Raw genomic sequence first — 45,657 nt, 5'->3', positions numbered from 1 at the left:
TGGCCCTGCTCCTTGGCCAGGCGCACCAACTCCGCGGCCGCCGCAGCTTCCGCGGAGGGCTCGGCCCTCTTCTTCGTCACATCTTCCAGTGTCGTCATCTTGGCACCTCCTCGCCGAGCATTCACTCAGCGTCTCGGGCCGAAACACCGATCTAGGGACAGTCCCGTTTCCGTTCCAACGGAATCGGCGGGCCAGATGGTTGTCCGGGACTTCCAGATAGACGGTTGATTCGGGCTTGGTTCGACACGCCGAGCCGAGCGTTGTACGGAAGAGTGAGACCATCGGTGCGTTGTCACTGATGGGTGACGGCGACCTTCCGTTTGGGAGGCGTTACGTGGCTTCGATGGTGGCGCGGCGTCATGCCGGCAGCAGATCGGCCGTAGGGGTAGAAGCGCTCCGAAATGCCCGGAGTGCTTCTGTTCGGGTTGCTTCCGAGGCGGCGCGTTCGTCGCGTGCGCGTACTTCCGCGAGTCGGGCGAGCTGGTCAGCGCGTCGAGTGCGATTGTGTTCGTCGTTTCGCTCGGTAGGGGTGGGTGCGGCCCAGTCGATGTGGGTCAGTCGCCAGCGTAGGAATGCGCTTGGTCGTGGGATGTGGTTGGGCCAGGTCCAGCTGCGTTGTTGGGTGTCTGTGGTGAGTTGGCGTGCGATGTCCCGTCCGGTCCATCGGGTGGTGTCGATTCCGGTTTGTTGGATGGTGTCGCAGATTTTTCCGATGTGGCCGGTTGGGTTCAGTGCTGGTGCGTGGGCGATGAGTTCGGCGGCTGCGCGTTGGAGGTGGATGGGTCGGGGTGCGGTTGTTGGTTGGTGTGTTGTCTTGCCCGCGTGTGCTTGCGCGCGCGTTGGTGAGATCTTGAAAGCAAGAGCTTTAAGTGCAAACCCCCCGGAGGGGGATAGGGGGTCACGGGTGCCGGATTGTGGATGGTTCCGTGTGGTGGTTCTGGATCTGTAGGCGGCGGTGCGCGGTGTGGCTCGGGAGAGTTTTCTGGGCCTCTTGGACGGAGGGGTGACGGTCGTGGCTACCGGGCGGGGTGTGGTGAGCGTCCAGGTGGAGGCTGCACGAAATTGGCGGCGGCCATGGTGCGATTCTGCGGCCATAGCTTCCAGGCGACTGAGGTAGCGACCGCGGACGAGTTCTACCGCGACTCCGAGTGTGGTGAGGACTCGTCGGGCGCGTTTGACGGTGGAGGTGCTCACTCCTGCGCGGCGGGCGATGGTCTCGCGTGAGGCGGTCACTGATCGTCCGGTAGCGCTTTCGGCGAGGGAGGCGTGGATGACAGCGACGGCGAAAACGGCTTCGGTGCTGATGGTGTGTTTTGTGCAGAGTGTCGTGCCGGTGGGGGAGTTGAGGAGGGTGCGGACTTGGTGTTGCCAGTGTGTGCGGCTGGTCCAGGTGGGGGTACGGCTGTAGGTGCCGTCGGGGATGGGGAGGGACCATGAGTTTCCGCGTTGGTTGCTTGCGCGGTTGAGTGTTTCGATGAGGGCGACGTTTTCGGTGGCTTGTTGTACGGCGTGTGCCCATTCGTTGTCGGAGACTGGAGCGTAGCGCGTTGATGGTGAGCCGTCGAGGGTTTTGCTGTGTGGAAGTGTTGAAGCTGGTTCAGGGTGTGCGTTACCCTGAGAAGTACCTGTCACAGGTAAATCCCTTCATGTGAGTGAAGAAGTGCAGTACAGAAGGCGGAGCGGTTACTTCGGCTTCATCAGTGACAGCGAGCCGGGCCTGGCTTGCTGTTGATTTGGCTCAGAGTGTGGCGAACCCCCGCAAGGGGGTTTCGTCGTTTCTGGACTGCGTCTATGAAGTTGTGCGTCAAGGTTTTTCGAATGTCACGCTGCGTGGTGGCGGGGCTCCCTTTTTCGGCGGTGCTCGGGTCAGGCCGGGTGTTCATTGAGGTCAGTTGCCGCTGGCGGTCTGTGACGGACGCCGGCCCCCGATGTGCGGATTATCTTGTTTCGAATGTCAGGAACGTGTGGAGCGAAGCGAAAACACCGCTCCCACAACACCTGCACACCCCAACGCGACAGCGAGAACAAGCGCTATCACGAATGATTCATTCGAACGGGGTGTGCAGATCCAGAAGGCCGCGCAGCGCAACCGCGACCTCGTGAATCTGATCGACCGACGCAGTTTCCGGATCGGAGGCAACGAGATCTGCCACGTCGATGAGGTTGTCGCGCAACCCGACCGACAAATCGCGAGGGCCGGCGAGGGCGTCGATGGTGTCCCGGACGATCGTTTCGGCGAGTTGGCGTACCTCGGCCATCTCGGCGTCGGTGGGGAAGACGATGCCTACTTCTTTCAGGAGCGCTGTGGAGGCGGTGCTGATCATGGATTCGATCAGCGGCGATCGATGCGGTGTTGTTGTCATGATGCTGCCCCCAACTGTGTGGAAACAGATGATGTGGTGGTGTGTGTGGGATGAATCCAGTGTTCGACGGCCGCGGTGATACTTGCGCGGGCGGTGGGAGGGTCCTGTGTGGTGAAGATGGCGGTGAATGCTGAGGTGACTGCTGCGATCCCGGAGGTCTCGAGTCCGTTGCAGTGGTCGAGTCCGTCGGTGATCAGCTCCAGTGCAGTGTTGAGGACTTCCCAGTGACCGTCCTCGTGTGGGGAATGCGCTGCGATGAGTTCGGTGGTGGGGAGTTGTTCTGCGGCCCACAGTTCTCGCACGTTGAGGGGGTGGATGGGGTGGGCGGTGAGTTGGCAGAGTCGGGCGACGGGGGCGCAGACGTGGTCGAGTCCGTCGATGATCGCGGTCATTCCCCAGCGCGGGTGGGTGAGGAGGTCCGCGAGCCATTGCCATCGTTCGGAGGGAAGGCCGGTCGAGGCGGGGGAGGGGAGGGCCCCGGTACTGATCCCGTAGATGATGTCGGGGAGGGGGCGGTGGGGGTTGGTCAGTTCGTCGAGCAAGCGGTGTGTTGTCATGTGGGGCAGTCCAATCGGGTGACGTCGAACGAGGCTTGTGACGTGCAGGTGGGAAGGTCCGCGGAATCCGTCGCACCGGTACAGAGAGGTGCGAGGACCGCGGCAGGGGAGGGGTCGACCCTCAACGGGCCGTGGGCGTCGATCAGATCGCGGGCATGAAGAACTGCGCGGGAGTCCACGTCGATCAACCCGTACACATCAGGTGAGTCGCCGATGTGCGGATGATCGTGTATGAAAGTGCGGCGACTACGCAGGCGGCCGGCGACTTCGACGAGGATCCACAACCGGTCGTAGCGGTCCCGTACCGGCAGATGGCCGTGGGTGTCGGCGAGGATTCCGTACACAGACCACGCTGACTCGAATGTCCTCAAGGTAAGCGCCGCAGACTCATCCGATGCCACTGTGTCGAGTGGCCGTGTGAAGACCGGATCGAACGACCCCACTATCGGGGTCACGCAGCGGTCCCACGAGAAGTACCGCGATGCCCGTCGACCCGCCGGTAGTACGAACGCCACACCGCATCCGAGGTAATCGGCCGGCCACGATGACTGAACGGCACACCCGCCCAAATCATCGACTGAGGCGGAGTATCCGCCGCCACCATCGACGACAACTCCTTCCGGCAATCCGCCAAACGCGGGCACCGGAAACACTCCGCTTGCGCATCCACAACCGCGCGATACGAGCCCTCATCCAGATCCCATGATTGAGGATCGACCGCGCACGCCAGTACAGTCGGCGGCGGCACCGCGGCCCTCACGCGGCCACCTCCGAATCCCGGCGACGGCGCGTTGCTGTCGTCAACGACTCGTACAGGCCCAGGCGTTCACCGTCGACGATATTGCCGTGGCTGTCATACGCATTGCCCGCCATGATCATTCGCTGTGGACCATCCCCACGTTCCACCGCCGCGGCCGCATCGATGCGGCACTGCGCCAACAACGGGCACGCCTCACACGAGGAGATTGCGCGGCGCCACTCCACCACCGTGCGGCCATCCATCTCCCACGACCGTGACTTCCCCGCGCACAAACCCTTGCCCGGCTCGGCACCGCGAATCGGCACCACGCCTCGAACCTCCAACTCCACACGGACAGCTCGCACAGTCGGGCACACATCGCACTCCGACGAGAAAACGAACCCGCACCGCGTGCACCGACCAACCCGATCAGGATGATGCGAAGCAGCAACCCGAAGAAGATCGTCAGTGCTGAGCTGCGGCAACATGACCGCAGATGTTCCCCTGCCCTCACGGTGCGTCAACTCACGCAACGCGGCCGCAGCCTCCGGGCACAACGGAACAAGCTCCGAAACACTGAAACCGCAACCATCGCAACGCCCGCCGATCGACGAATGCCGCGCAACAAGCCGACGAAGGGCAAGTGTGGAGAGAGCTGCATACCGATTGCGGAACACGTCATCCGGACCTGATGGGTCCACTAAGATAGACATCGCAGAATCCTTTCTGCAACTGAAGAAAACTCTGGACGGGCGCCAACCCGTTTGGACATCGTTCCCCTGGTCGTTGGTAGCGACCGGGGGAACTTCTTTCGATGTGTCACATCACCCCTTTGCCTGTGAGATGCGGACTTGCTGCCGTGTGCCTATTACAACAATTGCATCGATTAAAGTCATGCACGTTTAGACCCTAGAGGAGGTGCGGCATGGTGTCTAGCAATGACGAACGGAATGCCCACATGAGTCGCCGTGTTATGCGCGGGTTCGAACCCGCGCGACTTAGTCGTGCGCGTGAGAGCAAAGGCTTCAGTCGAGCAGATCTTGCTCGTCGCGCTGGGGTGGGCGGCGCGACAGTGCAGCAATGGGAGTCCGGCAACCGGAGTCCTCAGGTTGATACGTTGGCCTTGGTTGCCCGCACGCTTGATGTCCCTATGAGTGAACTGGTAATAGTTCCGGAGGATGAACGGTTCCCCGGTGATTGGCGCATCCTCCTCGGGCTTACGCAACCTCAGCTCGGAAAGCTCACGGGCATCAGCACCTCGATGATCGCGCGAATAGAGCGAGGCGAAGTGCTCCTGACGCCTGCGAATGCTCAAAAGTTGGCGGATGCTTTGGGAATCAGTGCAATTGAATTGCATGCAAGCTACGAGCGTGCCAGGACTCGACCTGCTGGTGTACCTGCATAGGTACGCAAGGGCATCGACATGGCAACTGAGGTAGTCGACGTGTGTGCGGCACAAACGGGCCTCCGGTTGAGTCTCAGGTGCGGGATCGAGCGGCAACTAGTACCGTCCGCGCTACCTGGCGGAGTCACCTGTAACCACTCACTGCCGGAGCCCTTGAAGGGCGCGCAGTTGCACGTTACTGATGCCTAGTGTTCTACCGCAATAGGCCGCAAGCATCTTGGGTACTAGGTCCCAAAACGCTTGAACATTCGGTGATCATTGCGCGCGACGCCGCCGAAGTCGATGTTCATCGACATCACGCGCTGGTGGCCGGGACTGGTCCAAGTCTTCGAATCAATTGCGGCAGAGTTGAAATCGTAAATGATCTTTAGGTCAGTGAAGGTGAAGGCGCTATGTCAGATGCATGGGCCTCTCCTACTCCGGAGAACTTGCTTCGCGAATCATGACCAGACCTGCCGTCGTATGTTGGTCCAGCATCATCAGAGTTGCGTCCACAGCATAGGTTTTCCAGGCTCCGCTCAATTGGCGGAAACGAATGACTCCGCGGGTCTTACCCCGTGCGAGACCTTCTGACATCGCAAGTGCAATGTGGAAGTCGTCCGGATGAATGCTGGGTTCGACCTGATCGTCAACTGATTCCCATGCAAGTCCCGGCATGGCGTCGCCAACCCATCGAATCAACTGCAGGGTCTTGAGATTGACGATGGCTCGATACTCTCCGTCATTGGTTGCCGCCTCTAGCACCCTGTATTCGAGAACCACCGGAGGAGGTGCGGAGGTTACTTCTACTGCTGGTCCGATATCTTGAGTAATCCCGCGCAGGATCACTTGGGGTTGACCTGTTTCCGGATCGTTCTCTTTGAGCATTCGGCAGGAGAAGTGAGCTGCGCGCAGTTCTCCATCATCCCTCTCCACCGTCCAGACGGCTTGGTGAACCGTTCCGGGTTGCGACTGGACGATCTTTGACAGTGCGTCGCTCTCGTCATGATTTGTCCGTAATCGTGTGAAAGCGCCCGCCATTGCCTTCTCTGTGTGGCGTTCGTCCTCGGGGACGCCGTACAAATCCAGTAGGGCGACGCTTCCACTTGCCTTGCCTGCAGTAAGATTGAATAGCCATGCGCCAGCCGGATCATGTTCGGGTACTGTCTCGTTCGATCTTCCGAACCACAGATGTATTCCATGCAAGCGACCGCTGAACGTGATCAGGGGCTCAACGATGAGGCGACGTTGCCCGTCTGCCGATCTCCGATCAATTTGTCCAGGTGAAGCACTGACTTCATCAATGATCCGCTTCACAAGTTCGAGTGAGTCCCTACTTTTCAGTACTCTCTCGATTGGCACGAATCGCCTTGGTGCGCTACCCAACCCAACAATGGATGGTGCAGCGTCGCCGAATGTTTCGATCATCAACCATTTTGTTGTCACAGTGGTCGTTCCTCTCCCCGCGGATTGTGAACAGACGAACACTACGCAAATTCTTCTGTACATGTAACCGCCGATAACAGAAAAAGGTCCCAGGCTGGTGGGCGCAATGTCCTCATACGGACTTCGTTGGGTCAGGCTAGGAGCGATTTGCCCTATTCGTGGCCGGTATCAGGCGTTGGTATCCAGATCCGGAGATTCTGGTCAGTGCGTCGATGATACGAGCGTCTGTGCCGACAAGTATCCGGGGACGTCCTTGTTTTGCGCCACGTAAGATAACCTGCGCGGCCTTCTCCGGTTCGGTTCTTGCGATGCTGTGTTCGAAGGACTCGATGACTGCTTGTCTGTCTATCGGCGCAGCCATACGGGCAGTCCGTGCAATCGAGGTCTTGATTCCTCCAGGGAAGACGCAAGACACCTTGACTTGCGGATGCAGAATCAACATCTCCTGCCGTAGCGATTCGGTGAAACCTCGGACGGCAAATTTGGCTGCGTTGTATGCCGAGTATCCGGGCGCCGACATCAAACCGAATGCAGAGGAAACATTGACGATGTTTCCCTCATTCGATCGAAATATGAAGGGCAAAAACGCTTTTGATCCGTTGACTACACCCCAGAAGTTCACCCGCATTACATGTGCGAAGTCATCGAACTCAGCATCGAGCACGTCCCCGGTGTAGAGGACGCCAGCGTTGTTGAATACTGCGTCGATGCTCCCAAGAGCGTCGAATGTCTCAGCGGCGCAGGCATGCATAGCGTCACGGTCGGAAACATCTACAACCGACATGCGGATTACACCTGATTGCGTGCCTATCAAGCTGATCGTTTGATTAAGTGCATGTTGGTCGCGGTCGATCAGAGAAAGTGACGCGCCTTGTCTTGCCAACTGAATGGCCAGCTGGCGGCCCACCCCCGCACCTGCACCTGTCACTGCGACAACCCGACCATCAAAATAGCTCACCTACACACACTATCCGGCAACGAAACGGGACACAGATGCTGGCGTATCAGTGTGAATCGGCTATTGCCGGTTATATGACCTTGGCGGTATCCTTCCTGGCTTAAGCGTGCGGCTACGTCCCTTCGCATCGTACGTGCATGTCGATGGTGACTCTCTCCCTTGCTCGGATTTGCCAGTGGGGCGGTGTCTTCTGGCTTAACTGAATCTCGACGTCGCCGAGCTGCGGGAGATCCCACGTCACGCCAGGCGGGAAGAGGTCGGTCGTTCCGAACTTGTTGTTCGATTCGCTCTCGCTGTCGAGTGCGCTTTGCGGAGTGGTGAATTCCTGCAAGGGGTAGTCGAGTTCCTTGTTTTCGATGGCGATGGTTTGGGATCCATGCGTAAGTAGGGCGTTCCAGCCGTTAGGTGCGGTGATGCCGATTGTGAGATTGTCTCCTGCTCCGATGCACCTAGCTTGGACCTGGTCGGGGGCCGGTGTGGTGATGAATTGATTGCTTTGGATGTCTCCCACGCCGATCGCTAAGTTTCCTGGCCAGAGGGAGGATTCGGCCGGCGTGACGACCCCGATTCGGTTGCCGTCTGTGCTGGCGGATTGGTTGGGGGTGGCGACCCTCTGTGTCGCTGGTGTCGAGCATGCAGGCAGGAGCGGCAGTAACGTAAGGAGTGCCGTGACTACGGTAATACGTCTTTTCATGAGTCTCCTCGTCGATACAGGTCTGACGTGATGGGTGTAGCGCAGGACGTGAAAAGTATTGTGTACAAGTAATATTCGATTTTATTCTTGAAGTCGTCTATCGACTGGATTTCGAAGGACGATCCTCCACTTCTTTGTGTCGGTGGATGGCCTATTCAGTACTGAATGGTGTCGATGCGCCACTGATCAACCTCCTTGGAGAGCGTGACCCACACGGTCGTTTCCGGTACAACAAGATTGGTCGCATCTCCGGTAATTACGGTCTGGCGGATGGTGGCGACTCGGCGGACGAGTGCATCGGTATCTGGTGGGCAGCCGGAGCAACCCACAGTCACATCGGCGACCACTTTGGCGTTGTCGGAGGCCCATTGGTTCCACTGTGCTCCTGGTCCTCGTTCGGTGTGCGTGTCGACGAGCAGGGTCTGTGCCAGGGTGTCGGTGAACCATTCCCGGGCGCGTGCGTATCCATTGGTGGGGCTACGGTCCGTTGCCGGGTACCAGGTAAACGCCACGGAAAGTGCCTGGCGAGCGATGTTTTCGGCTCGCTCCGTATCCGGATCGTCGGTGACGTCGATTGTTGTCGGAGCCGGCGAAGTCGAAATGGTCAGCGGCGCCGGTGCTGGGGCGATCTGTTCAGCTGTCTCGGTTTCCGTCTCGTTGCCCCAACCGAAGAGGAAGTACACCAGTCCACCGACGAGGAGGACAGCGACGGCAAGCAGAACCAGCTTGCGTGCGTTGCTCACAGAACCCTCCTGGCTTTCATATCGCTCTGCAGTGGAGCTTGTTTGACGACGTCCCCCGTAGTGGGAGCATGGATCATCTGGCCTCCGCCGATCGCGACGCCGACGTGCCCCGGACCTGTTCCGGTCCACGAACCGAACACCAGATCCCCGGCTTGTGCTCGGTCAATAGGGATCTCGACTCCGACGTTCCACTGCTGTTCGGATGTCCTGGGCAGGGTGATCTTGTTTCCACTTCCCTGGTAGATGGCGTAGCTGGTCAGTCCGGAGCAGTCGAATCCACCGCCGGTGGTGCCGTTGATGTTGCCGCCGCCCCAGACGTACGGGGTGCCGAGGAATTGGCGGGCAGCGTCGACGACCTGCGATCCGGACGCCGAACCGGGCGAGACGATCAGTTCCCCGCTACCTCCGGGGGACGCGAACTCTGCTTCGTATGCAAGGACTTTCGCGACGTAGGGCTGTGTCTGGGTGGTGTAGTCACCGCCGCTGGGCATTCCGCCGGCATTCTTCACCGCGCCTTCGCCCGCGTTGTAGGAAGCGATGTAGAGCGATTTCGGATCGCCCTTGACCGATCCGTCGGCATTCCATCCGTCGACCTGCGCCGCGATGGAGCAGAAGTATCGGCCCTGAGCCATGATCGCGTCCCCATCGTCCCAGATCGAGACCTTGCCGTTTCTGTCGTCGTCCTGGCCATAAGAAGCAAATGTTCGCGGCATGAACTGCGTGATACCTTGCGCTCCACTGCCGGAGGTCAGGCCACGGGTCAAGCCGGATTCGGCCTTTGCATCTGCGGCCAACAGGGAGGGCTTGATCTGGGGGCACAGCGATCCGGCCTTGCGGAACCACGGTTCCATCTCCGGAGGAACGGAACCGGCTTTGAGATCGCCGCCACCCGCCACGCCGAAGCCGGCGCAGTCGATCGACGATGATGACGCGGCCAGCTCGATGGCAGGAGAATCACTACCCGCTTCGCCGGCGGGGAAGGGGGCTCCGCCGAGCTTGGTCATCGGATCGACAGCGGTTCCACCCTGCAACCGTCCCCCGTCCCAGTATTCGAAATGCAGGTGTGCGCCAGTGGATTGGCCGTTGTTTCCGATGTTCGCGATATGGTCGCCGGCCTTGATCTGCTGGCCTTCCGTGACAAGGACACCGTCGTCGAACATGTGGCCGTAGACGGTGCTCACGGGTTTTCCGCCGACGAGCGAGTCGAGCACGATCCAGTTCCCGAACCCGGATGCGGGTCCGGCCTTCACCGCGACGCCGTCGAGCGCCGCGTAGATCGGTGTCCCGACGGGGCCGGCGAAGTCGACGCCTTTATGTTCGGTTCCCCAGCGAGGCCCGAACGGGGACGTGAACGTCGTCGTTCCGTCCTTGGTCGGGCGGGTGATCGGCCCCGATGCTTTCAGTTCGGTGTTTCCCGTAGACGATCCCTTGTCGTCTCGTTCGTTCGACGCGGTTCCGCCGCAACGGTTGTGGGGGATCACCGGCTGCTGGGTGCATCCGGACAGCCCCAGGATCGCGGCGGTGGCCGCGGTGACGATCAGGGCTATCGCTGCACGGCGGCGACTCACAGTGTTCCCGGGAGCGGTGTGTCGAGGTCGGGAATCGGGATGGGGCCAGGAACAGGAAGAGGCGCCGGTCCGAGGTCTACCGAGGGAACAGCGACCGAGGCGGTCGATGTCGGCGACGTGGTCAAGGTAATGCTCGGTGAGGTGGGCGATGTAGGAGTCGTGGTGGTTGTGGCAGCTTCCGAGGTCGGTGGGTTCGCGAGGGAAGGTGTGCCGAGCTTGTCGATCTCGCTGCGGTCCAGGGTGGGCAGCGGCATCTGGACCTGCCATGTCGAACCCTTGGCAGTGTCCGAGGCTTTCAAGGTGACCCGCAGATTCCCCGCCTGCGTCGGGACGATGACCTGCACGGCGCTCTCACCGCCGGTGCCGGCCACGATCTCACTGCGCGTCGGGCCGGTGATCGCGACCGGTACGAGCGGGCGGGCATTGACCACAGTCACGCCGGGCGCTTCAGCGGTGTGCACGCCCAGCTTGGTCTTCCATTCGCTGTTCGAGAGTGACTGATCGACGTAGACGTGCGCGTAGGCCATCGCTGTCGCCGGTGCACTCTCGGCCACCGACGCGATCGACTTGCCGGCAATCGAGGATTCGGTCACCTCGGTCAACTCGTAGCTCAGATCCGGCGCCGCAGATTCTGCGTCCGTCGCAGTCGTCGCGGCGGAGGCCTGGATCTTCGAGGCAGTGTTCGACGGGGTCGGGGATTGGCCGAACACCGCTCCCGCCACGAACAGCACACCGAACGCAGAGACGATCGTGATCGTCAGATTGGTGCGCGAGTACAGCACCCACCGCCGGATCGGTGCTAGGACGGGATTGGCTGCGCTGGAGGACATCAGCTGACCCTGTCGGTCGAATCGGACGAAGTACCTGCGGAGGTCAACGACGGCGTCCACAGTCGGGCGGTGGACCGCGGAGGCGTCGACGCGTTCGAGCGCGTCGCACCCGAACTGGGTGTCGTCGACCCCGTGGAGACATCCCGCGAGGGCGGTGTGAACACCTTCATCGGCGCGATACTCGACCGCGGGCCTCCGTCCCATGTCTCACTCACCGACGAAGAGCTGCGCGGCGAACCGGCTTCGGTTCCGACCAACTGGCGAGCGAGTGTCTGGCCTCGATTGGCGGCGGTACCGGCGGTTTGCGGCCGATCGGCGACGGGCCTCTTGAGGCCCGTAGAACTCTTCGCGGTACCGGCGAGGCTTTGGCGGCGCACATCGTTCTTGCGTGAATCCGTCAGACGCTGTTGACGATCCATCGTCTTACGCGCATCGACACGCGATTTGTCGACCTCGTGCCGGCGTCGCTGATTCAACTCGCGTCCTTCCGGACGCACTGGTGTCACCGAATCCTTGTCGAGGTCACCACCGCGTTTGGTCGCCTTCCGAAGCGCGCCGACACCTTCCTCGACCATCGACGCTGCGGGACCGCCCACGACGGCGCTGCCGGCCTTGAAGAACTTCTGTTTCATCGACGTCTGAGCGTGACGAGCTTTGCGATTGAGTGCGCCGGCTTGGTTCTGGGTGAAGGTCTGAGTCATCCGTTTGAACGGGCGCATGATGAACCAGCACACCGCCGTCAAGATGACCATGAACCACAGCCGCCACGTGCCGTCGACCAGACCGTTGTCGGTGTCGTACAGCTTGACCAGCGCCATCAGGTACAGCGCGATGATGACTGCGCCGGCCACGCCCCACATGTAGGCGGTGGCGATCATGCGGCACACGCGCGAGAGGGTGCCGCCGTGTGCGGCGGCGATCGGAACCCAGATCGGTGCGAAGAGAATTGCGAGTCGAATGGCTAGTAGCGCAGTGAGTTTGAGGATGGATGCGCCGATCCAGAGGATGGAGGGCATGGCGAGTTTGATCATCGCCATGAACCCTGTGCCGGTGCGTCCGGAGTCTTTGCCCTGGAACTGATTGTAGGAAAGGTTCAAATCTTTCAGTTTCTCAACCAGATTATTTTCGAAATCCTCTCCTTTTTTGCTCGCAAGCTCACTTGCAGCCTCGTTGTCGCCGGCCACGTTCTGCTGCTCCGCGTACGAAAATGCCAGGGTGTCGCGGAGCTTCGGTCCAAGTTGCAGTTCCTGGTCGTTGAAATTCGCGCCGAACCATCCTTTACGCCAGTCGTCGAGGAAGATCTTGTCGATCAGCACATTGCGGGGGTCTCCGGTGTTTCCGGACACGGACAGCATCTGACCTTGTGTGTCGGTGATGACCGATCCGAAGGTGTCGTCGGCGACCTGGATGGCTTTTTGCGGTGCGCCGACGAACAGTGCTCCGATGGCCATTGCAGCGCCGGCGATCGCGACGGTGCGAGTCACGGCCGCGGCATTCGATTTGAGGGCGTTCCAGATGATGATCGTGGCGACCACGATCAATGCCACACCCAGCCACGTTCCGTAGACGCTGAGCATTCCGTTGGAGATCGAGGCGACGATCTGGTCGAACTGCACCATGGCCGGGGCGATCCCGGCCTCTTCGGCAGCTGCTCCGGTCTTCGTCTGGTCGTCGAGCCAGAACGCGGCAGCTGCGAATCCCTTGCCGATTGCGAGGAATGTGTTGCCCAGGGTGGTGTCCGCGACTGCGTCGGGTGCGCGGACCAGGTCGTTGCCGCAGCCGAGGTCGTAGGTGTACCAGCGTAATCCGGCCCACCCGTAGGTTTCGTAGCCGGTGCCGCTCGGTTTCGGTTCGCGGTCTTTGCTCGAGGAATCGAACTCGGCTGCCATGACCGAGTTCGGGAACTCGGGGGAGGGGACGTCTTTGCAGTCGAATCCGCCGGCAGAGGCGATTGGCCCACCCGGGGCGACGAGGGGCACCAGCACCAGCGCTAGAACGGCGAGAACCCGCGCCAGATTGACGGTCAGCGCCCGAACGCGCGATCGATGGGGGATTGCGCCATTCAGCTCTGCCGAGGGCGCTCTGAGCCCTCCGCGGGTATTCATGCGGCGCCGCCGAGCGCGTTCTTCGCCGACGAGGAATTCAGCGCCGCGAACACATGCGCGAGATGCACGTAGTGAATCCAGCTCGAACGCACCAGCTCGACGTCGTCGGCCATCCGGATCATCCAGCGCCGCGCTTCGTCCTGATAGGAGGTGTCGGTGTCCTCGTCGAGAGTGTCCTCGCCGCCGCTGCCCAGTTCAGCGAGGAACTGCTCGAACCCTTGCCCGGCGGGAAGTTTGAGCAGTTTCAGGGCACCTTCGATTGCATGCGGATCACCGCCGACGTCACCGACGAACACCTCGTAGGTCAGGGCGGTCTTGTCGTCGCTGCCGTCCAATCCGAGGAAATCATCCGGAAGTTGCGAGCAGACCAGGGCGCGGACCTTGAATTTGCGTGAGTCGCGCGCGATTCGGAGGTTGAGGGTGCGGCCTGCGCCAGTGGATTCGAGGTATTTGTTTTCGTCGAGGAAGAGCACCTTGCGCACGTGGCGAGGCTTTTCGTAGACGAGTCTGTTCGCCAGCCACGCGGCCATGTGCATCAATGGCGCCGTCATCCGTTGCTGCGGTGTCCACTGCGAGGACGGCGTGCCTTCGGGCGGTAGCTGCAGGCCCGGCATTGTCAGGATCGTCAGGCGGATGTCGGCGTCGAATGCATCCGCTCCGCTGCCGATCGTGCCCTCTTCCGGGAATAGCACACGCGCTTCGGTCAGTTCCGACATCAAACTGAGCTGCTGGTACAGCCCGTTCGCACACGTTTTGACGGCTTGGTCCGGATCGCTCACTCCGATCGATTGGATCGCGGCCAACACTTCTCGGAGGTTGTGGTTGCTGTCGCCGCCGACCATGTTCGCGGCCATGTGCAGCACGGGTTCGGTGTGTTCGAGATGCAGATGCCGTTCGGTGAGCATCATCTTGAGCACCGAGACGGCGACCTCGACACGCTCGGCGGCGGCTGCACGCATATCCGCATCGAACTTCGACTGCGCCGCCGCGAACGGATCTGCATCCCGGGCGTACTCGACGTTGCGGGCGTCGTACTCGGGATCGTCGCGACGTGGATCGGTGATCACGCGGTACGGGTTCAAGGCGCCAGCGCGTGAATCGCGACCGGTGAGGGCGTAGACGCGGGCGATGTCGCGAAACTCCGGTAGTCCGGCCAACGCTGCGAGCGGACCGGAGGGGTCGAGGACGACGCCGTATGCGCCGGCTCTGACGGCTTGGTAGACGATCATGCCGGCCAGGAATGTCTTACCTGAACCGGGTACGGCGACGATCGGTGTCAGACCGGACTTGTGCTTGATCTCGTGCGCGGCGAACAGGTCCCAGATCACCGGGCGCGGCGAGATGGATCCGGTCTCGCCCAGGACGACACCGCGGCGGTCACCGATCCGGTCACTGACGGTTGCCATCCCGGCGGCGACTGCTTCGACGTCCATGTGTCGTTTGTTGGCGATGTTGGCTTGCGGCTCACCGGGTATGAACTCTCGCAGCAACTGGTATTGGCCGTGCTCTTGTTCGAGCGCGATGTGAGGGGAGTACATCTCCTGCAGATCGGAGACTTTCTGCCGCGCATCGTCGGGGTCGGTGCCGACCACTGCGAGGCGGTACCACCCGGTGGTTCGAGTCGAGAGTCCGGAATGGTCTTCTTCGACGTCGGAGATCACGTCCTGTGCGCGGGCGTGCTGCTCCGCCAACTCTTTCGGCGGGACCTGATCGTGTTCGACGGTGTAGTGGTCGAACTGCGATTCGATCTTGCCGGTCAGCGAGCGCATGGTGCGGATCGTTTTCGCTTTGTCGTGCAGCTCGATGCGATCGGACCATTCGAGGGGTTCACCGGACGGATCCCCGATGATCTGCCACGGCAGCATCCGTTCCGGAATTGGTAGGGGAGCCATGCGGCCGATCGTCAGCACGATCACCACGCCGGTGTACTTGCGGCCGTCGACGACGCCGGAGACGGTGGTGTACCCGTCTCCTGGGGTGAGGGAGAGGTCGGTGAGATCTTCCAGGGCGGCGACGTCGGTTTCTTCCCAGTCTCCGGCGCCGGCGATCGCACCGCCAGTTTCCAGCGGTAGACCGATGGTCGCTGATCGGCGCAGCAAGTAGTCGATCGCGGCGGGTGTGGCCGGTGTTGCTTTCACTCCGCGGCCGGACATGATTCGTTCGAGTGTGGCGAGGTGATCGGCAAGGGCCTTCTGCTCGCGTTCGAAGGCGTCGTCGGCCCAGCTGTTCACCCCCGTGCACACTCTGCCCAGCAGTGGCCAGTGGGCGAGGTGGCGCAGCATTCGGGCGGTCCAGTCCAACCCCTGGCCGAGTGAGGAGCGTTGCGGCAGTTCGATACCCCAGTAGCGGCCTTTGATCGTCGCGTTGGACCACAACATCGCATGCTGCTGCCCGCGCAGGTAGTCCGCCCATGACAGTGCGCCGGGAACATCGGGAATCGGGGTGGCCCAGGTGTCGTGATCGATCGCCCACTGTGCGACGGGGAACGGGGTGCGCACGAGGCGGCGATGCACCTTGTTGACGCCGGCCTTCTGCAGGTTGGTCAGGATGATCGCTTCGTCCTGGATGAAGCGGCGCTGCTTTCCGGTGGTGCGGAAATTCCACGGCCCCTGGCGTTGGACGAACCATGCGGTGGAGGTGGTCGCGGTGCGGGTGATGTTCGCTGAGGTGCCGGTCAGTTTCAGGCGTACCGCTTTCCGTTCGCGGTCTGCACGTTTCTTCGCTGCTGCCTTGTCCCGATCTGTTGCCGACTTTGCACGTTTCTTGCCTGTGCGGCGACGCTGCCGGCCGAGCACCTTGTCCGCGACGTGGTCCGGATCGGTTGCAGGGAGAGTGTGGCCGTCGGTGTCGTCCTCGCCGTTGTCGTATTCAGAACCATCCGGAGCGTGTGCGGGTTCGGCTTCGGACCACGCACGCGCAGGTTGCGGAGCGCGCGACTGCACTGCTGCCCACGACGGAGGGAGGGCACCGGGAGGAATGACCGGAACCGGGTCGTCGAGCTTCGGATCGAACAGAGCCGCAATGTCGTTCTCGGGAACGGTCATCGGTGATCCTTACCGTCGATGCGAACAGGTACGACGGCGCGTTCTCCTGTAGTCAACCGCTCGGGTAGTGAGATGAACACGGGTGCACCGCGCTTCGGTGGGCGCGGTGCAACGAGGTCGTTGAGGGCGGCCGTGAGAACCGACCGCAGTGGGCGGTCCGGGGTGACGAACTTCGCGATCCGGGTCGTAAGCCACACCGTGATCACGGCCATCACCATCAGCGATTTGAACCCGAGTGGGACGTGCAGAATTCCGCGACCGATCACGAAAACCACCACGAAAGCAACCACGCCGACGATGCCGGCCGTGTAGCGGATCCGGACGGGCAGTGGATAACCGGTCGGGCCGAGGTAGTGCCGGTCCACGCGGTACATCAGGTCGTCGTTGTCGATCACCGTGCATCCCCTTCGAATGTTCTCTGCGCAGGCATCAGCGTTAGGTCGAGATACCGACGAGCCCGAGAATCCAATTGCCGATCCCCGTGGCCGCCGATTCCGATGTCGCGATACCGAGGTAGGCAAGCCCGAACAACCCGAGTCCGCCGACGGTGAAGACCCGCGACAAATTGCCCTTGAGCCCGCCGACGAGAACCACACACGCGAGGGCGATGAGGATGGTGAAGACGATGTTGTCCTTGATCCAGGCGCGCAGACCACCGGTATTGACGTCCGTCGACTGCGCGAAGGTCACCGCGTCTGCGGCGAGCGGTGGATGCGTCGCCGGGATCGACACGTCGATCACGGTGGAAGCAAGAGAAAACATGAGCACTCTCCAACACAGTGGTGAAACCAGACCCCACGAATGTGGTTGCGCGGAAACGTAGAAGAGTGGTGGTAGGAATTTCAATGCGACCTGTGGATAACTTTTCGGCCTCCGCAGTTGGCGCGTCTGTCGATCAGCGCTGGTGCGTGTCGTCGCGTGGGGTGTGTGTTCAGGTGTCGCGATTTAGCCGTCGGGGATCTTTCGGCGATCGCGGGAACGACCTCGAATGCAGGGGGAGTGCGGCCACGGAACGGTCTTCGGTGCGGGTGTCCGCGGGAGACTTCCCAGACCTCGACGGGAGGGTTCCTTCAGTGGAGCGGCAGAGAGCTGTGAATGGGCATGGTCGACGGACCCGTCGCAGACCGTGGCGATCGACACGTGTCTCCCTCGTTGTGCTTCGTGGTCTTCGTCCGCCTGAAGAACCTGGCGCAGAACCTTTTTCGGAACGTGTCCGCCCGCTGTGCGAGTCGCCCTTGCTCGAGCTTGCTCGAGGCACCCGCGCCGTGGCCATGATCTGAAGTTCGAAGAACGGGTCCCCGCCACCACCTGCGTGGTGTGCATGCGCTGCATGCATGGCGTGTTCAGCACGCACACGCAGCAGGCTGCGCACCCGTGCTCGAACAGTCCCGCATCGAGGGTGCCTGCAGAGGTCGCGGACAGAGGTGGAATTCAGGGGTCCGATTCACCCTTCCCCTTCGGGGTCACTCCCCCGGCCCTTCGGGCCTAGGGGGAGTGTACGTATCAAAATTGCTTCGCGCCAAGATATTTCAATCAACTGCTGGTCAGGGTCCTGTACGGAGTATCCCCGGATCATCCTGGCGCGACGCCTGCCGCGGTGTCGTCCACACCGCTATCGGCTGTTCGAGCGCCGGGTTCGGTACCCCGCGAAGCGAGGCGTTCGAGAGCCCTGCAGGGGTCCGCGAACAGCGACGCAGGAAGACAAAAACCACTCGAGATGTACATCGTCATCGGGCCTGTGGTGTAGGTGGTTGAACAAGTCCCCAAACGGTGTAGCGGCGATGCCGTCGCGGGTCCTGCGATCGGTAATGCGCAGCGTCACAAACAGAACCAGCCGCGGGTAGAGGCGATGGGTGTCTATCGCGCCCCGGAATCACCGATCGGGCATGTGACGCACGCTCCAGCCACGCACCCGCGAAACAAGTTATCCACAGGCGGGTTGAGGTTGGATCCCGCGCTCTGTGACAGTGCACCCCACACACCCCGGCGCCGACCGTCGCGGACTGGATTCGAGTGAGAGGAGTAGACGGTGAGCAGAAGCCAGCAGGACCCGCTCAAAGACTTTCTCGTCGACCTCTTCGGCTCCGACAAACCCCACGCGCGAACAAGCGGTGCGGGGGAGTCCGCCATCCGCCCGTACAGGGCGTGGGCGCCTTTCGCCGTCATCGCAACAACACTCGCGTTTCTCGCGCCGCGACTCCTCGAACTCACCGAACAACTCTCGAACCCACAGCTCGACAGCGCAGTCTCCGCAGTCCACCAATACCGGTGGCCACTCGTCGCCCTCACTCTCGGCCTGCTCGCCTGCGATATCGCACGGTTCCTCACCCACCGTCACCGCGCCGGACTCGACGCCCAAATCCGGCAAAGCACCCGCCACACCCCGATCAAAATCACCATCGGATACCCGCCCGGCATCACCACCCCGCGCAACGCCACCATCACCCTTGCCCGCGGCGCCATCATCCGACCGAAAGAACTCGACGAATTCACCACCGCAGTACGAGCTTCCGCGAGCCGGCACACCAGCAAGTGGACCTACACCGTCGTCCACGACGCCCACCGCGACCGCATCCGCATCACCCGCACGCTGACTCAACCCGACCTCCGATCACCGCGGCACAAGGCACTGGCGAACTCCCTCAAAGACGGACCGCTGAAAGAGTCGGCCGTGAGCGTCGCCTCGCTCGACGACGGCGTCGAAACCGCCTTCAAGATCACCTTCACACCCACCCTCTCCAGCGGAGCACGCGGATTCCAGAAGAAGGTCGACGAAGCCCTCGCCGCCCTCGCCGGCGAGCACGAATCCGGCCGCACCTGGGCCACCGACTGGTTTCCCTCCGAGGGCTATCTCCTGATGAGCCTGCGCGCCCCACTACCCACCCGCGTCGATCACCCTCTCGAACTCGTCGACGAGAACCTGCGCCACCTGCCCTACGCGACGGCCGCATCGGAGGTGAACATGTTCTGGGACATCTCCACCAAGTCGAACAAACCTCACTGCCTGATCGTCGGACCCACCGGCGGCGGCAAGACATCGGTGATCCGCACCCTGCTCACCGAAGCGGCACGACGAGGAATCCCGTTCCTGGGCGTCGACCCGAAAATGATCGAACTCGACGGACTCGAGGGCTACCCCGGGTGCGCCGCCATCGTCTACGACGCCGTCCGCTCCGCGATGCTCGTGCGTGCCCTGCACAGCGAAATGATGGCCCGCAACCACTACGTCCACGTGAAGAAGATCGAGCCGTCCCAACTTCCGCTCCTGATCGCCGTCCTCGACGAGTTCTTCATCCTCTCCGGCAAATGGCAGCGCCTCTCCAAAACCGGCGACGACGAAACCCGCGAACTCCTCAAAGAACTCGACCCACTCGGGGCGTGGGCCGATCTCGCCGTCCTCGCACGCTCGGCCGGCATCCGGCTCCTACTCGGTGTGCAACGACCCGACGCGTCCCTCTTCGGCGGCGCCTCGGGCAACGCGCGCGACAACTTCGGCACCCGCATCTCCCTCGGCAACCTCTCTCAGGACGGCGCGATGATGCTGTGGGGCGACTCGCAGATCGGCCGCGAGATCGACACCTCCGTCCCCGGCCGCGGCGTCGCCCTCGGCAACGACGGCGTGCCCGTCGATGCGCAGATGTGGTGGACACCGAACGTCGACCCGCACCCCAACAAATGGAACCAGCTCTCGACCTCGGAGAAGAAGATCATCGACGGGCTACGGCCCCAGCAGGAACCGCGCATCGCGTTCTACTCGACCGAACTGCGCCACTTCATCGAATCCGAACGCTCCGTCGCCACAGCGGCCCGCGCCTACGGCCGAGCTCCCGAGCCCACCGTCCTCGGCCACCACGACGACACACCTGCTGCCGACGCAGGGGACGACTTTGCCGACGCGATACCTGCCTCCGCGGTCACGCAAGGAATGACCGTCCTCGTCGACGACGGACACGGCAAGGAACACCCTGTGACCGTCGCCGCGGTCACCGTCATCCGAGACAAAGACAGCGGCGCCGTCACCGAAACCACCCTGACCTTCCACGGCGCCGGACGGGTCAAGAACCACATCACCTACGGACCCCACGAAGTCGTCCTGCTCCCTGAACCTGACACCACTGCAGCCGCGCCCTGACCCCGCGACCCGACTTCGCTGACACACCTGCACAACCCTCACTCGAAAGGTCCACCCATGAGCCGCCGCATCTCCCAATCGATCACGCCCACCGCCGACGACATCACCGTGCTGCGCAACCCCTTCGCAGCCCCCAAAGGGGGCGGTGACCCCGTCATCACCGAACTACGCCGCGTCCTCAAAAACGCCATCCCCAGCTGGTTGCCGAAACTCAGCGAAGACCAGGAACTGACCGCTCCGCGGCTCGACGAAATCAAAAGAGCCGTCGCGACCCGTCGCCAGATCATCGAAGTACTCCCCGACGGCAAAGCCCGCGACGACGCCCTGGCCGCCCTCGACAAGGCCGACACCATCGTCCTCGAAATGGACACCGAACTCTCCGGCGTCGGAGCCTTCACCGGAACCACCGCGTGATGTCGACCCTTGCCATTGAAATCACCTCCGAGCGAACCGCACTCGTGAGCGGGGCAGGGGACGAGAAGGTGGAACTGTCCGCCGCGAACGGGCAGTCGATCCACGCGGTGATCGCACAGTTCAGCCGACAGCACTCCGCCGACGCAGGCTCACCCGTCGAGGTCACCGTGCAGGAAGCGGGCCGCTCCCGCCAACTGACCGTCGCCCCGGACGGGAAGGTGGCGCAATCGCTGCCCACCGGACCCATCCCCGCACCCGCCGACACACCACAGACGCGGCCGGATCACCGCGTGGAGGAACCGGTCACGATGGCGGTGACACCCCTCGGTGACTCACCGCTACCCGGGGGAGCGGACACTCACGCTCGACAGGTGACCGCGGCGCGCACAGCGACCTCGACATCAGTGCTCGCAGCACCCGAGATCGCGCCAGGCTCGCACGAACCCGCCCGCACCGGACTACGAGGGCGGCTCAACACCGTCCTCAACCTCCGGATCGCCCCGAAACCCGAGTCCGCCGAAATGCGCCACCGCGCCGCCATCGCAGCCATCACCGTCCCCCTCCCGGGGTTCTCGATCGTGACCATCGCCAACCCGAAAGGCGGCGTCGGCAAAACCCCACTCGCGGTAGGGCTGAATGCGATCATCGCCGAACACCGCGGTGCCGCAACCACGGTCTGCGTCGACGTCGCCGATGTCGGCGGTAGCCTCGCCGACCGCGTCAGCATCCCGCCCCGCGACGGACATGACGTGCTCGCACTGATCGCCGCCGAGGCAGCCGAGCCCGGCAGCATCCGCCCCTCGGCGCTCTCGCAGTACCTCACCCGCCAACCATGCGGGGACGACATCGTCGCCGGCAACAACGGCGCCCACGGATCCAGTCTCGGCTACGAGGACGCCCACGCGGCGGCACAGATCTTGTCCCAGCACCGCGAGATCCTCATCGCCGACACCGGCAACAACCGCCTCGCCGGCAGCTGGCACTGGGCAACCAGCCACGCGGACGTCCTCCTCGTACCGGTACCGCTCCGACGTGACGCTGCCGCAGCCGCGCACCGCATGCTCCTCGACCTCGCCGCGACCGCCGGTCCGGCGATGATGGCTCGCACCATCGTCGTCATCACCGACGGACCCGGGGACGCACCGATGGTCGAAATCGACGCTGTCGACGCCTTTCTCGATGCCGGAGTCCATTCGGTCGCCCGGATGCCGTTCGAGCCGCTCTTCGCTTCCGGCGAGCGCATCTCGCCCTCGAAACTGCGGCGCAGCACCACCGAATCCCTGACCGTCGTTGCCTCGACGGTCATCGATCTCATCGCCCACGCCGCTGACTGACCCCGTATCAGCTGGCGCCGCACACCAGACCCCGCCGGCACCCATCCGCACCCTCCTCAACGAAAGGCACCACATGAGCACCGACACCACCGAAGGAAACCGAGCAACCCGCCGCGCACACCAACACGGCCGACACCGCCGCCGCCCCCTCGCCCGCCAAAGCGCCATCGCAGTCGTCGCTGCCGCAGCAGTTGCCGCCGGAATCACCCTCGCACCACCGGCACTCGCAGCGCCCGGGCAAGCCGGCATCACCGACGGAGGAGGACAAGCAGGCATCAACGACGGCGGAGGACAGTCCGGAGTGACCACCGAACCCACCCCACCGCCGGCCACAGAACCTCCAGCCCCGACCGAGCCCATCTACTGGATCGACCCACCCGCGCAATACCAGCACATCGACTACCAGCCGCTACCGAACTGGGACTACGACACCAACACCTACACACCACCCACCTACACCGACACCACCCCGACCGACTACACCCAACTCCATCTCCCCGGCCCCGTCGACGTCGTCGCACCGATCATCGCCCCCCGCGACACCCTCCGCATCGGAACATTCCACATCGCACAACCGAACTGGGTCTCCGACGTCGACCTCGAACGGACCAACAACACCACCGCCATCATCGAATCCGGAGTCGCCACCGGCTGGAACTCCCTCGGTGTCCCTGTCGACAAAGCCAGCCGCGACGCCGCCACCCAAGTCGGCGGTACCGCCGCCGGAGCACTCGCCGGAGGAATCGGCCTCGCGACCCCGTTCGCCATCGGAGGAGCACTGATCGGCGGCACCGTCGGCGGAAACATCGGCCTCGGACTGGGCAACGTCTTCGTCCCCGGAATCGGCTGGGTAGCAGGCGGTCTCGCCGGAACCGCCGTCGGCGCCGGTACAGGCGCACTCCTCGCCGGCACCCCCGCATTCGTTCTCGGCGGACTGGGCGGAGGAATAGCAGGATTCACCGCCGCCGTCGCGTACGGCGCAGGTGAACTCGGCGAACCCGTCGAAATCGAGGTCCCCGACGTCGACCAACCCGTCGTCACCAGCCAGACCCAGGACACACTCGCCGACTGGGAGAACGCCGGCCCCATCGGTGAGGCCGTAGCCACCACTGTCCGCGACACCGTCGCCGCTGCCCCTGCAATCGACCAGCAGGCCCGCGACTTCGTCGCAGCCCAGCCCGGAGGCGAGCAGTTCATCGAACACGTCGACACCGCACTCACCGACTTCCTCACCAACGCCACCCCCGGCCTGGCGTCCTCGCTGATCAGCGACGCAGTCGGCGCGGGTATTCCGGCGTAAAGCTCGCACGATCAGAACCGTTCAGGGCGGCCGGCAACGCGCCGCCCACCCTGAGCTTGTTGACGTGTCACTGCAGAACCAGGCGCGAGCACCGAAAGGACGACAGCGATGACGAACACGACAAGGCACCCCGCAGTGATCGACCTACTCGGCGGCACGCCCCACGGCGCAGCCGCGGACACGACTACAACAGTCACCGCGCCCACGCCTCCGCCAGCGCCGAAGCGGCCGCGCAAGAAGGATTCCCGATCGCCCCTCCTACACTACGTCGCTGCCCTGATTGTCGTGGTCGTACTGCTCGGTTGGCTATCCCTGCGTCTCCTCTCCGGCAACGACGAGCGCGCACAGGCAAGAATCGCCGACGAGACAGACACCTCGGAAACGGCACCCACCCTCGACGTCACCCCACCCGCTCTCGCCACTGCACCCACGACTGAAACCGATCCCACCGCATGCCGCACCGACCCCGGCGACCAGAAAAGCGGCCCCGGAGTCATCGCAGCATTCGAACACGCCTACTACGTCACCCGCTCCGGAACAGCCGCCCGTGCACTCACCACCCCCCACACCTCCCTGCCGGCGAAGGAGAAGATCCAAGCCGGAATCGACACCGTCCCAACAGGAACCACCCACTGCGTGCGCATCACACCGATCTCGGCCGGTATCTACTCCGTAGCCCTCACCGAAATGCGACCCGGCCAACCGCCCGCACAGTTCCCACAGACCATCACAGCCAAAGAACTCGACGGTCGCTGGTTCGTCGACGTCATCAACTGAAACCGGCACCAGTTCCACACTCGCCAAGGAGATTACGTGAACACGAGAACACTGATCGCGGGCGATACATCCTCGCCCGTCATCTTGCACGTCCCGCACGCCTCACGCGTCATACCACCCGAGATCCGCTCGTCACTGACCGTCACCGACTATCAACTCGCCGCCGAACTCGACGAGATCACCGACGCACACACCGACGTGATCGCACAGCACGCCGCGCAATCAGTGACACCGCAGCCGTGGACACTGCGTAACGACCTCTCGCGCCTGGTGATCGATCCCGAACGATTCCCCGACGAGCGCGAAGAACTCAACGCCGTCGGCCGCGGCGCGGTCTACACCCGAACCTGCAACGGAGACGTCCTGCGCAATGTCGACAGCGCCACACGAGACGCACTGCTCGATAACTACTTCCATCCCTACGCCGCCGCGATGTCCGACCTGGTGACGGACCGCGTCGCCGCCACCGGCCGCGCCGTGATCATCGACGTCCACTCCTACCCGACATTGCCGTCGGCGTACGAGCTGCACCCAGATGGCCAGCGTCCCGCGCTATGTATCGGCACCGACCCACACCACACGCCGCCCTGGCTTATAGAGGCCGCCTACGCCGCGTTCTCCCCGCTCGACGACATCGGCACGAATACCCCATTTTCCGGCACGTACGTACCACTCGACCGCTACAACACCGATCCCCACCTGTACTCGGTGATGATCGAACTGCGCCGCGACCAATACCTCACCGAGAAAGGCGAACTCGTCGACATCGCCGCCGAAAACCTCGGAGCCATGCTCGGCCGCCTCGTCGCCGCGGCCGAGCGGGGGAGCCGATAGATGTGCCAGAAGTACCCCGGCCCCCGCTGCACCCCGCACGTGCGAGCACGACTCGACAGCGCCCGCCGACGGCACTATTCCGCTCAGGCAGTGTTCGACGCGAACCCGGCGATCACCCGTAACCGGCAACGATTGGCCGCTGCGAAAACCAACCTCGACGCCAGATCCGCCGAATACGACGCGACCCCCGGCGGTCAAACCGAGTTGCGCACTCAGCTCGGCGCGGAGGACGATCCAGGTAAGCGAGAAAAGCTGCAGCATCGCCTCGAAACAGGCAAAGCGCGACGTCAACAGCAGATCAGGTCAGTCTCAGGATTCACCCACGACGATTCGAAGGACAATGGCCATGGCCACGAACGAGACACCGACCCTGACACAGGAGCAACGCGAAGCGTTCTGGCGTCGCAGAGGATGGACGCCGGAACTGCCGGACAACGCACGGGCGACGATCGAACAGGAATGGGACGATCTGGCGATCGAGGAAGCCGAAGCCCACGGCTTCTGATCGGTGACCGCGAGGTCGTTCCCACACAGGTCCACACGCTCGATACCGTTCGGGCCAGTCAGCTCCGACGCAGAGGAGACAGCACTCCGGACCTGTACGAGTTGGCGTCCTCCGACGCCGACCTCTACCGGCAGCAAATGGAACAGCTCAAAGTCAGTAACCGCTTCGCCTCATCCGTACACATCTACAGCGATGACGAATACGCAAATATGCGGCTGTTCGTGACGGACGACGGCCGTTCCGGCATCGCACTCAACGACGACGAAATCGTCTCTGCTTTCTCTCATCGAGACAGCAAATATCCAAGCGCCGCGAAATCCATGCTCGCCGTTGCCGTCCAGCAAGGTGGACGACGACTGGACTGTTTCGACACGGCACTACCGAGGATCTACTCCGAGGCTGGATTCGTCCCTGTGGCCCGCCTGAAGTGGAACGACGATTACGCACCCGACGACTGGAATTACGCCATCTACAGCCGATACAACGGGGGACGTCCCGACGTTGTGTTCATGGCCCACAATCCCGCCGCCTTGGACTCACGATACGTGCCGGGTTCGGGACACCATGTGGACTCGTACGACGACGGTATCAATGCAGTCCGCGCCCTAATACGTCGGTGACAGCCGAAATCGCCGAAGACTTCGGATACGTGCAGTAGAAAGCACTGCCGACCAAGATTTGTCGTCGCTTGTTATCGACCGTGAATGCCGATGGGCCCGCCCAGCCAATTGGGTGTGTCTTAGGAATTCGTCAGGCTGCTGGATCGTGCACACGATGTCAACATGGTGTGTGCCCGCACCGGGCGAAATGACGATGGAGGAGTAATGGCCCGGACGATGACGGAAATCAGCGAGATGATCAAGGAGAGTCGACTACGTTGGGAAAACGGCGGAAACGCATCCGCCGCGGTCGAGATCGTATTGGATCGGGAGCAGATTGCGGCAGACAAGCGTCGCGAGTGGTGGACGGAGTTGTCCCGCGCGGCGATCGCTCCGGTCTTGGCCGCTGCGTGGCTTATTGTGCCATTCGCGACGGGCAACGCGTGGATGCCGATTCTGTTGGCAACGGTGCCGGTACTGATTGCTGCTTTGCTTCTTTCTTTGCCATCTGGTCTTCGGGAGTACGACCTGCTTGCGATGTTCTGGGACGTTCGATCAGCGGGTCGGCGGTGGAGGTGGCCGCGCGCGACTTACCATGACATCGAGCGGAAGTTGACGCGGAGTGGCGGGCTTGGCGAGATGGAGTTGCTTTACAAGCAGCGAGATTCGATCGCCCAGTCTCACACCGCGGCTCTCCTGAGGGTGCTCCTACCGTTTCTCGCCGGAGGTTTGACCACTATCGTTGTCAGAGATCTGTTCGCAATGAAAAATATCTTCGGCGCGTCCATCGTTGGGTTAGTGACCTTGGGGATGATTCTGGTCTCGCTATACCTCACTCGTGGCTTCCAGAAATGGCCATCCGTGACGACGAGAGAGGGACGACTACAGGACTCCGAAATGGCCACTAAGGGACTGCGGCGATCCAACTTCTGATGCTGGACACAGACGACACTCTGCCCATACAGCACATACACGGGTCGCGTGCTCTTCTCTTACCGCGTGAGTCCAGGTAGCCAGTCGAGTAGACAGTGGGTATCCGAACTCGATCCAGCGAAGGCGAGCTTCGATTCGTGGATGTACTGAATGCCTTTGATGTTCAACCTTTATTCACCGCAGCGGGGCACGGCCCCGGACAGTGATTACACGTAGGGAATATGCGACGAGGAGGCGTTATGGTGATCTATCTTCCTGATGTGTCGCGGTCGGATGACAAAATTTCAGTGAACCGATCGATACAGGCTGCGACTTCAATGGGCAGTCGGAGAAATTCTGCTGTTCCACCGCCTCCCCACTGCAGGCTCCACGGCCCGTTCGCTTCAAAGCTCGACATCGCCGAGTCAGGAAGTAGCGGATAGGCGAGGATGCCACGGGGCCTGATGCCCCCGCCGGAATGAGCAGCCAGGTAACTGGTGAGTTGGTAGAGGTCTTCGCGCTGCACAGGGAACAGATCGGTGAGGCGCTTATATTTGGCGTCGATGATCGCGGTGGGCTCGGCGTGGCCTCCGACGATGAAGTCCGGTAGCAGTCGGCCCAATTTCTGGCCTCCGGTTGCGGAGTGCAGAAGATGAGTTGATAGATCCGCGGTCGTTCCGTGAGTAACAGTACGATTATCTGCGGCGGCGCGCAGACAATGCAGCAGAAACAACTCCCACAGTTCCGCAACGTCCAGCAGAACACCATCGTGTGTATCGGTGGAACTATCACCCTGTGGGCCTTTATTATTGGCGATCAGCCACGACAAATCCGCCACGGCTTTGTAGGGGTGCGTGATCGGCGAGTACCGCACCGAGCGCAGTTCCCGCCTCGACGGGAGGACAGGTCGGGGTCCTGTCGCGGCGCGAAGGTGCGGGATGAATTCGTCGATGCGCGGCCCGCGCCAACCTGCCCGTTGAATTCGAGTGTTCAAGACCCGATCGGCCAACACGATGGCACGGGTGACCGGGTTGTCGACCACCTTGGGCTGGGTCACCGACACCAGGTTCGGGCTCCGCCTCGCGCGATACGGCACCGTGCCGGGAACATCGAGTCGCCCTCGCACACTGGGTCCTACATGATGCTCGGTCGCTCGGATGGCGGGCATGCCGTGACGTGCCGCGGCGACCAGCGCGCGGCGCCAGGCCGCGGCCTGCAGTTCGGCGATCAGGAAGGACATCCCGTTCTTGCCGGCAGCGCGCGGGACGATCTTCAGGTTCAACGCCGCGCTTGCCCACGCTGCGATGACGGGGAAGCCGAGGCGTGGTCTGATCTCCAATATCGTTTTACCGCTCCGGATTTCCCCGATGTAGCGGCCGGCTCGCCATGTGCCGTCCAGCTGCCTGGTGAGTACGGGTTCGGCACTCTCTTGATGTTTGGTGAGGGAGTACTTGATCGGGACCAACATCGAGGTGGGGTCGAGTCGCGGCGCCAACTCCTCGAGCCATTTGTTTTCGGCGTTGTTCAGATTTTTGGTACCGGGAACCAGTCCACCGAGATCCTGAAAAACGATTCGCTCTCTCATTCTCATTGCGACTTGAATGTCATCCAGAGGGCGCTGAGGGAGCTCTCCAGGGCATCAGTCCCGGAAAGATACTGTTCGAGTAGAGGTTTCAACGATCGAGCCCACAGGTCGATGAGCGGGTCCTTCGGTTTGCCGCCTTCGGTCCATAAATATGTTCCCTTTTGAGGTTTCTGACGAGCACTGCTCAGTGATCGACCGACGAAGAACGTGATATCCGCGAAGTACGTGTGCCCGATTTGATATGCGCGGCCGAGGTCTTCCATCTTGAGGATCGCGTCGTTGAGCGAGACTGCACGATCCGCGAAAATCTCCAACTGTGCCGCCGCGTCCTCGAACGAGAACCGTGCCCCGACATCGCCTTCCCACCGTGCACGCACGATTTCCAGCAGGGTGTCCCGTTCGAATGGGCACTCGCTCCAGAGGAATCGTCGTCGCAACGCGAAGTCGAGTGTCTCCACCGATTGGTCGATCTCGTTCATCGTGCCGATGACGTACAGGTTTTCCGGCATCGCCAGCCTTGTCGGGGGTTCCCCTCTGTTGATGCCTGGCAACGCCACGGAGAAACCACGCTTGTCGCGCTCGAGCAGCGAGAATGCCTCACCGAGCATCGCTGAGAGGTCCGTGCGGTTGATCTCGTCCAGGACCAGAACGAACGGCAGCGGGTGCAATCCGTTCGGCAGTGCCTGTGTCGTTGCACGCTCGATCAAATTCGGAAGCAGCCCGGGTTGATACCGAGTCTCGTCCTCTTCGATCCGAAGTCCTCGAATGAACTCGGCATAGCCATACCCTGGATGAAGTTGCACCCACTCAACGTTCTCGTTCACCCGGCCTTCGAGTAGATCCTTGTTGTCGAAGAACTTGCGCGGCCCCCAGCTTCGGAGAGCTTCGCGCCGGATCAGACTTTCGGCCAATTCTTTTGCTGTGAAAGTCTTGCTGGTGCCGGGGGGACCGTACAAGATGAGTTGCTTCTTCCATTCCAGCGACTCGATATCGGTCGTACCCTCGCTGTCCCTATTCGGGCGGGACTGCCACACCCCCTGTAACGGCGCATGATAAAAATCGACGTAGTCGGCCGTCGCCAAGAAGTCGTTTTCCAACTTTGTCCGGATCGCGAGTAGCTTGCGGTCCACCGACCAATCCTCCGGCACCTCCTCATCGAGAAGCTGAGCGAATGCGCTGGCGATCTCACGTTTGTGCGCGCCCGAGGCGATTCGCTCGAACGAATCAGGATGCAACAGGTGCAGCAATATGTGCATCATCTCGCGGCGGTTCTGACTGGGGGCCTGCCTCACGAAATCCTCGAGAGCCCAGGGGTCTGCGAGCACCGCTTCTCGATCTTCCAAAGACAAGGTTTTCAACCTGACTGTGAAGTCGATGAGGAACCCGAGTTGGAGATCTCGGCGCGTGTTGAATCCGACACCGGGGTGGCCGATCCTCGACCACATCGTTTTGTACGGCACCGAGCTTGTGTCTAGTTCGTATCCGGAACCGGCCAAAGTCTTGTCGATCACCTCGATCTTGCCGCGCCCTGTCACCGAACTGGTGAACAGGAAATGGACCAACAGCAGCTCTGCTGCAAAAAGTCTTAGTTCAGGGGAGGCACCTTCGAGCTGAATCTCGAATTTGCTTGCGAAAGTCCCGCCGCCGGCAGACCCTGCAAGCGGACTGTTCGTGAACCGTGTCTCTAGATCTTTGGCGTTCGCCAAACACCAGGTTTCCGCCGGTTGCGACTGAGTCAAAGACCCGTCGGCCATGAGGCAACACTTTCGCCACAGATCGACGGTCTCGTCGATACGTTCCCGCGCCGCGTGCTCGGTGAAACGACCCATTCTCGCCCTATCGTCAGCGGACCACGTCCGAATTGAACTGCATGTGAAAGCTACTCTGGTCGCGAAGGTTGTCGCTGTTGCTCGGTACGGTACTGCGAAGCTAACTGCAGAGAAGCCCTTCAAGATTTTCGGTGGCGCTCAGCTTTGTTGAATTTTTTCGTAGCGAATAGCAGTAATTGTGGTGATCTATGTCAGGGTTCGACCCCCGAGAGGGACTTGGTTGTGAGGTTTGTTTTTTCTGCACGGAATAGGTGACGGCGATCCGAAATCGCGTTGGCTCGACGGTCTCGACCGCGGACTCAAACAGGCGGGTTTCGGCGCGGTTAATCGGGATATGGTTATCGCTCCTCACTACAGCTCGTTCCTCACAACAAACGGTATTGGTGAGAAGTTGCCGCCGGTGACGTACAAACCGCGCGACGACTTGGCCAGTCGCCGCAGCTTCGAGCGGCGTCAGGCGAAAGTCCAGCGGATTCTGGGTCTCGAGGGTGGGGTCCGCACCTTCGGTTTCCACCGCGTCCCGGAACTCACGTCGAACGAAATTCACTCCCAGTTCAACCGTATCCAGCCACCCCAGCAACGCGATCAATGCCCTCCGTGTAGACCGAGCTGACCGCCGCCATCGTTGACGAGCTACCGCCCGAGCATCGCGTGGTCTAGAACATGCTCGGCTAGACAGGTGACTGACCGGGGGCCCTTCGTCGCCCACCTGTCCTACGATGTTGCATTCACTGCCTAGGATCAGTGCATGACGACGACCATCGCGGCTGCCAAGACGAGCAACCTTAACGCGGCAAAGAAGGCCCGCTGGAACGAGTACTACACCCAGTGGGCGGACATAGAGCGCGAGATGAACGCGTATTTGGATTACGACCCCGATGTCTTTCGTGACAAGGTCGTCCTGTTGCCGTGCGATGACCCCGAGTGGAGCAACTTCGCGAAGTACTTTGCCCTGCATTTCACTGCCTACGGTCTGAAGAAGCTGATCTCCACCTCGTACGCGCCCGACGCCAACAAGGACTTGGAGGGCTATCAGCCATCGCTGTTCGAGGCTGTCTCGCCGCAGTTTGACGCGACCAAGTCCCGTGTGAACGGCAAGATGTTCGTTCTTACCCGCGAGGACATCAACGGCGACGGTGTGGTCAATATTGACGACTTGCAATGGGAGTACCTTGAAGGCGACGGTGACTTCCGCAGCGTCGAGGTGACCGCACTGCGCGACGACGCCGACATCGTCATCACCAACCCACCGTTCTCGCTGTTCCGCGAGTTTGTCTTCTGGATCGTGGAGGCCGGCAAAAACTTCTCGATTATCGGCAGCAGCAATGCCACCACCTACGTCGAGGTTTTCCCACTCATCCGCGCGAACGAAATGTGGAAGGGCGCCACGGCCAACAACACCGACATGGTCTTCGGAGTGCCCAAGGGTGCGCCAATTAAGGAGGCCGACAAGGCTAAGGCCGCAAAGCTTGGCTATCCGTCCGATGACGACTATGACTATACGCGTCTGGGCAACTCCTGCTGGTTCACCAACATTGACCATGGTCGACGACACGAGCCGCTCCAGCTAATGACGATGGCCGACAACATCAAGTTCTCCAAGCGCAAGGAGGTCCGGGGTATCGGGTACGAGACGTACTTCAACTTTCCCGAGGCAATCGAAGTGCCCTTTGTAGAGGCGATTCCCAGTGACTTCGACGGGATCATGGGTGTGCCGATCACCTTCCTGGACAAGTACAACCCCGATCAGTTTGAGATCCTCACCCACGGCGACAACATGGACGAGCTGCGCCAGCTCGGTGTCGGCACCTTGGGCGAGGAGTTCGTCAAGACCTACTACGCTCAGGGCGGCACAGGCAGCAACAGCCAGGGCCACCGGCGCCTGGGCTTGACCAGACCCAAATACCACACCGCATTCAAGCGCATCATGATCCGCCGGAAGGCGGAAGCTTGATGGAAGCCAAGCTGCACGAGTATCTCGTCCGTGACGTCGTCGAAGGCTTCGTATACAACGACCTAGAGGGCAAGGGTCTCTACGGCCTGGACGGTAAGCTCACGATCCAGCCCGAGTACCAGCGCAACTACATTTATGGCGATGGAAAGAAGGACGTCGCCGTGATCGAGTCGATTCTCAAGGGCTATCCACTCGGCCTCATCTACTTCAGCGTCACCGACGTCGGCGACTACGAGGTGCTCGACGGCCAGCAGCGTATCACCAGCATCGGCCGGTTCGTCACCGGCAAGTTCGCCATTAAGGTCAATGGCCGCGAACAGGTCTTCAGCTCGCTGCCCAAGGCGCTGCAGGATAAAATCCTGGACGAGTCGACTCTGCTCGTCTACCACTGCGACGGGACCGAGCCTGAAATCAAGGAGTGGTTTCAGACCATCAACATCGCCGGAGTACCGCTGAACAAGCAGGAGATGCTTAACGCGATCTACAGCGGCTCATTCGTAACCGCCGCCAAGGTCGTCTTCTCGAACTCCGGCAACGCCAACATGCAGAAGTGGCGGTCCTATGTCAAGGGAGATCCCAAGCGACAGGACATCCTCGAAGTGGCTCTCGACTGGATCGCCGACGCACGCGGGACCTCCATCGACGCATACTTGGCGGCCCACCGCCATGCCGCGGGCTGCATCGAGCTCAAGGCGTACTTCAGCCAGGTCATCGAGTGGATTACTACGACCTTCACCCGCTCGCCGGACACGGAGATGCGTGGGTTGGACTGGGCCCGTCTGTACGAGGACTACCATTCCAACCACTACAACCCGGACAAGCTCGACGCACGCGTAGACGTGTTGCGCGGTGACGAGGCGGTCAGGAACTATCGCGGGATTTACGAGTACGTCCTGGGGGGCGAGGTCGACGACCGCCTGCTCGACATCCGCCTGTTCGACAACAGCATCAAGAAACAGGTGTACGCCGCCCAGACCGCTAAGGCCGAGGCCGCAGGCGTCTCCAATTGCCCAACGTGCGCTACTGGTCACGCGTCGAACGCCGACCGAATCTACACGCAGAAGCAGATGGAGGCCGACCACGTCACCGCGTGGCATCGCGGCGGGGCGACCACCGCCGCCAACTGCGAGATGCTGTGCATCCACCACAACCGTGCGAAAGGGAACCTGTAATCGATGTCAGAGATTGACAGCCTGCCGACCGTGTAAAATTAGTCCCTTCACACTATGTCGCTCGACATCCTCACGTGACATCGCTAACTGGATGGTCGGCATCTACGGAGCTTTGGAGTAAAGCGGGCTCCTAACAGTAACGATGAGTTGGTCTTGCCGTTACTGATCTCGCCGTCGCGACACACCACTATTCCGACGCTTAGCGTCCAAATGGGAGATATGGCCGGTGAGGTACGAGTCAGGAACTTTTCCTGAGCAACCCGGTCACACCAGCGAGTAAAATTGCCGTGAAGATCCAAGCCAGAATCCTCAACAGCGGCAGACCGAACTTCACTACGATCGGCGCGGTGGAACTTACCGCCCAATCAGGGCGAGTGATGCCTGTGGCTGCGGGGACGACACCAGCGAGCGCATAGCTGAACGAATCGAGACACGGATATTGCTGGCGAGTAGAGCAATCGACCGCCCCGGTGATTGCAGTCGCTTCTTGTGGGCCGTCCGCTGCGCTGGTGGTGATCGCGGTTACGGCGCTGATGGTGGTTGGCACGAAGTGCGCTTTGTTCATGTCCACGAGAGCGACACCGCCGATCAGTGCTAGAAAAAGCCATACGATTGCTATGAGCGGATAGTAGCCGTGGCCGGCGACAAGCAAATACCCCCACCGCACGAGTTTCGTTGTAGGAGGCGCGGTCTTCGTTACTCTGTTCGCCGCGGTGAACCGTAGTCGTCTGGCTTCTGTTGGGTGACCGTTACGTTCGTACACCGAGGCAAGCGCATGCCACGGTTGCGGTCCCGCATCCGGCTCAGGAGAGAGCCAACGAGTGGCGGCTTTGCGATTGGTACGGATACGTCCTTCGACGTCGCCCAGCGCCCAACCTGTCGCGTTCACCGGATACTGGGGTTCCGAACCGAGTGGAGTGACGAGGCGGTTGATCTTCGTCCAGGAAAGATTCACAGATCCGAGAGAATCGAGTGGGAGTTGGAGGCAGTCTACTGCCGCGCCCGCGAGGTCAACCTCCAGCTTTTCGTGCATTTTGGAACTGGGCTTGGTGACCCCCCTGAGGTCGAAGTGTCCTTCGATACGTGCATTTCTCGCGCTGATGTGGCCGTTTGTTTGCAGATCGATTGCGTGGACGTCGCTGCTGATTGCCGCGCCGTTGAGATCGAGTACATCCCCTTTGGGGTTGTGCAGGTTTGCTCCGGTCAAATCGAGCACGCCGTTGATGGCGGTGTTAACAGCGGTGATGTGGCCGTGCACGGTAGCGGTTTTGACAAATACATCGCTGCTGATGGCCGCGCCGCTGAGATCGAGTACATCCCCTTTGGGGTTGTGCAGGTTTGCTCCGGTCAAATCGAGCACGCCGTTAATCGCGGCACCAATGGTGCTGATGTGGCCGTTTGTAGTGATGGGGTCGGCGTGGACGTTGCTGTTGATGGTTGCGCTGTCCAGATTGAGCACTTCTTTGCCCGGATTGCTTAACTCTGCGTGCGAAAGGCGAAGTGCTCCATTGATTGTACTGCCGATGGCACTGATACGACCGTGCGTGATCATGGTGTCAGCGAGTATGGGGCCGTTGATTGTCGCGCCTCTGAGATCGAGTACTTCCTTCTCTGGATTGTTCAGGTTGGACCCCTCCAAGACGAGTTGCCCCTCGATTCGCGCGAAGAGAGCGCTGAATTCACCCTTATTGGTGACACTTCGGGCGTTGACATCACCAGAAACCGTGCTGCCATCGAGTTTTAGCGAACTAGTATGAGAGTTTTCGAGCACTAGAGTCCGAAGCGTGGCATTGCTGAAGTCGATCGGTTTATCCACACAGCACGACAGCAAGTGCAGGGGGTAATCGAAGTCGATATGAGCGAAGTCGGCGGGACCTGTGATCCGAGCTCCCCTGATGCGCACACCACGGGGATCGAAATCAGAGCCACCGTGCATCGCGTGAAGCATGACCGCGCGGATCGTACTAGCGGGGATGCTGCGACGGGGAGTCCACTTGTTCGCCGTTGCTGGGTCATACAGTGCGGTCGGAACTCCCGCCTGCAGGTCAAGTATCACCCCGCGCCGTGCTGCGTCGAGTACTCGTTGCACCCACATGCCTTCGCTTTCGTCTGTCATCCGCTCATCATCGGTGATCGCGGTTAAAACGTATCGATCGACTGTCGCTTTTGGGTGGGTGCGTCTGCTGCTGTGTGCCCGGATTACGCACCAAACCCTCGAAACTGGCCTCTTAGCGGGCCGCCCAGCGTTTTGGTCTGCTGCACGCATAGGTGACATCCGATCTGCGGTGCCGAAAGGTGCAAACTGAAAGAGGTGAACTAGGGTGAGAAACCCGTACGCCGAAGCATTTCGTAACGACGTCGTTTTCGTGGCCCCCTAACCGCAAGCTAGCGGCGTTGTTGAAGCAGGTCGCTGCTGATTGTTGAGTCCTGCCTGGCTGAGAGCGGCAGACGTCGGGGAGGGGACCAGGGCCGGGGCCACCTGTCGGCGGTGACTTGGATTTCGATAGTCGTCGCAACTCTAACCAAGAGGTGTTGGCGATGGCAGGTTCCGTAGTGCAGCAAAGAACAGAAGGACCGTTTCTTTATCTCATTGATTTTGAAGCCACCCCGCGTGCCGTTACAGGTGAAACGGTGTGCATACCGGCCCGTGGTTCCGCCATCTCGGTGTTCACCAATCGGAAAACCCGCGCCGAACCCACACCTCCTGTGCCTCTCGTACGACGATGGAGGAGGTGTGAGCTATTCCAAAACAGAGGATTCCTCATTGACGGTCGGATTGTCTAGCGCGAGAGAACGGTTGAGGACTAGAAATAACATACCGCGGTGCTATACCTGCTTGTTCTAAGTCATGTGGCTGGATTTCTTCGAACTCGTTGTCTTGTGACACGTAGGCAGGGGGAGCATCACGTACTGCGCCAGCGATGCGTCCGATGTCTGGACCGTATCCCCAGAGCTCCAGTTCCTTGTTGGTCGCCGCAGTATCAAGCTGCCCGAGTCGAGCTGCTCGTTCGATCTCCAACAGAAAACGGCACGACGCATAGGCTGGATCGGAATCGGGGGTGTCAGGTTCGAACCCTAGTGCTTCTGGCAAATCGTTCGGAGGTATTGGGAAGGAGCTGTGTGCCGCGTTGGTGACGCAGTGGGTCAAACATGACCATGGGAACGCATACGGCGCAACCATCTCGACCTTCGCCGATCTAGCGCGCGCGTGATCCAGAATCCAACGGGCGGCGTTGACTCCCAATGCGGTGATTCCGTCGCCTCCGATCGGCGTAACGCATTCACGGCCATACTGTGGCCGTGAATAACGAAGTCCCGTACCGGCTTCGTTGTAGAGTGCGTACACGGCGGGTATGCCGAGTATCCGTGAACTCTCGTGCAACGCATCGATTTGTCGCGGGCGTCGCTCTCCGCCCTTCGATGAGGGGCGGTATCCCAGGTCGTAACTGCGTCGACCACGTTCAGGGGCGCTTACGCGCTTGGCCTGTACGAGAAATCCGAACCACTTCTTCTGTCCTTGGATCCACCACTCCCAGTCGGCACCTTCGGTGACCTCCTCGCTGTGGGTCAGTTTGCGGACTTCGAGTAGAGGAAGCTGTCGACATAACTCCATTAGAACGCTCTCTGTCAGACCCTCCTCGCCCTGTCGAATTCCGAACCTTTCACCGTCTGCGATACGGCCGCCCACATCGACTGCTGCGAGACAGAGTGCGATTGCCAATCCGGCAGCAGGTTCAGGAACGTGCGTACGGATGTAGTACTGCCATTGATCGAAGGAGACTGCCATTGGATACCTCTGGTTCACTGGATCTCTTATGTCTCTTCCGAGGAGAATCCCGTTGTTCCGCAGTACTTTACGTGTCCGCGAAAAAACCGGCTGCCTCTGAACGGACTGTGTTATTGGCTGGGGTATGAGTGGTGGTTCGAATAGTTCTGTCGTCGTAAAGATAGGCGCGAAGGAGCCCCCGTTTTCCGCTCGTGAGTTCGCGGAGGGAGCAGGTCCGTGTTTGTCTGATTTAAAACGTGTCGGATGGACAGCTCGTCGACGAACGCTGGCACGATTTTGTACCCCGACATTTAGTGCCTCCCGATAGTGTTTCTAAGTCGCTTTATTGCTTACAGTCGATATGTGCTGGAGCGTTGTCGTGTCGAAAGCGTTTGCCCACAGGGAAATCCGAATTGTCGGGAGCGCCTCGGGTAGCCTTCGCGGTGAAGCGAGGCGTCCGACTCAGGGCGAAACCGAAGTCAGTACCCGCCCGGTCTTGTATGAACTACTGGTGGCGATTGTTGGGTTTGTAGTCCAAGGTCTGGTGGATGAATTGGCCGCGTGACTGCCCCGGCGCGGTGAAGGCTTCCCATACGTCGAGGGGGCATGCTTCGTAGTACCACTCGATTCCGCTGGGGAATCTGACGTAGATTGTTTCGGTGCCCGGGTCGAAGGCTTCCGCGACGATTCGCGTCGACTCGACGCTCTGCCAGTTCAGTTGCATTATTTCGGTGCTCCTTCATTTTCGGTGTTCTCGGGGGTTCCTCGCCATCGCGCAAGCGCGGGAGAGATATGTGGGGTGGTGGAAGTAAGGCGCCAGGAGTCAAGCGTCGGATCCTCGGCGAGCGGAAGGGGGCTGGGGCGATCGATGATGGTGCGAGCGGGCAGTACCAGTGCTTCGCCGGCGATGATTGCTTCACCGGTTCGTAGCGATGGAAGTGCTTCGGCTAGGCCTGCGACGTTGTCAGGTAGTGCGTGTCGGATTTTTGCCTGGTCCGAGCTGTTCGTAAGTCGTAGGGCGATGAGTGTGCCGCATTGTGAGAGCGCTGTGTCGGGCAGTTCGGAGGGGCGCTGTGTTACGAGCATGAGCCCGATTCCGTACTTGCGTCCTTCCCTGGCGATTCGGTTCACTGCCAACTTGACCATAGACGCAGCCGCGTCACCGAGGTAGCGATGCGCTTCTTCCAGAACGATGAGAACTGGTCTGGCTCTGCCGATTCCAGGCTCGTCTGCAGTTGTGCGAATAGCTGTCTCGAATAGCAGGTGCAAGATGACACCGATCGCTAGCTCAGCGCTGTAGGGCGGCACGCCGTTGAAGTCGAGGACGGAGATGGGTGATGTGTGTCCGAGCCACTGTTGCATCGAGGATTCAAGAGGGTCGTTGCCGCCAACCGTCCCTTCGGGTCCACGGAGGAAAGCAAGGCGTGGATCTTGTAGACCGAGTCGGAGCAGTTCGGGGATGCGTCCGTGCACGTTGTACGTGGGAGCTTGATGGGGGGATTGGCCGGCCGGGTTGTAGGGCTCAAATGTGGCTGGTATCAGTTTCGCTGCATCGCCCGGATTGATGATGCAGGCGGTGGAGGCGTCGCCTTTGTTTGTTCGGGTTTCGCGGTTCTCGCTGTCCAGCCGATGCCACACATCGTAAATGTCGAACGGAATTGGTGTGTCGGCGGTGACTGTCGCAGCGTCGAGCTTGAGCCACACACACTCCTCTAAGAAGCGTCTTCTGGCCTCTGCAACAAGGGTATTGAAAGTTTTTGTCGTCGTGGACCCGATGGTGACATTAGTGAACGCTGTCAGAATATCGTTGGCGGGGAGCGCCCAATACGGAACTTGAAGTTGGTTGTTTCCTGTTCCAAGGACAGAACGTACGGAAGCCTGATCGCCGAGCGCGTGTGCGTACTCGCCGTGTGTGTCGATGACGATGATGTTTGCAGAAGGCCAACCTCCGTTGCTGAACCCTTGGAGGATCGATGCAACTGCACTTGTCTTACCTGCTCCGGTGGAACCGATCACAGCGGAGTGCCGCACGACAAATTTTTCAGTGTCGAGGGCGATGGGGACCTGCGATGAGGCTGAGAGTTGACCGATCCTCAAATGCTGGGCGCCCTGCGAAGGGAACACCGCCTCGAGTTCCTCCATAAGAGCGAAGTGGACGGAATCATCGAGACCGGGGTAGGAACCGACGCCGCGCTGAAAGCGGCCGGTTCCTTTGTCGATTTCGCCCAGTAGCTGAACCTGGAGCCATCTTTCGCCTGAATGAAGCATCTCCGTGGGAGGTTGCACGCCGGCCAGTTCAGCGATTCCTACCAGGGTGACGGTAGCGATCAGGTCCACCATCCCTTGCGGAATTCGAACGAGTGAGCCGATCTGCCCGATCGCTTGGAGCTGTCCTCGGAACACCGGAGCGACGCCGGCGAGGTTGGGGTCGAGTTCGACCGTTACTTGCGCTCCGAGAACTCGGCGGACTCGCCCGATGTGGGTTGGTGCGTGTTCAGGCATTGTCATCCTTGTCGTCTTCAGTATCCGCAACGGAGTGAGCGGGAAGGAGGAGCGGCGCCGTCGTCGCTCGAGCCAAGAATTTCGACAGCGCACCGAAGTCTCCAAGAGCTACGGTGTTGTTTTTCCAAATATCCGTTGGTAGCGACTCCGCTGGGGCCCTCCACGGCGCACGGATGCCTCCGAGGATCGCTTCTGTCTTCGTGACCACTTGCAGGTTCGGCGTGATGACTGCCTGCTCTGCGAGCGTGTCGGGAATTGATTCGTAACAGAAGGCAATGACTTCGGATCGTGGCCGCCGCTTGGTTGCTTCAAAGAATGGCTCGTTGAGATGTTCGTCCGACCATGAGTACCCGCTGACGAGGGTCAGCGATTCGGGTTCGTTCAGTGCTCGACGGAGGCGATCTTGGAGAACGACGAACGGAACACGACGAGACTCTTCGTATTTGGTATCCGATGGGTAGATCGCGGCGGGAGATCCACTGGGAACTGGAACTCCAAGTCGCACCACGAGTGACTTCCCTTGCTCCCAGTTCAACGAACCGTGCAGCTTCCACAAGCGTGCGAACAATCCCGGAATATGGTGTTCATCTGACGAAGTTGCTTCGACCAAATCGCTGCGGAACCGCGCGCGAGTAGTGCCGACAAATCCGTCGAAGTACGGCACCGCTTGTTCGTCTAATGCCTGCTCGATGAGGAGATCGTAGTTGACGGTGAAGATCTCGACCGGTCGCGTATAGTCCGCGCGCGCAACCCAAGCGGCAAAGGCTGTCACTGGTGTTAGATCGCATGCGCTCGTGGACACTTCCGAGACGATCAGTTCACAGACGCGCGCGTCGAGGTCAGTCGCCGACTTGGCATCGAGACCGTCGATCAGATCTGAACCTTCAACAATGGCCGCGATTCTACGGAGTCTGCTCAGAACCTGTTCGAGGTCACGGCTTTTGAGCAGCGCGTCGAAGTGTGACTTTTCGCTGCCTGACAGTTTGGCCGAGATCGTTTTCTGTAGTTGTGCAACGTCAGGAAGCCCGCAGGCCTTTGAGGTTCCTGCACCAAGGAACGCGGAGACGTGACGAGATCGACTGGCGAGTCTTGCGCTGAGGCCACTTGTGAAGGTGAGCACATCGTGCTCGATTGCTGGAAACGTCATAGATATCTCCCCGTTTGGGTGTTCAGAATCAGGTCGTTCGGGATCGGTGTGGGACTATTGTTTTGCGACTCGAATTTATGCGGCTTCGAGTCGTTCGCGGAGCTTGTCGACTGTCCCCAGCCCCAGGCTCATCCACCCGATCCGGATCGCGAAGGACAACGCGCCTTCGACGGTGTCCATCATGGTCCGCAGGGCGCTGACTTCGTCTGGGGTATTCGACTCTGCGTGCTTGAGTTTTTGCAACTTGGTCCGGACCTCGACCAAACTGTGCGCAACTACCTCGTGGAAGGGCGATGGTTCGCTGACGTTCGCGCCGTAGACGAAGCACAACGCCTGAGCCCGTTTCGTTGGTCGGATCTTGCCGTTGCCGTCCTCGAAAACAAGATCTTTCGATGTCCGACCCGTGGCCTCCAACCACTCAAGAACTTCGGCGTCGGTGAACGCCTTCCTCAACAGTCGATCGATCAACTCGATCAAGGAGTTGGCGGCTTGAGAGACACCGTCGTCGGAGCTTTCGATGGCGGTGACCGCACCTGACAATTTTCTGCGCAGAAGGTCGTTGACACTGCTGAGCATGGCGCGGATCTCGCCAGACAATGCCAGCCGAGCTGTTTCGACCAGTTCGTCGAGGATCGCGTCGTCGGCGCGGACATCCTTAACCTCATCGGTGTCACCGTCGAAGGCAGACAGGTCGAATTCCATATCGACAAGCTGGGTCAACGCGCTGTCGAGTGACAAGAACGTCCGCAATACCGAGGTTGTCGGATCACCGTTCCCGAAGGGCCCCAACTTGGTGATCTGTTCGGGACTCAAGGTCGCTGCACAGTTGTCGATAGCCAGCGCGAGGGGCTGGATCACCCGCACGGCGACCTGAACCGCTGCAACGACGACCGCAGTGTCGGCGTACACCGCCGAGACGAGACGGTCGTACGCGGCAGCACCAACCAGTCTGCGCAGGAATCGCTTCCACACATCAGTCCTGGCTCGTTTCAAAAACTTTGGGATCGTGTCCTCAGCGGCAGCGGCGATAGACCGCAACACATCCTCGGCTTCGACACCGTCAGGGAACTCAAGATTGTTGGCGAGCCACTCGATGCGGTCCGCCAACGGCCGGGTGTCGATGTCGCTGCCGAGCACAGTGGCGATCGTGACTCCTGCATCGAGGGCGCCGATAGCCCAGTATTCGATCCCCAGAACCTTGAGCTGATTCGCCGGCAAACTCGCGAGAACTTTAGCGATTTCCGATCGACCAGAAGGCTTATAGGAAGAGTGTTCTTCCTGCTTGTTGGGCCTTTTTCGCTCCCTATTCACATTGCTTCCTTAGTGTCTGCTTTTGGGCAGACGGGTTCCCGGAGGGAGAAGACCGGTGATACCCTTGGCTACAGGTTCCTACGCCTTGTTCCAAGGGCCCCGGTGATTCCCCGTGAATTTCCGGGGTTCTTTTGTTGGTGACTCTTCTGACGCTCTTCACAGTACCAGTAGCACCATCTGTACCGCATCTAACGGCGGCTGCTGTCAGGGGTCCCATATTGCACCGCCCTGGAACGTCCCGAGTTAGCGCAACTCCGCGTTTCGAAGGTTCCGACGTCCATTGCGTCAATTTTGATCGTGTCGGTCATTTCAGAGCGATTCGAAACCGGGGCGAATAGTGAGTACGTAGTACGTACGGAAGGGCATACCGGAGTAATTCCGAACGATTCGACGCCCGTTCGAACGCTGTAAAACCTCTGTGCGATCGTTCTGGAACCTTCGGAATCGTTCTATCTACACGTTGTGGAACCTTCGGAACGTGATTTCGAGACTGGTAAACCTTCTGATGATTCCACTGGGGGCCGACAGCTCGAAGGCGGTTGCGACGTCGTTGAGGCGTTTGGATTGCGCGTTTGGGTGTGTCGAGACTTCGGCCTATTTAGTAAAGACGTTTTCTAGTTATTTATTCGTGTGTATCTGGTTGCTTGAGGTAGATAGGTCTGCCGATCAGGCTCGACGGCTCTGGCTGGCGGGCAGTGCTGCGGCTTGCTTGGTTAGGAAGCTGGGGTTCCCTGCATCCGGGGCCACGAGAGGATCCCCCACCCGGAGGTAGGGGATCTTCGTGTCTCACAGCAATACAGACAGGATCGGGGCTATCTGTCTGTGTAGTTGGTGTCGGAGTACGTCACCGACCCTGCCCAGGACGTGGGCAGGGGGAGCAGTACCGGAGTCATCGCTGCGTCAGGATCAGCGAGTTCGGGCCGCCACCCGAAACGGTGAGTGCCATCGTCATCGGGGCCGAAATCGACGGTGTCCCAGACACTGTCGCGCAGGAAAGCGAGACCGCCGATTCCGCAGATGATGCGCTCGACAGAATCTGCACTTTTTTTCGAGGTCCGCCACGCTGCGGTGGAGCCCATGATCAGCGCTTGTCTGCTCATATTGGCATGGCATCCGTAACATGCTCGGTCGATGTCACTGTCGTCCTGCGGGTACTGGACGCCCGCTGCTGCGATCACAACGGCGTTGAGATCCCTCACGTCGTCCCGTGTGAGAGCAGGGAGAGCGAGAATCTGCTCGATGGCTGCTTCAGGAATTCGCAGGTCAGCGTACTTGGCTACCTTGACGGTAGGCAGTAGGCCGGCGTCGACGAGCTTGTCGACTCGACCCGAGCCGATGTCTCGGCCCTTGGCTCGACGACGTACCTCGGACCGCGACAAAGTTCGGCCCGGATCGAACGCCGTTGCGGCGAGTTGGATGAAAAATGGGTGTGGTGACGAAGGTGCAGGATTCCTGCACCAGGATTGCCGAGGGATCGTCATTTACGTCCTTTCGAGTGCAACATCAGGGGATGTCACGAGGGCGGGATGTTACGAGGAGTGGGCATTGTGTCCCACATTGAGCACACACTGTTGTGCGTGAAAGCGAATCTAACACTGCACATGAGAGTCAGCAAACGAAACTGCGGAGGCAGTGTCATTTTTTGGACGGGCTGGCGGTGGTCTGATGGCCTGCGTTCAGGGCGGCGCGCGGCGAAGGCGAGCTAGGCCCGCGCTGAGCGACGTTTGTTCTAGTTGTGCAGCTCGTTCCACCACTCGAGTGCGGTGTGGACCAGTTGCGCGGTGCGAAGTAGGAGTGTGATTGTCCGGAGGGTCCTGGTGAAGTTTTGTCGTGTGTTTCTCGGTGGTTGTGGCTGGTCACGTTCGTGTTCTGGCTGCGGCATGTTCTTTCCCTCCGTCGTTTTGTCTTCTACGAGGAGGAAGATCCGGAGATTCAGTCGTGAGTGACAGCGAGTAGAGAATTTTTTGGTCGCTAGTTTTTCGCCGCCGGACCGATCGCCAAATTCTGCCTTTGACCTGCTTTGATGACATGTCCCTGGGCCGCTTTCTCCGCGACGTGTTCCGGAGTAGATGGATCCCTTGTCCTGCGCTGCTGTTTTCGGACTACCACGCGGGTGGGAGCGTGTTTGACTGGCTGGGTGAGATGGGTGGCGCGGAAGAATCTGTGGAGCAAGAACAAGGAGAGCGCGGAGCAGGCGGGCGAGTTCACTGCGTCCCAGCAGCGTTACCTCGACGACGTCGCACGTGCGTGGGAGGAGTTTGCTGCGCAGTCGTGGCTGTTCGACATCTCCGGTGACTTGCAAGAATGGGCCCGCACCTGGCTCCCCCGTGAACTCGCCGATTCGACACTGGCGGAGGTGGAGGCAGCGAAGCATCGCGGTCAATTGCCGGCACTTCCGGCCGAACCGGTGCATTTCATCGAGTCTCTCATCGTCAAGGCAGTCCGCGACGGCGTCGTTGTGCTTCCAGCACCGGGTCGGTTGGCGCGGTCCTTCGCTCACCGAGATCCTGTCGGCGAGTATCAGATCGCCTCGGGTTACGGGCTGTACGTCGATGGAAGTGATGTGCTGGTCGTGCGGGCGAAGAGCGCCATCATGTACGAGGATCTCGGCTGCGTCGCCGGGCGTCCGTTGAAGGGCGCGGCTGCGGTCGAGCGGGTACTCGAGCAGATCATCGGCACCATGCAGTCCGTCCGGAGTTTCAACCGCCCGCGCCCACCTATAGGTCTGTGAATCGGGCGGATACCAGACCTGTGGTGGATGTTGGTGAGCTGCATTCTTCGGTTGGGTTCGGTGTTGGTGTTTTAGGGGTTTGACCTGCGGTGATGACATGTCCCTGGGGTGGTTGCTGGGGGTGTGTGGGGTGCCGGCGTTTTGGGTGCCGGCGGGGTGTTTGTGTTGGGTGGTGTGGGGAGTGGTGTCGGGTCGTTCGGGGGTGTTGTGGGGCTCGTTTTTGGGTGTTTTTGAATGTTGTTGTGTGTCAGGGGGTTTCGGTATTCGGTTGGTGTTGGGTGGGTTTCGTGGGTTGTGCACGGTGGTGTTTTCGTGAACGTCGAATGTTGTTGTGGTGGTGAGTGTTTCGGTGTTTTGTGTTTTCGGGTTGTTTTGCGGTTTGGTGGGTGGGGGTGTATGATTGGGAGCATGATGATGACGGG

The 45,657-nt window shown here is 60.8% G+C and carries 37 protein-coding genes; 12 read left to right on the top strand and 25 right to left on the bottom strand.

All coding sequences use genetic code 11. The features are described 5' to 3' along the window. Positions 1-357 precede the first annotated feature (357 nt). From P3G66_RS30300 to P3G66_RS30280, 5 genes are all read right to left on the bottom strand, one after another. Positions 358-1,632, bottom strand: a complete 1,275-nt coding sequence (locus P3G66_RS30300) for a hypothetical protein (RefSeq protein WP_276117667.1) — start codon at positions 1,630-1,632, stop codon at positions 358-360. A 413-nt stretch (positions 1,633-2,045) separates the two neighbouring features. Continuing rightward, on the bottom strand, positions 2,046-2,363 hold the full coding sequence (locus P3G66_RS30295) for a hypothetical protein (protein ID WP_276117666.1): 318 nt from the start codon (positions 2,361-2,363) through the stop codon (positions 2,046-2,048). Beyond that, positions 2,360-2,920, bottom strand: a complete 561-nt coding sequence (locus P3G66_RS30290) for a hypothetical protein (RefSeq protein ID WP_276117665.1) — start codon at positions 2,918-2,920, stop codon at positions 2,360-2,362. Before P3G66_RS30290 ends, P3G66_RS30295 begins: the two co-directional genes overlap by 4 nt. After that, positions 2,917-3,564 carry a hypothetical protein gene (locus tag P3G66_RS30285; protein WP_276117664.1) on the bottom strand — a complete coding sequence of 216 codons (648 nt, stop codon included), beginning with the start codon at positions 3,562-3,564 and terminating at the stop codon, positions 2,917-2,919. Before P3G66_RS30285 ends, P3G66_RS30290 begins: the two co-directional genes overlap by 4 nt. Before the next feature lie 112 nt (positions 3,565-3,676). Then, entirely contained in the window at positions 3,677-4,372 is a 696-nt protein-coding gene (locus P3G66_RS30280) for a hypothetical protein (protein WP_276117663.1), read from the bottom strand. A 212-nt stretch (positions 4,373-4,584) separates the two neighbouring features. Between P3G66_RS30280 and P3G66_RS30275 the strand changes: the two genes are divergently transcribed. Beyond that, positions 4,585-5,064 (top strand): helix-turn-helix transcriptional regulator, encoded by a 480-nt coding sequence (locus P3G66_RS30275; protein ID WP_007728252.1) that lies wholly within the window; start codon positions 4,585-4,587, stop codon positions 5,062-5,064. Between the two features lie 414 nt (positions 5,065-5,478). Here P3G66_RS30275 and P3G66_RS30270 read toward each other — a convergent pair whose 3' ends face one another. From P3G66_RS30270 to P3G66_RS30225, 10 genes are all read right to left on the bottom strand, one after another. Next, positions 5,479-6,489, bottom strand: a complete 1,011-nt coding sequence (locus P3G66_RS30270; protein WP_168798927.1) for a GAF domain-containing protein — start codon at positions 6,487-6,489, stop codon at positions 5,479-5,481. A gap of 136 nt (positions 6,490-6,625) precedes the next feature. Continuing rightward, entirely contained in the window at positions 6,626-7,447 is an 822-nt protein-coding gene (locus P3G66_RS30265; RefSeq protein WP_276117662.1) for an SDR family NAD(P)-dependent oxidoreductase, read from the bottom strand. A gap of 112 nt (positions 7,448-7,559) precedes the next feature. Beyond that, positions 7,560-8,141, bottom strand: coding sequence for a hypothetical protein (locus P3G66_RS30260; RefSeq protein ID WP_058228474.1), 582 nt, complete (start codon positions 8,139-8,141; stop codon positions 7,560-7,562). A 155-nt stretch (positions 8,142-8,296) separates the two neighbouring features. Beyond that, entirely contained in the window at positions 8,297-8,884 is a 588-nt protein-coding gene (locus P3G66_RS30255; protein WP_276117661.1) for a hypothetical protein, read from the bottom strand. Continuing rightward, positions 8,881-10,452: a peptidoglycan DD-metalloendopeptidase family protein gene (locus tag P3G66_RS30250; protein ID WP_276117660.1), complete on the bottom strand. Its 1,572-nt coding sequence runs from the start codon at positions 10,450-10,452 to the stop codon at positions 8,881-8,883. Before P3G66_RS30250 ends, P3G66_RS30255 begins: the two co-directional genes overlap by 4 nt. Beyond that, positions 10,449-11,282 carry a hypothetical protein gene (locus P3G66_RS30245; RefSeq protein ID WP_276117659.1) on the bottom strand — a complete coding sequence of 278 codons (834 nt, stop codon included), beginning with the start codon at positions 11,280-11,282 and terminating at the stop codon, positions 10,449-10,451. Before P3G66_RS30245 ends, P3G66_RS30250 begins: the two co-directional genes overlap by 4 nt. Continuing rightward, the gene (locus P3G66_RS30240; protein WP_276117658.1) at positions 11,282-13,387 is read right to left on the bottom strand and encodes a hypothetical protein; all 2,106 of its coding nucleotides are present in this window, start codon (positions 13,385-13,387) and stop codon (positions 11,282-11,284) included. The genes P3G66_RS30245 and P3G66_RS30240 overlap by 1 nt, the downstream gene beginning before the upstream one ends. After that, positions 13,384-16,431 (bottom strand): ATP-binding protein, encoded by a 3,048-nt coding sequence (locus tag P3G66_RS30235; RefSeq protein WP_276117657.1) that lies wholly within the window; start codon positions 16,429-16,431, stop codon positions 13,384-13,386. The genes P3G66_RS30240 and P3G66_RS30235 overlap by 4 nt, the downstream gene beginning before the upstream one ends. Then, entirely contained in the window at positions 16,428-16,826 is a 399-nt protein-coding gene (locus P3G66_RS30230; RefSeq protein WP_276117656.1) for a hypothetical protein, read from the bottom strand. Before P3G66_RS30230 ends, P3G66_RS30235 begins: the two co-directional genes overlap by 4 nt. A 40-nt stretch (positions 16,827-16,866) precedes the next feature. After that, positions 16,867-17,193: a hypothetical protein gene (locus tag P3G66_RS30225; RefSeq protein WP_113683832.1), complete on the bottom strand. Its 327-nt coding sequence runs from the start codon at positions 17,191-17,193 to the stop codon at positions 16,867-16,869. 1,267 nt (positions 17,194-18,460) lie between these two features. Here P3G66_RS30225 and P3G66_RS30220 point away from each other — a divergent pair. The 8 genes from P3G66_RS30220 (at position 18,461) to P3G66_RS30185 (ending at position 27,259) form a co-directional block, all read left to right on the top strand. Continuing rightward, positions 18,461-20,563, top strand: coding sequence for an FtsK/SpoIIIE domain-containing protein (locus P3G66_RS30220; protein WP_276117655.1), 2,103 nt, complete (start codon positions 18,461-18,463; stop codon positions 20,561-20,563). Positions 20,564-20,620: 57 nt separating this feature from the next. Then, the gene (locus tag P3G66_RS30215; RefSeq protein ID WP_007728275.1) at positions 20,621-20,977 is read left to right on the top strand and encodes a hypothetical protein; all 357 of its coding nucleotides are present in this window, start codon (positions 20,621-20,623) and stop codon (positions 20,975-20,977) included. Further along, the gene (locus tag P3G66_RS30210; protein WP_276117654.1) at positions 20,977-22,311 is read left to right on the top strand and encodes a ParA family protein; all 1,335 of its coding nucleotides are present in this window, start codon (positions 20,977-20,979) and stop codon (positions 22,309-22,311) included. The genes P3G66_RS30215 and P3G66_RS30210 overlap by 1 nt, the downstream gene beginning before the upstream one ends. A 73-nt stretch (positions 22,312-22,384) precedes the next feature. Then, positions 22,385-23,611, top strand: coding sequence for an insoluble domain protein (locus P3G66_RS30205; protein ID WP_276117653.1), 1,227 nt, complete (start codon positions 22,385-22,387; stop codon positions 23,609-23,611). Between the two features lie 108 nt (positions 23,612-23,719). Then, positions 23,720-24,388 carry a hypothetical protein gene (locus tag P3G66_RS30200; RefSeq protein WP_276117652.1) on the top strand — a complete coding sequence of 223 codons (669 nt, stop codon included), beginning with the start codon at positions 23,720-23,722 and terminating at the stop codon, positions 24,386-24,388. A 36-nt stretch (positions 24,389-24,424) separates the two neighbouring features. Next, positions 24,425-25,222 carry an N-formylglutamate amidohydrolase gene (locus tag P3G66_RS30195; protein WP_276117651.1) on the top strand — a complete coding sequence of 266 codons (798 nt, stop codon included), beginning with the start codon at positions 24,425-24,427 and terminating at the stop codon, positions 25,220-25,222. Beyond that, positions 25,223-26,347: a hypothetical protein gene (locus P3G66_RS30190; protein WP_276117650.1), complete on the top strand. Its 1,125-nt coding sequence runs from the start codon at positions 25,223-25,225 to the stop codon at positions 26,345-26,347. Positions 26,348-26,563: 216 nt separating this feature from the next. Next, on the top strand, positions 26,564-27,259 hold the full coding sequence (locus P3G66_RS30185) for a hypothetical protein (protein WP_276117649.1): 696 nt from the start codon (positions 26,564-26,566) through the stop codon (positions 27,257-27,259). A 247-nt stretch (positions 27,260-27,506) separates the two neighbouring features. Here the strand turns inward: P3G66_RS30185 and P3G66_RS30180 are convergent, their stop codons facing one another. The 3 genes from P3G66_RS30180 to P3G66_RS30170 form a co-directional block, all read right to left on the bottom strand. Beyond that, positions 27,507-28,829, bottom strand: coding sequence for a hypothetical protein (locus P3G66_RS30180; protein WP_276117648.1), 1,323 nt, complete (start codon positions 28,827-28,829; stop codon positions 27,507-27,509). Beyond that, positions 28,826-30,652, bottom strand: a complete 1,827-nt coding sequence (locus tag P3G66_RS30175; protein ID WP_276117647.1) for an AAA family ATPase — start codon at positions 30,650-30,652, stop codon at positions 28,826-28,828. The genes P3G66_RS30180 and P3G66_RS30175 overlap by 4 nt, the downstream gene beginning before the upstream one ends. Before the next feature lie 100 nt (positions 30,653-30,752). Continuing rightward, positions 30,753-31,241, bottom strand: coding sequence for a hypothetical protein (locus P3G66_RS30170; RefSeq protein WP_276117646.1), 489 nt, complete (start codon positions 31,239-31,241; stop codon positions 30,753-30,755). 159 nt (positions 31,242-31,400) lie between these two features. On the opposite strand from P3G66_RS30170, the gene P3G66_RS30165 reads away from it, so the two are divergent. Continuing rightward, on the top strand, positions 31,401-32,606 hold the full coding sequence (locus tag P3G66_RS30165) for an adenine-specific methyltransferase EcoRI family protein (RefSeq protein ID WP_276117645.1): 1,206 nt from the start codon (positions 31,401-31,403) through the stop codon (positions 32,604-32,606). Next, positions 32,606-33,778, top strand: coding sequence for a DUF262 domain-containing protein (locus tag P3G66_RS30160; protein ID WP_276117644.1), 1,173 nt, complete (start codon positions 32,606-32,608; stop codon positions 33,776-33,778). The genes P3G66_RS30165 and P3G66_RS30160 overlap by 1 nt, the downstream gene beginning before the upstream one ends. Before the next feature lie 238 nt (positions 33,779-34,016). Here P3G66_RS30160 and P3G66_RS30155 read toward each other — a convergent pair whose 3' ends face one another. The 7 genes from P3G66_RS30155 to P3G66_RS30125 all read right to left on the bottom strand — a co-directional run bounded on the left by P3G66_RS30155 (position 34,017) and on the right by P3G66_RS30125 (position 43,985). Next, positions 34,017-35,894 carry a hypothetical protein gene (locus P3G66_RS30155; protein ID WP_276117643.1) on the bottom strand — a complete coding sequence of 626 codons (1,878 nt, stop codon included), beginning with the start codon at positions 35,892-35,894 and terminating at the stop codon, positions 34,017-34,019. Between the two features lie 645 nt (positions 35,895-36,539). Next, positions 36,540-37,565, bottom strand: a complete 1,026-nt coding sequence (locus tag P3G66_RS30150; RefSeq protein WP_276117642.1) for a hypothetical protein — start codon at positions 37,563-37,565, stop codon at positions 36,540-36,542. Between the two features lie 484 nt (positions 37,566-38,049). Beyond that, a complete protein-coding gene (locus P3G66_RS30145) occupies positions 38,050-38,268 on the bottom strand; it encodes a KTSC domain-containing protein (RefSeq protein WP_276117641.1) in 219 nt (72 codons plus the stop codon). Continuing rightward, a complete protein-coding gene (locus P3G66_RS30140; RefSeq protein WP_276117640.1) occupies positions 38,268-40,046 on the bottom strand; it encodes an ATP-binding protein in 1,779 nt (592 codons plus the stop codon). Before P3G66_RS30140 ends, P3G66_RS30145 begins: the two co-directional genes overlap by 1 nt. Continuing rightward, positions 40,039-41,193: an SIR2 family protein gene (locus P3G66_RS30135; RefSeq protein WP_276117639.1), complete on the bottom strand. Its 1,155-nt coding sequence runs from the start codon at positions 41,191-41,193 to the stop codon at positions 40,039-40,041. The genes P3G66_RS30140 and P3G66_RS30135 overlap by 8 nt, the downstream gene beginning before the upstream one ends. Before the next feature lie 75 nt (positions 41,194-41,268). Further along, on the bottom strand, positions 41,269-42,411 hold the full coding sequence (locus P3G66_RS30130; protein ID WP_276117638.1) for a hypothetical protein: 1,143 nt from the start codon (positions 42,409-42,411) through the stop codon (positions 41,269-41,271). Between the two features lie 905 nt (positions 42,412-43,316). Then, positions 43,317-43,985 carry a hypothetical protein gene (locus tag P3G66_RS30125; protein ID WP_276117637.1) on the bottom strand — a complete coding sequence of 223 codons (669 nt, stop codon included), beginning with the start codon at positions 43,983-43,985 and terminating at the stop codon, positions 43,317-43,319. A 665-nt stretch (positions 43,986-44,650) separates the two neighbouring features. Between P3G66_RS30125 and P3G66_RS30120 the strand changes: the two genes are divergently transcribed. After that, positions 44,651-45,235 carry a hypothetical protein gene (locus P3G66_RS30120; RefSeq protein WP_276117636.1) on the top strand — a complete coding sequence of 195 codons (585 nt, stop codon included), beginning with the start codon at positions 44,651-44,653 and terminating at the stop codon, positions 45,233-45,235. The last annotated feature ends 422 nt before the right edge of the window (positions 45,236-45,657 follow it).

Source organism: Rhodococcus sp. C3V (genome assembly GCF_029269915.1).
In the GTDB taxonomy this organism is placed as follows: Bacteria; Actinomycetota; Actinomycetes; order Mycobacteriales; family Mycobacteriaceae; genus Rhodococcus_F; species Rhodococcus_F qingshengii.
This window is presented reverse-complemented; position numbering and strand designations above follow the sequence as displayed.

What these genes read in the sequence shown, in the direction of transcription:
- P3G66_RS30215 (WP_007728275.1), top strand. Translation starts at nt 20,621, where the DNA reads ATGAGCCGCCGCATCTCCCAATCGATCACGCCCACCGCCGACGACATC.
- P3G66_RS30240 (WP_276117658.1), bottom strand. Translation starts at nt 13,387, where the DNA reads ATGAATACCCGCGGAGGGCTCAGAGCGCCCTCGGCAGAGCTGAATGGC.
- P3G66_RS30245 (WP_276117659.1), bottom strand. Translation starts at nt 11,282, where the DNA reads ATGTCCTCCAGCGCAGCCAATCCCGTCCTAGCACCGATCCGGCGGTGG.
- P3G66_RS30295 (WP_276117666.1), bottom strand. Translation starts at nt 2,363, where the DNA reads ATGACAACAACACCGCATCGATCGCCGCTGATCGAATCCATGATCAGC.
- P3G66_RS30200 (WP_276117652.1), top strand. Translation starts at nt 23,720, where the DNA reads ATGACGAACACGACAAGGCACCCCGCAGTGATCGACCTACTCGGCGGC.
- P3G66_RS30160 (WP_276117644.1), top strand. Translation starts at nt 32,606, where the DNA reads ATGGAAGCCAAGCTGCACGAGTATCTCGTCCGTGACGTCGTCGAAGGC.
- P3G66_RS30260 (WP_058228474.1), bottom strand. Translation starts at nt 8,141, where the DNA reads ATGAAAAGACGTATTACCGTAGTCACGGCACTCCTTACGTTACTGCCG.
- P3G66_RS30165 (WP_276117645.1), top strand. Translation starts at nt 31,401, where the DNA reads ATGACGACGACCATCGCGGCTGCCAAGACGAGCAACCTTAACGCGGCA.
- P3G66_RS30175 (WP_276117647.1), bottom strand. Translation starts at nt 30,652, where the DNA reads ATGGGTCGTTTCACCGAGCACGCGGCGCGGGAACGTATCGACGAGACC.
- P3G66_RS30275 (WP_007728252.1), top strand. Translation starts at nt 4,585, where the DNA reads ATGGTGTCTAGCAATGACGAACGGAATGCCCACATGAGTCGCCGTGTT.
- P3G66_RS30290 (WP_276117665.1), bottom strand. Translation starts at nt 2,920, where the DNA reads ATGACAACACACCGCTTGCTCGACGAACTGACCAACCCCCACCGCCCC.
- P3G66_RS30180 (WP_276117648.1), bottom strand. Translation starts at nt 28,829, where the DNA reads ATGAGAATGAGAGAGCGAATCGTTTTTCAGGATCTCGGTGGACTGGTT.
- P3G66_RS30135 (WP_276117639.1), bottom strand. Translation starts at nt 41,193, where the DNA reads ATGACGTTTCCAGCAATCGAGCACGATGTGCTCACCTTCACAAGTGGC.
- P3G66_RS30210 (WP_276117654.1), top strand. Translation starts at nt 20,977, where the DNA reads ATGTCGACCCTTGCCATTGAAATCACCTCCGAGCGAACCGCACTCGTG.
- P3G66_RS30280 (WP_276117663.1), bottom strand. Translation starts at nt 4,372, where the DNA reads ATGTCTATCTTAGTGGACCCATCAGGTCCGGATGACGTGTTCCGCAAT.
- P3G66_RS30125 (WP_276117637.1), bottom strand. Translation starts at nt 43,985, where the DNA reads ATGACGATCCCTCGGCAATCCTGGTGCAGGAATCCTGCACCTTCGTCA.
- P3G66_RS30205 (WP_276117653.1), top strand. Translation starts at nt 22,385, where the DNA reads ATGAGCACCGACACCACCGAAGGAAACCGAGCAACCCGCCGCGCACAC.
- P3G66_RS30155 (WP_276117643.1), bottom strand. Translation starts at nt 35,894, where the DNA reads ATGACAGACGAAAGCGAAGGCATGTGGGTGCAACGAGTACTCGACGCA.
- P3G66_RS30235 (WP_276117657.1), bottom strand. Translation starts at nt 16,431, where the DNA reads ATGACCGTTCCCGAGAACGACATTGCGGCTCTGTTCGATCCGAAGCTC.
- P3G66_RS30225 (WP_113683832.1), bottom strand. Translation starts at nt 17,193, where the DNA reads ATGTTTTCTCTTGCTTCCACCGTGATCGACGTGTCGATCCCGGCGACG.
- P3G66_RS30150 (WP_276117642.1), bottom strand. Translation starts at nt 37,565, where the DNA reads ATGGCAGTCTCCTTCGATCAATGGCAGTACTACATCCGTACGCACGTT.
- P3G66_RS30145 (WP_276117641.1), bottom strand. Translation starts at nt 38,268, where the DNA reads ATGCAACTGAACTGGCAGAGCGTCGAGTCGACGCGAATCGTCGCGGAA.
- P3G66_RS30185 (WP_276117649.1), top strand. Translation starts at nt 26,564, where the DNA reads ATGACGGAAATCAGCGAGATGATCAAGGAGAGTCGACTACGTTGGGAA.
- P3G66_RS30140 (WP_276117640.1), bottom strand. Translation starts at nt 40,046, where the DNA reads ATGCCTGAACACGCACCAACCCACATCGGGCGAGTCCGCCGAGTTCTC.
- P3G66_RS30190 (WP_276117650.1), top strand. Translation starts at nt 25,223, where the DNA reads ATGTGCCAGAAGTACCCCGGCCCCCGCTGCACCCCGCACGTGCGAGCA.